Genomic DNA, 57,316 nt, shown 5'->3' with positions numbered 1-57,316 from the left:
TCGGCGAGGTGCCGCCCACGCCGCCCAGCCAGCTGCGCTGGGACGCGCTGCCCATGCCCACGGCGCCCACCGATTTCATCGACGGCTGGGTGACGATGTCGGGCAACGGCTCGGCGGCCTCCATGAGCGGCTGCGCGATCCACCTGTACGCGGCGAACCGGCCGATGGTGGACCGCTTTTTCTACAACACCGACGGCGAGCTGCTGATCGTCCCGCAGCAGGGGCGGCTCGCCATCCGCACGGAAATGGGCCGGCTCGACGTCGAGCCCTTCGAGATCGCCGTGATCCCGCGCGGCGTGCGCTTCACGGTGGATCTGCCCGATGGCGAAGCACGCGGCTATATCTGCGAGAACTTTGGCGCGCTCCTGCGTCTGCCGGATCTCGGCGTGATCGGCTCGAATGGCCTCGCGAATCCGCGCGACTTCCTCACACCCGTCGCCGCGTATGAAGACCGCGAAGGCGAGTTCGAACTTGTGACTAAGCTCAATGGCCAACTCTGGCGCGCCGACATCGGCCACTCGCCGCTCGACGTGGTGGCGTGGCACGGCAACTATGCGCCCTACAAGTACGACCTGCGCCGCTTCAATACCATCGGCTCGATCAGCTACGACCACCCGGATCCTTCGATCTTCCTCGTGCTGCACGCGCCCACGGACACGCCGGGCGTCGACTCGATCGACTTCGTGATCTTCCCGCCGCGCTGGCTCGCGGCCGAGAACACGTTCCGTCCGCCCTGGTATCACCGCAACGTGGCGAGCGAGTTCATGGGCCTCGTGCACGGCGTGTACGACGCCAAGGCCGAAGGCTTCGTGCCGGGCGGCGCGAGCCTGCACAACTGCATGTCGGGCCACGGCCCGGATGCCGAAACCTTCGAAAAAGCCTCGAATGCCGACACGACCCAACCGCACAAGGTCGGCGACACGATGGCCTTCATGTTCGAGACCCGCACGCTGATCCGCCCGACGCGCTACGCGCTCGAAACGAGCCAGTTGCAGGCGCATTACTACGAGTGCTGGCAAGGCCTCAAGAAACACTTCAATCCGGAGCAGCAGTCATGAACAGCACCATGACGGACGAACTCAAGACGACGCTCGACGCGAGGCGCAAGAGCTGGGTCGAGAGCGCGAACGACGCCCAGTGCGATTTCCCGATCCAGAACCTGCCGTTCGGCGTGTTCAGCGATACCAGCAATGCAACGGCGCGCGTGGGCGTGGCGATCGGCGACCTCGTGGCCGACCTCGCGGTGCTGCACGAAGCCGGCTTGTTGCGTCTGCCCGCGAATGCGCAGCAAGATGTGTTTGCGCGTGCCGCGCTGAACGACTTCATCGCGCTTGGCCGCGAGACGTGGCGCAGCGTGCGCGTGCAGCTTTCGTCGCTGCTTGCGCGCGAAACGGCCACGCTGCGCGACGACGCGGCGTTGCGCCAGCGCGCCTTCGTGAAGCTCGCCGACGCGAAGCTGCATTTGCCCGTGCAGATTCCGGGCTACACCGACTTCTACTCGTCGAAGGAACACGCGACGAACGTCGGCTCGATGTTTCGCGATCCGAAGAATGCCCTGCTGCCGAACTGGTCCGAGATGCCGATCGGCTATAACGGGCGCGCTTCGTCGGTGGTGGTGAGCGGCACGCCGGTGCGCCGCCCGAGGGGCCAGTTGAAGCTGCCCGATCAGGAGCGTCCGGTGTTTGGTGCGTGCCGCAAGCTCGATATCGAGCTGGAAACGGGCTTCATCGTCGGGCGCGGCAATGCGCTCGGCGAACCGATTGCGTGCGAAGACGCCGAGGACCACATTTTCGGCATGGTGCTGCTCAACGACTGGAGCGCGCGCGACATCCAGCAATGGGAGTACGTGCCGCTCGGGCCGTTCAACGCGAAGACCTTCGCTTCCACGATCTCGCCATGGGTCGTCACGCTCGATGCGCTGGAGCCGTTCCGTGTCGCGCAGCCGGCGCAGGAGCCGCAGCCGCTCGACTACCTGCGTCACGAAGGCAACCATGCGTTCGATATTGCGCTCGAGGTGCGGATGCGTCCCGAGGGCGCTCAAGAGGCGACGACCATCGCGCGCACGAATTTCCGCCACATGTACTGGTCGATGGCGCAACAGCTCGCGCATCACACCGTGGCGGGGTGCAACACGCGCGTGGGCGACCTGATGGGTTCGGGCACGATCTCGGGCCCGACGCCCGACTCGTTCGGCAGCCTGCTCGAACTCACGTGGAACGCGAAGCATCCGCTCGAACTGAAGAGCGGCGGCACGCGCGGCTTCATCGAAGACGGCGACGAACTCACGCTCGCGGGCTGGTGCCAGGGCGACGGCTATCGCGTGGGCTTCGGTGCCTGCGCCGGCAAGATCCTGCCGGCGCTGAAGTAACGGCGCGTTAGTCTGAAAAGCAGAACGGCCGATGCGCTTTGAAGGCGCATCGGCCGTTGCTTCGTTCGTGCTCGTGTTATGCGCGCGCGTGCGCCAAACCTCGCGTACGCTCCCAGCGCAGCGCGCCGAGAAACATCAGTGCGCCCGCGAACAGTACCCACAGCATGGCGTCGCGGCCCGCGTGCTCCATCAGCGCGCCCGTGACGATCGGGCCGCCGAAGCTCGCCGCGCTCCACGCCGCGCTCACGAGCGCGCTCGCGGAAACCAGCGAGACGCCTTCGAAACGCTCGCCGCACGCCACGATGGCGAGCGTATAAATGGAGCCCGCCGCAGCGCCGAGCACGAAGAGGAGCGGCCAGCGCAGCCAGGGCGTCTCGACGACGAAGGGCAACAGCGGCAGCAGCACCGCGACGATCACGCCCATGAGCGCATGCACGCGCTCGCGGCCGAGCCGGTCGGCGAGCCAGCCGATGGGGAATTGCATGGTCGTGTCGCCGAGCAGCACGACCGAAGCGAACAGCACGGCCACTTCCGTGTCGATGCCGTGACCCATCGCGAAGAGCGGCAACAGCGAAAGCGCGAGCGTATCGAACAGCGCGAAAAAGCCGGTGGCGACGATGAGCGCGGGCATTTTCGGCATCACGTGGCGCCAGCTTCCGTGCGGCTCGTGCATGTCGGTTTGCTGCGGATTCGAGCGGATCGCCGCGAGCATCGGCAGCGCGATGAGAAAGAGCGCGCCGCAGATCGCGAAGCGCCACGCCGTATAACCCGCGATCTGGCTCACGAGCACCGGGCCCGACATCTGGAACAGCGTGAACGTGGTCGCGTAGATGCCCACCACGCGGCCGCGGTTCGAGTCGTCGGCGAGTTCGTTGACCCAGGCCTCGCCGAGCGTGAAGAGCAGCATGAGCGCCGCGCCGCAGAGCATGCGCAGGAGCGCCCAGAGCCAGAGATTGCCGCTTGCCTGCATCAGCGCGGTCGCGACGGCGACGGTCAGCACCGCGCCGACGATCACCTGGCGCGAGCCGAAGCGTGTGGAGATCCATGCCGTGAACGGCACGACGGCGAGCCCCCCCAGCGCCTGGGCGGCCGTGAGCAGGCCGACGATGGCGGTGCCGTAGCCGGCGTCGGTGAGGGCGAGGGCGGTGAGCGGAAGCGTCGCGCCGGAGCCAAGGCCAACCACGGCCACACTGAGGATCAGCGCGAGAAAGTCGCGGGTGAGGACGGTTTTCATCGGGCGAGATCCTACTACGTGCGCACGAAAATCGCCGCGCAGGCGCGCGTCAGGTCGAGCACGCGCGCCTCGCCGCGACACGCAATGCTCAATGCGACTCAATGCACGATGCGGCTGTCCACGTCCGCATCGAGAACGCCATCAGGCGCAGGAGGTCGGCCCGGAAACCGCCACGCGGCGACGCGCACGCCGATCGATGTGCGCCGAAACCAGCGTGAGCGCGAGCGCAGCGAACGCGGTGGCCACGCCCACCCACGGTAGCGCCGTGAGCGGCGCGCCCGCGCTGATCGCCACGCCCCCGATCCACGCGCCGCCCGCATTGCCGAGATTGAACGCGCCCTGGTTGAGCGTGGAGGCGAGGTTGGGTGCCTCGCTCGCGCGGTTGACGATCAGGATCTGCAACGGCGGCACGATCGCGAACGCGAGAATGCCCCACACGAAGATCGTCGCCATGGCTGCGATCGGGTCGTGCATGGTCAGCGAGAACGCGGCGAGCACCACGGCGATCATGGCGAGGAGCGTGAGCAGCGAGCGCATGAGCTTCCAGTCGGCGAGCCTGCCGCCCAGCGTGCTGCCGACTGTGAGTCCGAGCCCGAACAGCAGCAGCACGAACGTGACCTCATGCGGCGAGAAACCGGTCACGTCTTCGAGAATCGGCGTGATGTAGGTGAACACGGCGAAAAGGCTGGCCGAGGCCAGCACGCTCATGCCGAGCACCATGAGCACCTGCGGGTTCTTCAGCACGCCGAACTCATGCACGAGGCTCGCCTTCTGCATGTCGATCTTCGCGGGCAGGCACAGCTGCAGTGCCGCTGCCGCGAGGATGCCGATGGCCGTCACGGCCCAGAACGTCGTGCGCCAGCCGGCAATCTGGCCAAGCGCCGTGCCGAGCGGCACGCCCAGCACGTTGGCGAGCGTCAAGCCCGTGAACATCAGCGCGATGGCCTGGGCACGACGGTTCGGCGCGACGAGGCCGGCCGCGACCACCGAGCCGATGCCGAAGAACGCGCCGTGGCAGAACGCGGTGACGATGCGCGCAGCCATCAGGATCGAGTAGTTCGGGGCGAGCGCACATAACAGGTTGCCGACGATGAAGATGCCGATCAGGCGCATGAGGGCCTGCTTGCGCGGCACATTGGCAATGGCGATGGCGACGATGGGCGCGCCGATCGTCACGCCGAGCGCATAGGCGGAGACGAGCATGCCCGCCGCCGGGATCGAGACCGAGAGGTCGCGCGCGACGTCGGGCAGCAGGCCCATGATGACGAATTCCGTGGTACCGATACCAAAAGCGGCAACGGCAAGAGCGAGCAGGGGCAAGGGCATGGCGTGGGGTCGGCGCAGGACGGCGACGGGCGTCAAGCGCGTAGCCGTTTTATTTAAGTCAACGCGGAATTGTACTGAAAGCCGGCACAACGCATACGGCACGCTTTTCAATGCTGTCGGGAAAACAACAGCTTTTCTCGCCGGACTCCGTTCACCGTTCCTCCCTGTTTCCCGACTGACGATCTCTACGGTTCGCGTGGCTCGAGCGGTTCGCCATGACGGCCCGCGCCGGCCGCGAAGCGCGCCGCGAGCGCGAGCCCTTCGTCGAGCACCGCGCGGTAGCCGAGCGCGCCTTCGCGGCGCAACGCCTCGGCGGTGTCGGGCAGCATGCTGTGTTCGAGCGCCGAGCGGCGGTCCGCGAGCAACGCCGCCTGCGGCAGCGCTGCGAGCTGCGCGGCAAGCTGCACGGCAGCCTCGCGCGCGCCGCCTTTTGCGACCACGCGATTGGCGAGGCCGAACGCGAGGGCTTCCTGCGCATCGACGGCGCGCCCCGTGAGGATCAGATCGAGTGCGCGCGACAGGCCGATCAGGCGCGGCAGGCGCACCGTGCCGCCGTCGATGAGCGGCACGCCCACGCGGCGGCAGAACACGCCGAGCACCGCGTCTTCCTCGACCACGCGCAGGTCGCACAGCAGGGCGAGTTCGAGCCCGCCCGCAACGGCATAGCCCGAAATCGCCGCGATCACGGGCTTGCTGAGCGACATGCGCGTGGGGCCGAGGGGGCCCGGGCCGTTGCCGTCCGCGCGGATTTCATTGCGGCGTTCGGGGTCGGCGAGCGCGCCGAGGTCCGCACCCGCGCAGAACGTGCCGCCCGCGCCGTACAGCACGCCCGCGAGCCATGCGGGGTTTGCTTCGAAGCGCGTGAAGGCAGCAGCGAGTGCATTCGCTACGGGTCTGTCGATCGCATTGCGCTGCGCCGGGCGGTCGAGCACGAGAATTGCTACACGTTCCTGAGTTTCGATACGGACGTGCTCGCCGAAGGTTTCGATCGTCATCTGCGGCTCCTCGATGCGTCCCGCATTCGTCATAAAAATTTCATGGTCCATCCGTAGCTTAGGCCGGTTTCATTTCCTGAACTGCGCTTTCCGCACCGCACGCATGCAATCGACGTCCATGTCCAGCATCACCTCCGTTCCGGATGGCTCGCCCTATCCCGCTTGTGGACCGTTGTGGACCGTCCCGTTGCCCGATCACGAGGCGTATGACCATGTGCGCTTCAAGCGCGTCTTCACGACCGACGGCACGCGCCACGTCGTCGTGATCGTCGATCTGCGCGAGCTGCTTGTCTGCGCCAACCGCGACGACACCGACTACGTGCTCAAGCCCGTCGACGACTGGCATAGCGGGAAGATTCGCGGCATTCGCGAGTTTCTCGACCCGGACAACGAGCGCGTGCCGCAGATGCCCTACGTGACGATCAGCAAACGCCGCGTGGCGGGGTTGGCCGGATGGCTCGGACTCGCGCACGAGGGCGTGGTGGCGTTTCGCAATGGCCAGCATCGCGCGCGCTACCTCGCGTGGGCTGGGGCATTGTGGCTACCCGTGGAAGTGCACGAGCGCGAAGCGGCGTTGCTGCGCGAGATGTGCGGCGCGGGCGAGGGAGGTCTGCTGGTTCCGGTCGACGGCAGCACGCCGCGGCTTTGACGCGCGGCCGCGCGCGCACCGCATGTTCACTAACCGCGCGTTCGCAAGCGGCACGTTCTCAAGCCATCGGGCGGGCGCACTACGGCCGCCCGATGTGGACTCACGCCACGCTCAGCGGCCGGCTGGGTGCGCCAGTCGAACTCGGCGGCGTTGGCGCTGCATGACGCGCATGCTCGAAATGCTCGACCGTGTAGTCGACGAAGCGGCGCGTCTTCGCGGGCAGATACTGGCGGCTCGGATAGACGATCGACATGCGTGCGTCGGGATCGTCGATGTCGTAGTCGGGCAGGAGCCGGCGCAAGGTGCCCGCGGTGAAGTCGTCGGCGACGAGCGGCGCGGGCACGATCGCCACGCCCATGCCGGCCAGCACGGCGAGCCGCACCATCAGCATGTTGTTGACGGCGTAACCGGGCTGCAGCGTGACCTGCTGCGCACGCTCGCCGGGCTTCGCAAACTGCCACGTCGCGTTGCGCTCCTCGGGAGGCAGCGCGACCGCCGCGCATTGCGCAAGCTGCGCAGGCGTATGCGGCTCGCCGTGCTCCGCGAGCCACGCGGGAGCCGCGCACGGAACGAACGTCGTGGTGCCGAGCGCGCGCTCCACGCACTCGCCGTTGCGTGCGGGCGTGGCGCCGACGATGCCCACGTCGAAGCCGTCTTCCACGAGATCCACGGGCCGTTCGGCGAGCGTGAGGCGCACGTTCACGCGCGGATACCGGCGCCGGTATCCGTCGATGAGCGGCGTGAGCGCGGCAAGCGAGAGCGCGCCCGCGGCCACCACGCGCAGCGTGCCGCTCGGCTCGCTTTCCGTTTGCGCCAGCGAGCGCTCCAGATGATCGAGTTCCTCCAGCACGCAACGACAGCCTTCGAGGTAGCGATGTCCTGCCTCGGTAAGCACGAGATTGCGCGTGGTGCGATTGATGAGGCGTGTATTCAGGTGCGCTTCGAGCATCGCGACGGAGCGCGTGACGAGCGCGTTGGAGACGTCGAGCTGCTGCGCGGCGCGACGAAAGCTCCCGGTTTCCGCAACCGTGACGAAGACGCGCATGGCGTGTATCTGGTTCATGTGTAGCCTCGTATGCTCGATGCATGGACCGGTTGAGGGACACTGCAACTGCTGGCGAAGTTGAGTAACGAAGCGGCGTGTCGCGTTGTTATGCTTAATGTGACTCGAATTGACGATTGCGATGGAGGACTACGGAAAGCTAACAAAAATAATATTGACAGTCGGTGAGAATTACAACGGTCAGTTTCATGTCTGATTCGCTTTTATCTGCGGTGCATTGTGTGTCATTGCGGTCTGTAAATACGCGGGAATTCACCAGCCGGGAATGGCAGGGAATCGCCGCGAATTGATTTTCTGCTGCGTGAAAGAACCGGCGCGCAGCCGCCTCGAATCGCAATACGCTTGAAGTCCGGGCCGCATCCGGCGTGATTTGCCGGGTCACGGTTCGGCACGCACCCTGACGAATTCGGCGCGGATCCTCATGTGCACGTCGTCCCCGACAGCGGAGGACCATTTCGTGAGCCCGAACGCTGTCCGGCTGAAATGGCCGTCGGCGGTGAAGGCCAGCGTCTGCCGGGCGCCCGGCGGATCGTGCGGATCGGTGTCGAAGGTGACGTCGAGCGTGACGGGGCGCGTCGTCGTGCGGATCGTCAGATCGCCTGTCAACAGGCCATTGAACGGACCGATGCGGACAAGGCGGGTGCTGACGAAGCGAATGGCCGGGTAGTGCGCCACGTCCAGCATGCCGCCGCCTTCGGCGATTCCGGCGACAAACGGCGCGTTCGCTTCGAGGCTCGTCGCGTCGATCGTCACCGTGACGCGGCCCGAAGCCAGGCCCTCGAATCCATCGAGTTCGGCGCCCATACGGCTGAAGCGCATCGTGAGATTCGAGTGCCAGGCGTTCGCGACGTCGAATGTCACACCCGAACGGGCTGGATCGAGTCGATATTGTGCCGACCGTGCGGACGTATCGATCGAATCGGCCGGATCGCCACTGGCCACGGCAGCTGCGCAGGCCGTGCAGGCAAACATCGCGATTGCGGCTGCATGGGTTTTGAGGCGAACCATGGTCACGCCGCGCCGACGAATGGGTTGCGATCCAGCACGCTTTTACCTCCACTTTTCGGGATGTCCGCCAGGCTCGCCGCAGACGTCGACAGCGATCCCGGAATCGTGACGTACTGAAGACACCGGGGGAACGTCCCGCATGCTCCCTTTATTCCGCCGCGCCTGAAAGCACGATTCGCTCAGGTGATTTGGGCATTCGTGCTGGGCGACTCAAGCGCCTGTTGCCGTTTGCCCCAAGGGGATTTGACTGGAGTCTTTGAAAATCGATGCGCTCCGTTGGAAAACTGAAAGAAAAATATTCCCGGCGGCAGTGGAATAGGAACGTACATACGAGGTTTACCCAGCAACAAGGAGCCGGCCACGGAACGATCGGGCCAGATCCGAGCGCAAACGGACAACTTCCACGAAGCCTGCACATGAGCCGAACGATCATTCAGCCTCTCTGGGTTCGCACGACACACTGGATCAACGCCGTGGCGGTCGTGTTGATGGTGATGAGCGGCTGGCAGATTTACGATGCCTCGCCTGTCTTTGCCGGCCTGAAATTTCCCGCGAGCATGACCCTGGGCGGATGGCTGGGCGGCGCATTGCAGTGGCATTTCGCGTTCATGTGGCTGCTGGTCGCGAATTATCTCGTCTATGTGATCCTCAATATCGTTTCAAAGCGCCTGTGGAGAAAGCTTCTCCCGATCCGTTCGGGTGCGCTATGGCAGGATCTTGCCGCCGCGCTGCGCGGCAAGCTGGCACACGAAGATCCGACGCGCTACAACGCTGTCCAAAAGCTCGCGTATGTCGTTGTCATCGTCGACATCGCAGTCGTAATCCTTTCGGGCCTGGCGGTCTGGAAATCGGTTCAGTTTCCCCTGTTGCGAACGCTCATGGGCGGATACGACAACGCACGGGTCGTGCACTTCTTTGCCATGAGCGTTCTCGTCGCATTTTTCGTCGTGCACGTCGTCATGGTCGCGCTTGTGCCGCGCTCGCTGCTCCTGATGATTCGCGGACGGTAATCGAACATGCACCCTCGCAAAAAGCCACTCGATGCGTTTCTCGTTTCCAACGCGGATTCGATCGTCAAGGACGCGCGCAGCGAATTGAAGAGTCCCGCTCGCAGACTGCTCGGCAGACAGATCCTCACGCTCGGCGGCATTGCGATGCTCTCGGGTTGTGATCTGTCGAACGACAAGTCGGTGAATACCATGCTGCGCAAGATGTCGTTCTTCAATGACCGCGTGCAGGCGCTGCTGTTCGACCCGCACAGGATGGCGCCGACGTATCCGGAGTCGATGATCACGCGGCCGTTCCCGTTCAACGCGTTCTACGACATCGACGACGTACCGGAAGTCGATCCTGCGACTTATCGGCTGCAAGTGGGCGGACGCGCGAACGGCAAACGCATCTGGACCCTCGACGAACTGCGCGCGCTGCCACAGGAAAGCCAGATCACGCGCCATATCTGCATCGAGGGCTGGAGTGCCATTGGGCACTGGGGCGGCGTGCGTTTCTCCGATTTTCTCCGCCGTGCGGGCGCCGATACGACAGCGAAGTACGTCGCGCTCCATTGCGCCGACAACTACTGGACCAGCATCGATATGCCAACAGCGTTGCACGCGCAAACGTTGCTTACGCTGACCTATGACGGGGACGTGCTGCCGCCGAAATACGGCTTTCCGATGAAGCTGCGCATGCCGACCAAGCTCGGCTACAAGAATCCGAAGCATATCGTCGCCATCACGGTGACGAACGAGTATCCCGGCGGTTACTGGGAGAACCAGGGCTATAGCTGGTTCGGCGGTTCCTGAAGTGCAATCGACTCTTTTCTCAATGCCTGTCCGCTACATGGAGCATTCATGACTATTCGACTCAAGGTTGGCGCGGCCCTTGCCGCAATGGCGCTTGCCGGCAGTGCGCTCGCGCAGACTCCTGACGCGAAGCCGGTGCGTATTCGCGGCAATATCGTTTCTCTCGATGGCGATGTTCTCAAGGTCCATCGGCGCAGCGGCGATACGGTTGCGATCGATCTCGCGGCCAACGTTCCCATCTCGTCCGTCAAGTCGATGCAGCTATCCGACATCAAGCCGGGTACGTTCGTCGGCACGGCCGCGACGACCGGTACGGACGGCAAGCTGACGGCGACCGAAGTCGTGGTCTTCCCGGAAGCCGCGCGCGGCACGGGGGAGGGGCACTACGCGTGGGACCTCGGCCCGAACAGCACGATGACCAATGCGAATGTCGATACTGTCGTGCAGGGCACGGACGGCCGCAATCTGAAGCTGTCGTACAAGGGCGGCAGCAACGAGGTCACGGTGCCGCCGAATGTGCCCGTCGTCACCTTCACGCCGGCTGCACGCTCCGATCTGGCGCCAGGCAAGCAAATCTTCGTGGTCGCGAAATCCGCGTCGCAGGGTACGTATGCCGCTCAGCGCGTGGTGGTCGAAAAGAACGGTGTCGTTCCACCCATGTAAGAGAACGTGTTCGGATTGCGCTGAAACTCCTGGGCAATCACGACTCACGCGCCGGACCGCCACGCAAACCCCTTCCCGGTCCGGCGCGCCTTGCGCGCCGCTCAATAGCCACCGCCTGAGGAATTGGTCGAACTGCTCGACGCGCCGTTGCCGCCCTGATTCATATCGCCGCTCGCGGAAACCGATCCTGAAACCGCGGCCATGCCGAGGCAAACGAGACACGCAAGCACCATCCTGAATCGCTTCATGATGATTCCCTCCTGGGAAGCTCGCAGGAAGTCCTGCACAGGGCTATCCGGCGAGGCATTAGCCGCGCTATGACGACGACGCCGAGCTGGGAGGGCATGCGGACGCGTCGCGCGGCTCATCGCGAACGCAGGCATCGACATAGTGACTAACGCGGCGCGCCTGCCGCTTATTCCCCGCGCGCGTTTTGTGCGCTATGTGCGCTATGTGCGGCGTGCGCGGCGTGCGCACGCACGCTCTTGCGATGAAGCGATACCGAAAGCGCCACGGCGCAAGCCGCCGCGATGGCGGCGAAGAGAAACACGGACCGATAGCCGAACAGATTCGCCACATAGCCGGCGAGCGGGCCGGTAATGCCCAGCGAGAGGTCGAGGAACACCGAGTAGGCGGAAAGCGCCGCGCCGCGGCTGGCGGGCGGCACGAGCCCGACCGCCTCGACGCCGAGCGCCGGGAACACGAGCGCGAAGCCAAAGCCGGTGAGCGCCGCGCCCGCGAGCGCGACTTGCGGCGTGGGCGCGAGCCACAGCAGCAAGAGGCCCGCGCATTCGCACGAGAACGAGACGATGGCGACGCGAAAGCCGCCGAAGCGCTTGATGGTGTTGGCGAACAACAGCCGCGCGCCGATGAACATCAGACCGAACATCGTGAGCGTGAACGCGGCGTTGGGCCAATGGCGCGCGGCGTAGAACAGCGTGATGAAGGTCGCGATGGAGCCGAAGCCCGCCGAGCCGAGCGCAAGGCCGATGCCGTGCGGCAGCACGCGCGTGAACACGCTGCGATACGACATGCGCTCGCCGTGCACGATCGGCACCGGCGCGATGGGGCGCGCGAGCCAGAAGCCGAGCGCGGCCAGCGCGATGACCGAAATGCCGAGTATCCAGTAGCCGAGGGCGTGTGCCATTACCACGCCCAGCGGTGCGCCGATCGCGAGCGCGCCGTAGGTGGCGATGCCGTTCCAGGAGATTACCTTCGCGTTGTGCGCGGTGCCCACGCGGCCGATGCCCCAGAGGATCGCACCGGTGCCGCACAGGCTTTCGCCGCAGCCGAGCAACAGGCGGCTCACCACCAGCAGCGCGAGCGAGAGGCCGGGCCAGTGATCGACGAGCGTGCCGAGCAGCAGCAGCACCCCGCTCGCGCCGCAGATCGTCAGGCCGATCGTCACGGTTTTCTTGGGGCCGAGCGTATCCGCCGAGCGGCCCGCGAGTGCGCGCGAGCAGAGCGTGGCGATGTACTGCACGCTGATCGCGGCGCCCGCCACCACGGTGCTGAAACCGAGGTCGTTGTGCACGTAGCCGGGCAGCACGGCGAGCGGAATGCCGATCGTCAGGTAGCAGAGGAAGGTGAAAAAGACGACCGGAATGATCTGCAGGGTCGTCGACGCGGCTTTGCGCGGGGGCGCCAAATCAACGGACATAGGGGAAATGCGGATGGAAAACGGCGGGAAAGCCGTGATTGTCCCATGGAACCGGTTTTTATGCAGAAATTGAAAAGCTGTTCCGGCTGGCGGAACACGCGTTTTCTGCGCAGATATCGGCGTTCGGACGCGCAAATGGTCAGTCGAATATGTCCGATACTCGTGAATCGGTTTGGATATCACGTGATCGAGACACTTCAACATAAGCGCAGCCGCACTGGAGCACGCCGATTTATCGATCCAACGATATATCCCCCATGCTCCTCCCGCTATGGGTTGCCAATATTGGCAGTGATAGTTTTCGAATCGTCCACTCGAGCGGCATACGCCTTTTGCGAGCCGCAGCCAACGACGAGCCAGAAACCATGAGCCAGCCGATCCGCTTTTACCACCGCAACGCGATTCGCGAAGTCAGCGACGCGGGCGTCACCCGCACCGTTCTCCAGTACCTGCGCGAAGACGCGCGCTGCACCGGCACCAAGGAAGGCTGCGCCGAAGGTGACTGCGGCGCCTGCACGGTCGTGGTGGGCGAGCGCAACGAGGCGGGCGGCGTGAGCTTCAAGGCCGTCAACGCCTGCATCCAGTTCCTGCCGACGCTCGATGGAAAGGCGCTGTTCACCGTCGAAGACCTGCGCCAGCCCGACGGCTCGCTGCACCCCGTGCAGCAGGCCATGGTCGACTGCCACGGCTCGCAGTGCGGTTTTTGCACGCCGGGTTTCGTGATGTCGATGTGGGCGCTCTACGAGAAGCACGGCCACGAGCACGCGGGCCAGTCCAGTCACGCCTGTGGCGCCAGGGGCGCGTGCAGCGTGCCTTCGCGCGACGAGATCGCCAATGCGCTCACGGGCAACCTGTGCCGCTGCACGGGCTACCGGCCGATCCTCGACGCCGCCGAGCAGATGTTCCAGTCCGGCGCGCCGAAGCAGCCCATCGACGTAAAGGCGCTTGCACAGACGCTCGCCACGCTCGAGCGCAAGGACACCTTCCACTACGAGAGCCGCGGCCAGCAGTACGACGCGCCGCGCACCGTCGAAGCGCTCGCCGCGATCAAGGCCGCGCGCCCCGACACGCGCATTCTCGCGGGCAGCACCGACATCGGCCTGTGGGTCACGAAGCAGATGCGCGAACTCGGCGACATCGTCTACGTGGGCCAGGTCGACGCGATGCGGCGCATCGGCGTGAGCGACGCATGGATCGAGATCGGCGCGGGCGTGAGCGTCGAGCGCGGTTATGCGGAACTCGCCCGGCACTATCCGGAACTCGAGGAGATGTGGCAGCGCTTTGCCTCGCTGCCTATCCGCAACGCGGGGACGATCGGCGGCAACGTCGCGAACGGTTCGCCCATCGGCGACTCGATGCCGGGGCTCATCGCGCTGGGCGCGCGCGTGGTGCTGCGCGGCGGCGAGGTCGAGCGCGAAATGCCGCTCGAAGACCTCTACCTCGCTTACCAGAAGAAGGACATGGCCGGGCACGAGTTCGTGCTCGCGCTCAAGGTGCCCACGCGCACCGGCGCGCGCGCGAACCTGCGTTTTCGCACCTACAAGGTCTCGAAGCGCTTCGACTCGGACATCTCGGCCGTGTGCGCCGCCTTCGCCTATATCGCCGATGGCGACGTGATCCGCGAGCCGCGCATTGCCTTTGGCGGCATGGCGGCGACACCGAAGCGCGCGACCCACGCGGAAGGCGTGCTCGCCGGCGCGCAATGGCACGAAGCCACGGCGCAGGCCGCGATGATCGCGCTCGGCAACGACTACGCGCCGCTGTCCGACATGCGCGCGACGAGCGACTACCGCCTCGAGGCCGCGAAGAACACGCTGTATCGCTTCTGGCTCGAAACGCGTCCGCACAATCCGCTTGCGCCGCAGGCGCTCAATGTGCGCAACGTAGCCGCGGAAACGGCTTGAGACATCCAGGACCCGGAAAAGACATACGGAGAACGAAACAATGAACCAGCAAGCCGAACCGTTCCTGGACGAACTCAAGGCGCGCGAGCCCTTCGCGCAAGTGCACGTCTCGCGCCCGCACGAGTCCGCGCATCTGCACGTGAGCGGCCGCGCCACGTATACCGACGACATTCCGGTCGTGGCCGGCACGCTGCACGCCGCGCTCGGGCTTTCGCAGAAGCCGCACGCCCGCATCGTCTCGATGAACCTCGCAAAAGTGCGTGCGACGCCCGGCGTCGTGGCCGTGCTCACGGCCGAGGACATTCCCGGCGTGAACGACTGCGGCCCGATCGTCCACGACGATCCGGTGCTCGCCGATGGCGTCGTGCAGTACGTGGGCCAGCCCATGTTCATCGTGGTGGCGACGTCGCACGACACGGCGCGCCGCGCCGCGCGCCGCGCCGAGGTGCAGTACGAAGAACTCCCCGCCGTGCTCACGGCGCAGCAGGCGCGCGCCGCCCAGCAGTCGGTGCTGCCGCCGATGAAGCTGGCGCGCGGCGAGGCGTCCACGCGCGCCGCGCGCGCCGCGCATCGGCATGAAGGCGAGATGCTGCTGGGCGGCCAGGAGCAGTTCTACCTCGAAGGCCAGATTGCCTACGCGGTGCCGAAGGACGACGACGGCATGCACGTGTGGTGCTCCACGCAGCACCCGAGCGAAATGCAGCACCTCGTCGCGCATGTGCTGGGCGTCGCCTCGCACAACGTGCTCGTGGAGTGCCGCCGCATGGGCGGCGGCTTCGGCGGCAAGGAATCGCAGTCAGGCCTCTTTGCCTGCTGCGCGGCGCTCGCCGCGTGGAAGCTGCTGTGTCCCGTGAAGCTGCGCCCCGACCGTGACGACGACATGATGGTCACGGGCAAGCGCCACGATTTCCACTACACCTACGAAGTGGGCTACGACGACCAGGGCACGATCGAAGGCGTGTCGGTCGACATGACCTCGCGCTGCGGCTTTTCCGCGGACCTTTCCGGCCCGGTGATGACGCGCGCCGTTTGCCACTTCGACAACGCCTACTGGCTGCCCGACGTCTCGATCGCCGGTTTCTGCGGCAAGACCAACACGCAGTCGAACACGGCGTTTCGCGGCTTCGGCGGCCCGCAGGGCGCGTTCGCTATCGAATACATCATGGACGACGTGGCGCGCACGCTCGGCCTCGATTCGCTCGACGTGCGCCGCCGCAATCTGTACGGCAAGACGCAGAACAACGAGACGCCTTATGGCCAGGTCGTGGAGGACAACGTCATTCACGAGCTGATCGACGAGCTGGTGCAAACGAGCGGTTATCGCGCGCGGCGCGCCGCGATTCGCGAATTCAACGCGAACAACGCCGTGCTCAAGAAGGGCATCGCGCTCACGCCGGTCAAGTTCGGCATCGCGTTCAACGTCACGCACTTCAACCAGGCGGGCGCGCTCGTCCACATCTACACCGACGGCTCGGTGCTCGTGAATCACGGCGGCACCGAAATGGGCCAGGGCCTGAACACGAAGGTCGCGCAGGTGGTGGCGCAGGAACTGGGCATCGAGTTCGGCCGCGTGCGCGTGAGCGCGACGGACACGAGCAAGGTCGCGAACACATCCGCTACGGCGGCCTCGACCGGCACCGACCTGAACGGCAAGGCGGCGCAGGACGCCGCACGCCAGCTGCGCGAGCGCCTCGCCGCACTCGCGGCGACGACTTACGGCAAGGGCGAAGTCAGCGCCGCCGACGTGCGTTTCGCCAACGACTCGGTGATCGTGGGCGAGACGATCGTGCCGTTCGAAACGCTGGTTTCGAAGGCCTATCTCGCGCGCGTCCAGCTCTGGTCCGATGGTTTCTACACCACCCCCAAGCTGTACTGGGATCAGGCGACGCTGCGCGGGCGGCCGTTCTACTACTACTCGTATGGCGCGGCAGTATCGGAAGTGGTGATCGACACGCTCACGGGCGAAATGCGCGTGCTGCGCGCCGATGCGCTGCACGACGTGGGCGCGTCGCTGAACCCGGCGCTCGACGTGGGCCAGGTGGAGGGCGGCTTCATCCAGGGCATGGGCTGGCTCACCACGGAAGAGCTGTGGTGGAAGCCCGACGGCAAGCTCATGACGCATGCGCCGTCCACCTACAAGATTCCGACCGTGAACGACACGCCGGCGGAATTCAACGTGCGGCTCTTCGAGAACCGCAACGCGGAGGACAGCATCCACCGCTCGAAGGCCGTGGGCGAGCCGCCGCTGTTGCTGCCGTTCTCGGTGTTCTTCGCGATTCGCGACGCCGTGGCGAGCGTGGCCGATTACCGCTTCAATCCGCCGATGAATGCGCCGGCCACCGCCGAGGAAATCCTCAAGGGCGTGCGCGCGGTGCGGGCGATGGCGCGCGAGGGGGCCGCGAAATGAATCAGCGTCCTGAACATTGCGTGCGCGTCGACGAAACTGGACGCGTGATCATCGGCCGCCGCAGCACGCCGGTGCCGCACTACGCGCCGATGCACATCGTGCTGTTCGGCGCGGGGCACGTGGGGCACGCGCTCGTCACGCTGCTCGGCATGCTGCCGTGTGTCGTGCAGTGGGTGGACGAGCGCGACGAGCTGTTCCCCGACGAGGTGCCCGCCAACGTGCAGATCGAGGCGACGGACACGCCGGCGGCGATCGTCGACGACGCGCCGGCGGGCGCGTACTTCCTCGTGATGACGCACAATCACGCACTCGACTTCGAGCTGACCGAGCGCATCATGCGGCGGCGCGATTTCGCATGGTTCGGCCTGATCGGCTCGAAAACGAAGCGCGTGAAGTTCGAGCGGCGGCTCATCGAGCGCGGCGTGCAAGCGCAGCGCATGAACGAGATGACGTGCCCGATCGGCGTGGCGGGGATCGTCGACAAGGCGCCTGCGTCGATTGCGGTCGCGGTCGCCGCGCAACTCATGCAGATGCGGGTGGCGCAGCGCCCGGCGGTGGTGAGAACGGCCGCGCTCGTGCGCGCCTGATTGCACGAGTTGCACCGGGCGAAACGGGCGCCTCGGTGATGAGGGCGCCCGTTTGCGTGGGTTCGGGCAGCTTTGTTCAGGCAGCTTCGAGCGGCGGCGTGGGCGCCGCTGCGCCGCTCGCGCTCGCGGCCTTCCTCGCCCCGGTGCGCTTCGTGCCGCGCTCGGCGGTCAACGATCCCGACACCGCTTCGATCAACCCGCGCAGCCATTCCACGTCGCTGGGTCTGTCCGGCTGCGGATGCCACATCTGATAGCAGTGAATGCGCGGGAACGCGAACGGCGTCTCGACGACGGCAATGGGCATGAGCTTCGCGTAGTGCTGCGCGAAGCGCCGTGTCGTCGTGAAGATCAGATCCGATTGCAGCAAGACCTGCGGCACGAGCCCGAAGTAAGGCAGCGTCGCGACGATGCGGCGCTCGGCCTTCGCCTTTGCAAACCCCAGATCGATCGCACTGGCATGCGAGCCTGTGTAGGGCGTGGGCGCAAGGTGGGGCGCGGCGAGATACGCCTCGCGCGTGAGCTCGCGGCGCGCGAGCGGATGATCCGCGCGCATCATGCAGACGACCGTGTCGGAGAACAGGTCGCTGCGCGCGAAACGCGCCTCGGGCTTCGGCCAGTTGCCGATCACGATGTCGAGCTCGCCGGCGTCCAGCGCGCCGTGATGGTCGAGCGTAGGCGAGAGCGAGAGGATTTCCAGCCGCGCCGCCGGCGCCGTCTCGCGAAAGCGCGCGATCAGCGTCGGCATGAAGAAGTCGTTGAGGTAGTCGGGGGCGGCGAGACGAAACGTGCGCTTCGAGCGCTCGGGGTCGAACTCGCCGTGCGGCGTGGCCACGAACTCCACGTCGCGCAGCACGCGCTGCGCGTGCTGCAACAGCGACTCGCCATATTCGGTCGGCACCATGCCGGCCTTGCCGCGCACGAGGATCGGATCGCCCAGGATCTCGCGCAGCCGGCGCAGCGCCGTGCTGATGGCGGGCTGGGTCTGGTTCAGGCGCAGCGCTGCCTGCGTGACGCTGCGCTCGACCAGCAGCGTGCGCAATACGCGCACGAGCCAGATGTCGAGGGTGAGGGCGTTATCGTCGTCCATGGGGTGTGGCGGGCAAGGGCGCGTGCGCGACGACGCACAGCGTTGCGCGTGCGGATTCAGCCATAACCATATGCCTGCTCGCGCGCCGCCGCCATAGGGCGCACGGCATGACCGGCATCAGAAGACATCGGAAGGCAGCGCGCCGGGCGGTTCTGCGGCGCGCTGCCCGTCACCCGGTAACCGGCTTTGCGAGCCCGGAAGGCAGCGCGCTGATGCGCTTGACCTCGCGCGAGTCGAGCCAGTTCGGGCTGCGCGCGCAATAGAGCACCATCGGCAAGGCGTCCTCGCCCCAGAAGAGCTGCTGGTTCATCCAGAACGTCGGCACGCCGAACACGCCCATGTTGATCGCGTCGTTGGTGTTGCGGCGCAACTGCGCGCGCACGACTTCTTCCTCGATCAGCGACTCGCCGTGAGGAATGCCCACGCGCTCGCAAAGCTGCTCGAAGCCCTCGTCGCTCGACGGGTCGCGCCCCTCGCGCCAGATGAAGCGGAAGATCTCGCGCACGCACGCGAAGTCGCCGCCCGCCGCGATGGCGAGCAGCATCGGCCTGACCGAGTCGAACGGGTGAGCGGGCGGCATCTTGAACGGAATGCCCAGTTGCTCGGCGCGAAAGAGCGCGTGCCGGTAGGTGAAGACGCGCTTGGCCGGTATCGCAGCGCTCAGCGGCTGGCCCCAATGGCGATATAGCTCGGACAGCAGCACGGGCGTCGGCACGAAGTCGAAGCCGGGCCACTTGTCGTGCTGTTCCAGCAACAGATACGAAAACGGCGACACGAAATCGTAGAACCAGGCTGGCTTGCTGGTGTCGATGCCGTCGATCATGCTGTTCCTCCGCTCCAGGGCGATATCCGGGCCATTGCCTGCATGGCCCATTGTTCGGTTCAAAATGCGTGCAGCGGCGCTAATGCGTGCGCTCGCCTGTTTCATTGCCGCCGCTTTCGTTTGCATGGCTCGCCTCTGTACCTGCTGTACCCGCTGTGCCTGCGTCGTTGCTCCCGCCTTCCGGCGCCTCCGCATTGCCGGCGCTTTCCTCTGTCTGCTCGTCTTCGGCACCCGCGTCTGCGTCCGGCGCTTCGCGCGTCCCGGTGAGCCGCGCGCGCACGAAGCCGATATGCTCGCGCAGCACGTAGAACTGTTCCGCATAGGCTAGCGGCATTTTCATGCCGTTCACCGATTCCTCGATCTTGTCGAGCTGGCGGATCAGCGCGCGGCGCTCGGTGGGCGAGTTGTCGGCCATCGCGGCGCGCTCGAGTGCGATGAGCGAGCCGTACCAGCGGTAGATGCGTGATTTTACCCGCCAGGCGTAGAGCGAAGGCACGATCCGCAGGCCCGGAATCAGCACGACGATGATCGGCACGAGCAGCACCACGAGCCGGTCGGCGAGACTCGCCACCCAGAACGGCAGCAGGCGGTACAGGAAGCTCTTGCCCGACTTGTAGTAGCGCGCGGCGTCGGCGCTGATCGGGAAGTCCTGGGCGCGCGGCGCGGGGAACTCGCCGGCGCGCTGCAGCAGCGTGGAGCGGCCGTGCACTTCCTTGGCCGCTTCGATCAGGAGGTCGGAGAGCGCGGGATGCAGCGAGTCGCGCGCGACCAGTTCGGCCGTGGGCGCAATGAAATGCAGGGGCGCTGCCGGCAGGTTGCGCCCGAAGTCGAACGCGCCCATCGGGATCGTAATGGCCGTGAGGTACGGAAAGCGGCGCGCGTAGGCGTCGGCCTGGACGAAGTCGAAGAAGCGTATGCCCGGCATGCGCGAGAGGCGGCCCATGACGGGCGGCTGCGCGGAGTCGCCCGCGAGAATCGCGACGTCGATCTTGCCTGCCACGAGTTCGCGCGCGGCGTCGTCGCCGGAAAGCGGCAGGAGCTTCGTCGCGCCGCCGGGCTCGATGCCGTTCGCCTTGAGCAGCGTGAGCGCCAGCTCGCGCGTGCCGCTGCCCTCGGCGCCGATGGCGATGCGCTGGCCTTCGAACTGCGAGAGGCGGCTCGCAACGGGGCCGTGATAGAACACGACGAGCGGCACGTACGCCACGCTGCCGAGCGAGACGAGGCCGCCCGGCACCTTGCTCGCGAGGCCGTCCTGCACGAAAGCGACGTCGACGTTCGACTTCGGGTCGGCGAGACGCTGCAGGTTCTGCGCCGAGCCCTCCGATTCGAGCACGTTCAGCGTGATGTTGTTGCGCGCGAGGATGGCCTTGTACTTTTCCGCGGCGTTCCAGAACGTGCTGCCCCTGGGGCCCGCGCTCATGGTGAGCGTGTTGGGCGGCGCGGGCTGGATGAGGCGCACCGCGAGCCAGATGGCCGCCGCGCTCACGAGCAGGATGGGACCGAACGTGACGGCCAGGTCGCGCCACGAGATCGCCACGAAGCGCGCGACGAGACGGGGAGGGGGTTTGCGGCCGGTGCGGGACTTCATCGGGGTGGGGCGGGCCTCGGATGGTTCGGGGAGTGCGGGGCGGGGTCCGCGTCGGGTCCGGCCTGGCGCCGGGTGGGACCCGACGCGGGCTCTGTGGAGCCGATGGTACATGAGAATCGGCGTTGCAGCGGCATGCCCGCGCGCCTCGCGGACACCTTGAACGCATGCCGTATGCGTCTACGCTAAACTCTTTGCGCTTGCGCCACAGCCAGGCTAAATTGTGATTCGCCTGCTGCGCTTCGGAAGGTGCGCCGGGACCCGGGAGTGGTGGAGAAGTTGAACGAGCGGGCTCGCGCGAGCATCAATTCATAACAACAGGAAACGGGCTCAGACCTGTTCCGGCGGGTGTAATTCGACGTCCTTTCATCCTTTTGCCTCTCGCATCGCGTCCAGACCCTGGCTGCGCACGCGCGCAATGCGCGCCGTGCGCTGTCATCGGTAGTGGTAACAAAGCCGTCAGATCGTAGCTGACGGGCGGCCTTCGAGCCGTCCGCCGGCAAGGCAGGCGGTCCTATTCCAGGCAACAATCCGCAACAACGCGAAGACACAAGGAGAAAACATGAAATCGGTCGCTATTCTGAAGACGCTGGGCGCGGCACTGTGCCTGTCGGTGGCTTGCAGCGCGTCCTATGCACAGGACAACTCGGCGAGCGCACCGGCGGCTGCGATGGCTGCTCCGGCGACGTCGGCCAAGAAGGCCGACCGCAAGCTGGGCTACACGGTGCGCAAGGCGCTTTCGAAGACGCAGGGCCTGGACGTCTCCAAGATCAACGTGCGTTCGCACAATGGCGCAGTGACGCTGACCGGTACGGTGCCGGACCAGGGCCAAATCGACAAGGCCGGCGAGGTCGCTCAGGGCGTCGCAGGCGTGACGTCGGTGTCGAACAAGCTGACGGTCAGAGTGCAGCAATAAGTGCCGCAATAAGTGCGGAAATAGGCGCCGTGATGCGTCCCGCACACGGGACGCCTGCGGCCCACGCAGCACCAGAAAGCCCGGCTGTCACAAGCCGGGCTTTTCTTATGCGCCTGCGCCTGACAGACTACGGTTGACGTGCATTGGACGCAGGTTGCCGCTCGATGCCGTCAGCTTGTGCGCCTCGCGCGCCAGCCCGCCCAGCCGGCATGCGATTTCGTCATGTTGCGCCGCGGCCGCCAAAGTGTAGCTTGACACACAGATTTCCTGCGGTTGGGGGTATACCGTGGATATCGCGCGTCTTTCCCGAGGTCGAGCGCGGCCTCATTGCTGGAAAGCAGGAAATCGCCATGACCATTCACACCTACACCGACTTGCCCCTCGTCGACCGGGCGGCCTTCGAGCTGGCCTGTGCGCGGCACGGCTTTGCGCCCATGCAGTTCGACATTCGTGGCGAAGCCGATCCCAACGACCCGGAGCACGGCGACATGCTGATCGTGCGGCGCGGTGCCTGGGCGCAGGCTTACCGTATCGATGCCCGCGGCCAGTGGCTGCGCCAGTTCGAGGTCGATCTCAACGGGCGATTTTTCCGCCAGGCGCCCTACGCCTGAGTGCCTGCGCCGCGCGCGCGATGCAGGCGACGTGCGCCGCGTTCAGTTGAGGACGAGCCGTACGCCCACGAGCGTGAGCGTCGCGGCGAGCAGCACGCGCAGCAGCTTTTCGGGCGCCTTCGAGGAGAGCAGGCTGCCGATCGCGATGCCGGGCAGCGAGCCGCACAGGAGCGACAGCAGCATGTGCCAGTCGATCGAGCCGAGCAGCCAGTGGCCGGCGCCCGCAAGCAGCGTGAGCGGCACGGCGTGCGCGACATCGGAGCCGACGATCCGCACCGTGGGCAGCGCCGGGTAGAGCAGCAGCAATACCGTCACGCCGATGGCGCCCGCGCCCACCGAGGTGAGCGAGACGAGCACGCCCAGCACCGCACCCGTGAGGATCGTGAAAAAGAGCGTGCGCGCTTCGCCCGGCGCGTGACGGTGGCGCGAGGCGAACGCCGCGAGCTGCGGCCGGAAGATGAGCGCGACGGCCGTAATGAGCAGCGCCACGCCCAGCACGGCCTGGATCAGATGCCCGGCGCGCGGCGTGTCCATGCCATAGCGGTGCAGCAGGATCAGCGTGATCGTCGCCGCGGGCACGCTGCCGGCCGCGAGCCGCAGTGTCACGCGCCAGTCCACCGAACCCTTGAGCCCGTGCACGAGCGTGCCCGTGGATTTGGTCGCGGCCGCGTAGAGCAGGTCGGTGCCGACTGCCGTCGCGGGGTGGACGTTAAAGAGAAGCACCAGGATCGGCGTCATCAGCGAGCCGCCGCCCACGCCGGTCAGGCCGACCAGAAATCCGACGAACAGGCCGGACAGCGAATACAGCAGATCGATATGGGGGAAGGACATCGCGCGCGAAGAGGCCGGTTCAGGGGGCTACGCCGCCGCCTGACGCGTTGGGAACAGCGCGCGCCGTAAGCGGCGCGTCAGGCTGGACAACGGCCAGGGCTGGCGGCGAAAATCCGCTATTGTCGCAAAACCGGCGGCCTGGCGCAGGGTTAAGCGAAATCGGGCGCGTTCCGCCTCGCTTTCAATTGCCTTAGCACGCTCCCTCGGGCAGGATGCGGGCCAGATGCCGGCTCGCTACATCGCGTGCCTTTAGCGTCCCGACGCGCCCAGGCACGTGCCGAACAGCGCCGCACAGGACTGGCGCCGCCATAACCCGAATCCAACATGAATCCCGGCATCCTCTACGCGTTCGCTGCATTCGTTCTCTGGGGGCTCTTCCCCATCTACTTCAAGACGCTGCACCAGATCCCCGCGCTCGAAATGCTCGCGCACCGCATGGCGTGGTCGCTCGTGTTCGTGTTCGCCGTGCTCTTCGTGCGCCGCCACTGGCGCTGGTTTGGGCCCACGCTGCGCGAGCGCCGCCTGCTCGGGCGCTTCGCGGCGAGCGCCGTGCTGCTCTCGGCCAACTGGGGCATCTATATCTGGGCCGTCAATGCCGGGCACATCGTCGAGGCGAGTCTCGGCTACTTCATCAATCCGCTCATCAACGTGCTGTTCGGCTATGCGTTCCTGCGCGAGCGCCTGCGCGCCCTGCAATGGGCCGCCGTGGCGCTGGCCGCCGCGGGCGTCGTGTGGCTCACCTGGCAGAACGGCGCGCCGCCCTGGATCAGTCTCGCGCTCGCCGTGACCTTCGGCGGCTACGGGCTCCTGCGCAAGACCGCGCAGCTCGGTGCGCTCGAGGGCCTCGCGCTCGAAACCGTGCTGCTCTTTCCCGTTGCGATCGTTTATCTGACGATCGTGGGCCTCGCGGGAGCTAGCCACTTCACGCACGCCTCGCGCGGGCTGCAGCTGCTGCTCGCGGCCTCCGGCCCGATCACGGCGGTTCCGCTGCTCCTCTTCGGCGCGGCCGCGCGGCGCATTCCGCTGTCGATGCTCGGTCTGATCCAGTACGTCACGCCCACGCTGCAGCTGCTCACCGGCGTGCTCATCTACGGGGAGCCGTTCGGCGCCGTGCGCGCCGTGGGTTACGGCGCGATCTGGGTCGCGCTCGGCCTGTATTCGCTCGAAGGCGTGCGCAGCCTCGTGGCTGCGCGCGAGCGCCGCGTGGCGTGACGGGGCTTAAGCGGCGGTGCGCTGCCGGGCATTGGCTGACCTCCCGGCGGCGCGGTAGGATGCCGGGACAATGTGCTGCGCGGTGGTGGCGAATCGCATGCCGGTTGCGCGATGCAGCCGCGTGAATCGGCCGCCACCCGCAATGCCTTAACCCCCAGTCAGTTCTCCGTGGAGTGTCCCGAGCATGAGTATCGAAGCCGTTCGCCGGTTCGAGGAAGAATTCGCACCACGCATCGCGGCGAAGCTGGCGGAACAATTCGGCCCCTCGGTGCACGTCGATGTCGTGCCCAGCGGCGGGCATGGCCATCCCACGCGCGTGCGGCTGCGCGGCGTCGCGAACGGGCACTGGCATCCGTATGTCTATCCGCTGAACGTCGCGCTGACCTGGGACACCGAGGAGATCGAGCGCCTCATGGAGCCCGGCGGCGAAGCGCGCTTCGAGCACTACCTCGAAGCGACCGGGCGCAAGCTGGCGTCATGGGAGTCGGCGCGCTCCGTCGATTTCGCTTCGCGCACGCAAGGCGAGCCGGAGGTGCTGCTAGGCGGGCTCGATTTCGAGGGCTAAGTGCTCGCGCGCGTTTCGCCGTTCAGTTCGCGTCCTCGTTGACCGGCAAGTCCCCGGCCGGCTCCTCCTGGGCGTCCTTGCCCGTATCGTTCGCGCCGGCAGTGCGCGATCCGCGCAACCGGATGGCCGGCACAGCGTGCAACAGACGACGCGCGTGCCCGTGCAACGGCCAGTCGACGAACTGGTAGAGCGCGGCGCCCATCGCCGTAGCCACGATCATCGTGAGTGCCACGCCGAGCGGCGCAGTCGCGTCAAAGCCTTCGATAGCGTCCGGCAGCAGCTTGCGTGCAGCTTCTACACAATATGGATGGCTCAGATAGATGGCATAACTCGCATTGCCGATGAATATTGCTGCGCGAGTCAACGAGCCCGAGCCCATCGCCGGTTCCAGGCTCAGCGTGCTGCCAATCAGCACGAAAGCCGGAAGGCCGTAATAGAGCAGCGGTGCGTCGGAAAGGTCGTGCCAGTTAATGTAGGCCATCCATGCATAGGCTGCTGCCGCGACGCACCCGGCAAGCGGCAGCTTGATCCGGACTCCCGATTTCCAGGTCTGGTAGGCCAGGAATCCGAGCGGGAATTCGAACATCCGCTGATTCATATAGAACGCGGCGAACACGCCGTCCGAGTGCGACGCCTTCGCCGCGCAAAAGATCGCGAGGATCAGCGCGGAGGTGAGCACCAGGCGGTGACGGCGCACCAGCATCAACGAAACGGCTGTGACCACGTAAAACAGCATTTCGTAATTCAGTGTCCAGCCGACGAACAACATCGGGAATATCTGGCCACTTTCCTTGCGATAGGGAATGAAAAAAAGCGACTTCAGCAGATTCCCGAGGTCTGCTGTGGTCGAATTCAACAACTCGGGCGCGATGAGTGCCCCGACGAATACGCCAAACGTCAACACCCAATACAGCGGCACAATACGCGCAATGCGGTCCGCGAGAAAACGCTGTGCGGTCAATGCGGGGTTGTCCAGCACGAGCGCGATGACGAACCCGCTTATTACGAAGAAAATGTCGACGCCGAATTCACCGAACGTGTGTCCCGTCGGCGACATGATGTGAAAGAAGATGACCGTGATCGCCGCGACAGCGCGCAGCACGGTGAGGGATTTGAGCTTTTGCATGGTGGAGGCGCGATCCGCGCGTTCGCCAATGACTGCCGGAGCGGAATCTGCTGCGTTTGATCGCGGCTATTCTGACATCGCGCCAAAGTATGCAAATGCGTAGTTTTGTGGGCGGCCGTACAGAAGTCAGCAATTAGTGAAAGCGTTACCTTGTCCGAAATTCGAAAGTCTCTGTCCGCACAACCGGGCAACGACACACTACATTGACGCCTGGTTCGATATCGTCTCCGCGCAAGCCGTTGCGCGAAACCCGATGACACGGAGTCCCGCCATGCAAGCCATCCAGTTCAAGACCTTCGGCAAGCCCGAGGTGCTCGAGTACGTCGATCTGCCCACGCCCGTGCCCGGCGCCGGAAGTGCGCTCGTGCAGGTGCGCGCCGCCTCGGTCAACCCGAGCGACGTGAAGAACGTCTCCGGCCATTTCGGGCACACGGTGCCGCCGCGCGTGCCGGGGCGCGACTTCAGCGGCGTGGTGGCGGCGGGCCCCGACGAATGGCTCGGCGCCGAGGTCTGGGGCACGGGCGGCGACATCGGCTTCACGCGCGACGGCACGCACGCCGAGTTCATCGAGGTGCCCGTGGCCGCGCTCGCGCGCAAGCCCGCGGCCCTCTCCCACGCGCAGGCGGCGGCCATTGGCGTGAACTTCGTCGTGGCATGGCTTGGCACCGTCGATTACGCGCGCCTCACCGAGGGCGAGACGATTGCCGTGATCGGCGTGTCGGGCGGCGTGGGCGGCGCGGTCGCGCAGATCGCGAAGGCGCGCGGCGCACGCGTGATTGGCGTGAGCCGCGAGGCGCCGCTAGCCGGTTCGCCGGCCGCGCGCCTCATCGACGCCTTCGTTCCCATGAACGAGCGCACCGCCGCAAGCGTGCGCGAGTTGACGGGCGGCGCGGGCGCGGACGTCGTCTACGATGCCGTGGGCGGCGTCGCGTTCGAACTGGCGCTCTCGCTTGCGAAGCGGCGCGGCCGTGTGGTCGAAATCAGCGCAACGGGCAAGCGGCGCGTGGAGTTCGACCTGATCGACTTCTATCACAACGAAACGCAGCTCTTTGGCGCCGATAGCGCGAAGCTCGGCGTGGCCGAATCCGCGCCGCTCATGCGCGCCATTGCCGAAGCATTCGACGCGGGCCAGTTCGAGCCGCCCGTCGTGGCCGCGCACTTTCCGCTCGCTCGCGCCCGTGAAGCCTACGAGGCGGTCGCCGCTGGCACGCCTGGGCGCGTCGTGATCGACATGGCGTGAGCGCGAGTCGAACGAACGGGAGAGGAAGATGAAGGGGTATCTGGTGTCGTTCGCGGTCGGCGCGCTCGCGGGGCTGCTCTATAGCGTGCTGCACGTGAAATCGCCCGCGCCGCCGACCATTGCGCTCGTCGGGCTGCTCGGCATGCTGGCGGGCGAGAACGCGGTCGGCTTCGTGCGCGCGTGCGTCGCGCATCTCGCGGGGTGAGCGGGGCAACCCTCGCTCACCGCGCTAAATATCCATGCGCGCCCAGCTTGTGAATCGGTTAGCTCACGCCTCGGCCCGCACGAGCCGCTCGGGCAGGCGCGCGCGCAGTTCGCGCGCGTCGAGCGCCGCAAGATCCTTGTCGAGTTCGAGCGTGACGAGGCTGCGCGTTTGCGCGTCGATCGCCTTGCGCAGCGCGCCCAGGAACGCGGGCGGCGCCGCGAGCACGAGCGTGCCGTAGCGCGCGTCGTTGCGGGCTTTCGCGAGCGTCGTCGCGATCTGTGCCGCGAACACGGTGGCTTCGTGCTCGTGCTGGCTGGTATCGGGATCGGTCGCACTGCGGCCGAAGCCGACGCGGTCGGTGGTGCGCCCCGGTTTGTCGGTCACGAGGTTCTCGTCCGACATGCGGCCCTGCAGATGGAGCAGCGTCTCGACCTCGTCGATGGCGCCCAGCGGGCTTTCGGCGGCGAAAATGCGCGCGGTCACACGGTTGGCGACGACAACCCAGATCGTTTTCGACATGTTCGACTCCCTGCCATGGCGCCCGGCCCATGCGGCGGCCGGGCGGAGTGAGTGGACTCGCGCCACGCGGCGTGAACACCAAGGGTAGCGCGCTTCGGGCCGCGCGGGGCGGGAAGTGCCGCCGCGCTCATGAGCGCGGCCCCCGGCGTTCGCCCGGTGCGCGAAAGTGTCGGAACAGCGAGCCGCGTGCCCGATGGCCCGCGTGGCCGAAGACCCGGCGCTGGTCGAGGAACTGATGCGCGCGTGCGCGAGCTTGAGGCGGAAGTCTCACGGCTGCGCGAACGCGTCACGCAGTGAGCGGGCGCTCGCACCGCGATTCGCCCATGACCGGCTTACTTCGCCTTTTCTGCTGTGTTGGTGATCGCCTGGCCGCCCTTCGAAATGTCTTCGCCTGCGCCAGCGATGGTGTTGCAGGCAGCGAGCGTCACGGCGAAAAGTGCAAGCGCAAACGCGAGATATCGGCTCATTTTGGCTCCCCGAATGAAATAAACGTCAAATAAGCGTCGAATGGAAGCGGCTGCGGGCATGCAGATTGCGCGCAACCGCCGTTTGCGATTGTACCTGCGAACCGGGGACACATGCGCCGAGGCTGCGCGGCGGTCCCGCCTGCATGGAATCAAGCCGTATTCAGTGCTTGCGCGTCCTGCGCACGACGAGCCACTTGGGCGAGCGAAAGCGCACGATGCTCACATAAAGCCAGACGTACGTGAGCGCGAACAGCACGACGAAACAGAACAGGTGCAGTGTGTGGCGCCAGAACAGCGTGGCCGGAATCACGGCGATCAGGCAGAGCAGCCACAGGTAGGGCGAAGTGAGCGAATTGCGCCGCGTGAGTTCGCGTGCATTGCGCGCGCCCACGACCCAGCGCATGAGGCGCTTGTACACGAGCATGTGCAGGTGCACGCCGTCGGGGATGCCGGGCGACATGCCGCGCACGAACTTCTTCCGGTAGATCGAGAAGCAGGTCTCGAAGATCGGATACATGAAGAGCAGCACCGGATACCAGGCCGACACGTCGCGGTTGCGCATGACGAGCAGGATCGACAGTTCGGCAAGCATGAAGCCGATGAAATACGCGCCGCCGTCGCCGAGGAAGATCAGGCCCGCGGGGAAATTCCAGATGAAGAAGCCCAGCACGGCGCCCATCATGATGAACGACGCGGAGAGCACCACCGGGTCGTGCACCTGGAAGGCCACGTAGGCGAGCGAGGCGAACATCATGAACGCGACCATCGAGGCGAGGCCGTTGAAGCCGTCGATGATGTTGATCGCATTGGCGAGCGCGGCGACCGCCAGCACGGTGATGACGAACGAAATCGCCGCGTAGGAAAGCAGGAAGTCGAGCGGCGGCACGCTGATGCGCGTGACCGCGATGCCGAGGAACCAGAACGCGAGCGCGGCGGCGGCCATCGTGCAAAGGAGGCGCGCAAGCGGCGAGACGCGCTTGGTCAGATCTTCGATGAGCCCCGAGGCGAACGCGGGCAACCCGCAGGCGACGATGCCGAGTATGCCGCCCGAGACGGCCGGATACGCCCCGTGCAGCTGCGCGGCGGCCACGATGAGTCCCGCGAGGATGCCCGTTCCGCCGATGCGCGGCACGGGCCGCACGTGGAATTTCTGCACGCCCGCGAGATCGGAATCGACGGAGAACCTTTCATGCAGATGCGCGTAACGCACGATCAGCAGCGTGACCAGCAACGAAACGAGAAAGCCGAGGGCGAAACTGAGCATGAAAGGAAACCGCGACCGGAAGAAGGAATGCGCGATTATACAAAGGCCGACACGCCGCCCGCCCGAAGCTCATGGGGGCAACGGCGCGCGTGCGTTCCGGTCGGGACAACGCGTTGGCTGACGCGCTCAGGTTCCCGGCGTGTTCGCCGGTGTGATTTCGAGCAGGATGACGTGGTCGGGCACGTCCACGGTGAGCTGGCGCAGGTCGCGATGGCTTTCGAGCGGCTGCGCCGAAGCGAGCGGATCGTAAAGGTCGACACGCCTCGCTTTGCCGCCGAAGTCGATATCGACATGCGCGGGCGGGCTGGTGAGCGGCGTTCCGGTCGCACGGTTCCAGATGAGCGTTTCGTTCCAGAGCACCAGCACGAAGCGTCCGTCCTTCTTTTGCAGCAGCAGGCTGTTTGCCGATGCCGGCATATCCGAAAGCGTATACGCGAGCGTGCTGAGCGCTGCCGCGTTCGCGCGCCCCGGGGCGTTGGCGTTCAGGATCCACGTGAGATTGCGAATGGCGTAGGCCACCGGCTTCGGGCTGTTGTCGTTGCGAAAGAGCCCGTAATGCATTTCGTCGTTGTTGCGCGCCGGATCGGGTTTTTCGTCGAGCAGTTCATACACGTAGAGCCGCTTCACACCCGCCGCCGCCGCATCCATATAGCCGTTGAGAACGCCCTTGGCCTGTGTGCGCTCGTCGACGCCGAGCATGTACCAGCCCGCCTGCGGCAACGAGAAGTAGCCGAACTCGGTGATGACGAGCGGCAACTGGAATCGCTGGCCGAGGTGAATGGCGGCAAGCATCCACTTGTCGCCGTTCGCGTTCCAGAGAGGCTGCTCGCCGTTTTGCGGATAGACATGCTGATTCGCGTAATCGGCCGAATTCGTGCGCGTCTCGACTGACCTGGGCTCGAAGCCGGTCGCGTCGTATACGGGCACTCCTTTTAGCTCCGGCGTGCCGTGTACGCGTGCGTAGAGGTCGCGCTGCACGGCGAGCCCGGCGGCGGCGCCGGTAAGCCCCTGGTAAGCGACGGGAAAATTGTTCAGTTCGTTGGGACCTTCGATGGCCGCAACGCTGCCGGGCACCTCGGTATTCAGGTTCGCAACCTGCCCGATCTTTTTCTCGAAGTCCGCGCCCATCAAAAAGTTGAATTTCACGCCGCGCTGCGCGAGATAGACATAGCTTGCGAACGGGATGGAGGAGCCCGGCGCGTAGTCGCGAACGTGGTGGATGCCTAGCCACGCCATGTCGTCGGCGACGTTGTGCACATTGACGTACGCGCCGTCGGTGTAGCTGACGTGGGTGACGACGGCGAGCGTCTGGAGGAAATCCCCGGCTGGCATGGCGCGCACGGCGTCGCTCGCATGCACCGCCGCTGCGCATGCGAGCGCGCAGATGCCTGCCGCGAGGCTTTCGGCCACGCGCAGGCCCGACCGCCGGAGTCGCGAACCGGCCGTATCGGCGCGCGGGCCGTGAGTGGTCGTTACGGAATGCATCACGGCGTATTCCTCGCGTGAAACGGTAGCCGGTTACCGGCTACCCGCGCTTGCTGGCTCCATGCCGGCACGTCGTCTGGCTCAACCACATTGGCGGCGCAGCCAGAAGCCATCTTGCCGTGTCCTTGCCTCGGTCGTGTGTGCGGCGGCGAACGGATAAGTATTGCGCAGGTGATTAGATTCCCGTTACCACAGATGTCGCGATCAAATAATGAAAATGGAATCGAAACGCGCGATCTTCGGGGTAAACATTTAGGAATACGTCATATTAATCGGCGCTCCTGTCGTTGCAGGAGCGCCGTGTTATGTGCGCTTTCGCACATAACACGGCGCGCGCATGTGGCTTGCAGGGCGGCTCACGTGCGGCCCGGATCATGAGGCGGCGACGATCACAAACCGTTGGTGGGATTACGCACGGTTCCTGCGTCGCTTGCGCCGTAATGTGTCGTCGTGGCTTATCAGGGCGGGCGTCGCGCACGTATGGATAGCCCGAGGCAGGGAGATCCGTGCGTTCGCCTGTGGCGGACGACCGCGCCAGACGACGAACGTCTGACGAACACGACACGCACTGGGGTAGGGAAATGTCAGAGCTAACGCAACGGTCAGATCTTACGCAACGTACGGTCGATATCGTGCTGCAACGTACGGTCGATGTCGTGCTGATCGTGCTGGGCGCCGTATGCGCCGTACACCTGAATCTGAATTCCGCACAGGTGGCCGCGGTGCATCACCCCGATCCCACGCTGGTGGCGTTCTGCGCCGCGCTCGCCCTCTCGGTCTTTCCCGCCTGCGGGACCTATGGCACACGCGGCAGCCGCTCGCTTTTCAGCGTCGCGGGCCGCACGGCGTTCGCCTGGCTTGCCGTACAGCTCTGCGGACTCGTGCTGCTTTATGCGATTCATCACGATCATCTGCTGGCGTTGCCGTGGTTCATGTACTGGACATTGACGACGGGTATTTCCCTGCTGTTGTCGCACACCCTGTTCTTTTCGGAATTCAGCGTGCTGCGACTGACCCGTGCATGGTGGCGCCGGGAAACGCTCGAGGTCGATTCGCGCAGCACGGTTCGTAGCGCCGTAATTGGACACGCCCTGAAGCGTCTGTTCGATATCGTGGCGGCCGTGAGCGCGATCGTCATGCTCTCGCCGCTGCTCGCCGTGCTCGCGCTGCTGGTCAAGCGCGATGGCGGCCCGGCGTTATATGGCCATACACGTGTAGGCCGCCATGGAAAGAAGTTTCGTTGTCTGAAGTTCAGATCGATGGTGATGAATTCGGAGCAGGTGCTCAAGGATCTGCTCGAGCGCGATCCCGAAGCCCGCGCCGAATGGGAGCGCGAATTCAAGCTGAAGAATGATGTGCGCGTGACGCGGATCGGCCACGTTCTGCGGCGCACGAGTCTCGACGAGTTGCCGCAACTCTGGAACGTCCTGCGCGGGCAGATGAGTTTTGTCGGCCCGCGTCCGATCATCGACCAGGAACTGGAGCGCTATGGCGAGGCGAGAAAGTACTACCTGATGGCGACGCCTGGCATCACGGGCCTGTGGCAGGTGAGCGGGCGCAACGATATCGACTACGCGACGCGCGTATCGCTCGACGTTGCCTATGTCATGAACTGGACCTTCCGTAAAGACATCGGCATCTTGTTCAAGACGTTTTTCGTCGTGATTCGCGGTACTGGCGCGTATTGAGCTGCAAAGCGCTGCAAACGCGCCGCAAGCGGAACTTCAGGCGGGCGGCAAACGTGTTGGCGGGAGACGTGGTTGACATATCAGGTATCCGGGCCACACCGCATGACCCGGAACGCGTGTAACGGATTGGGGGTGTTGCGATGGGACTCAACGCGATGGACTGGATCGGGACTGTGCATGCGCGTGTCGCGCGCAATGACGGGCTGGCGGGCTCGCTGCGCCGCGGGGCCGCGTTTGCCGTTTGCCTCGCGCTCGCTGCGCTGAGCGGCTGTGCCATGGCGCCGGGCATGACGTACAGCGCAGGAGCAGGGGACGTCGGTGCGACGTCTGGCACGGCGGTGCCCGATAGCCTCGCGGCCAAGGGAATCGCGGGTGCGCCGTCCGGCAAGCTCGTCGAGATCACAAGGGACCTCGTGGACAAGGAAGCTGCCGCGCGGCCCAAGGGCATTCCCGAGGACGTGGAGAAGATGTTTGCCAAGGCCACGCCGTATGAAATCGGCCCCGGCGATATTCTCAGCATCGTCGTCTGGGATCACCCCGAGCTCAACCTGCCTGCGAGCGGCGGCGGCGGCGACGCGCCATCGGGCGCCAGTTCGGTTGCATCCGGCTACACCGTCGATAACAATGGATTCATTCAGTATGCCTATATTGGTCCGCTGAAAGTCGCCGGTCTTTCGGAAATGGGCGTGCGCGACATCCTCGCGCAGAGGCTCGCGAAATACGTGCGTCAGCCGCAGATCACCGTGCGTATCGAGACCTATCGCAGCAAGCGCGTGTATCTCGACGGCGAGGTCAAGACGCCGGGCGTGCAGGTGCTCAATGACAGACCGATGACGCTGCCCGAGGCGATCAACCGCGCCGGTGGCTTCACCGCCAATGCCGACCGCTCGCATGTGTCCGTGACACGTGGCGACGCCACCGTGGATATCGATATGCCGGCGATGATCCGCAAGGGGTTCAATCCCGACCGGATCATTCTGCACGATGGCGACCTTGTGCGGATCTTCGCACAGACAGACAGCAAGGTTTTCGTGGTCGGCGAGGTCGAGCGTCCAGGAGGCGTGATGTTCAATAACGGACGTATGTCGCTCAACGAGGCACTGGGCAACGCGGGAGGGATCAACCAGTCGTCGGGCGACGCCTCGCAGGTGTATGTCGTGCGTGGCCGCGATACCAGTCAGCCGACCGTGTTCCATCTCGACGCGAGCAGCGCGTCGGCCATGGCCACGGCCGACTCGTTCGAACTCAAGCCCAACGATGTCGTGTTCGTCGATACGTCCGCTCTCGTGAAGTGGAGTCGTGTCATCAGCCTGATTTTGCCGACGACCCAGGCCGCGGCCACGAGCCGTGCAATTGGATACTGACGCACACATGAACAATACCAACCACACGAACCGCGTCAGCCGACCTGTTCGCTATCGGGGGAACAAGATGAATCATCGCGACTACCTGCTTGAAGGGCCTGTGGAGACGATCATGCCGATCGCCCCCGACGGCGGACATATGGGCAACCTGCTGGATACGCTGTATGCGGGCCGCAAGACGATCCTGATCGTCACGCTGGTGTTCTCGCTCATCGGCACCCTCTATGCGGTACTGGCGTCGCCCGTCTATCAGTCGGACATGCTCATTCAGGTGGAGGAGAGCCCGAACGCGGCAAAATCGGCGCTGGCCGATCTTTCCTCCCAGTTTGCGTTCAAGACCCAGGCATCGGCGGAAATGGAGGTATTGCGTTCGCGGATGGTCGTGTCGTCCGCGGTGGATGCCACCAAGCTCTACATCAAGGCGACGCCGCGCTATTTTCCTGTGGTGGGCCGTTGGGCTGCGCGGCATCTGAGCCTCGACCGCTGGTCGGGATGGGGCGGTTACGCATGGGGCGACGAGGCGATCGAGGTGACGCAATTCGACGTGCCGACGCGCCTGGAAGGCCGACCGTTCGCCTTGACCTACCGGGGCGATGGGGCCTACACGCTCGAGGGCGGTGGCATCACGCTCGAAGGGCATGTGGGAGAAGCGCTGCACGCGCCGACGGTGGGCGGCTCGATCGACCTTGTCGTGGGCCGTATCGACGGGCAACCGGGCACGGTCTTCAACGTGATGCGTCTGTCCGAACTGAGCGCGATCCAGGGGCTGCAGGCCGCGGTCGCCATCACGGAAAAGGGCAAGGAATCCGATGTCATTGGTGTTTCGCTGGATGGCGAAGACCCGGTGCTCACCAGCACCATTCTGAACGCGATCGGCAACGAATACATCCGGCAGAACGCCCAGCGCACGCAGGAAGAAGCGGAAAAGCAGATCGCATTCCTCGACCGGCAACTGCCTCTGCTCAAGGCCCAGCTCGAGAAAGCCGAGAACGAATTCAACTCGTTTCGCTCCGAGCACGGCGCGGTCAATCTGGATGCCGAAGCGTCGGCGCTGCTGCAGAGTTCGGCGCTGGCACAGCAGCGTATCGCCGATCTGCAACAGCAGCGCGCGCAGGCGATGGCCCGTTTCACCGACGACAATCCGGCTCTCGTCGCCATCAACGGGCAACTCTCCGAAGCGGAGAAGTCGCTGGAGCACCTGGCGGGGCAGACCCGTGCGCTGCCGCCGTTGGAACAGCAGGTCGTGCGCCTGCAGCGGGAAGTGACCGTCGATACGAACATCTATACGAACCTTTTGAACAGCCGCGAGCAGTTGCGTCTGATCAAGGCAGGGCGCGTGTCGAATGTGCGCATGATCGACGCGGCGGTGCCGCCTGAAGGGCCGATCCGGCCGAAGCGCGCAATCATCGTGGTCGCGGCCGTGTTTACCGGATTGTTTGCCGGCGCTGTGCTCGTGCTGCTGCGTCAGCGGCTCAATCGCGGCGTTTCCGTCGTGGACGAGATCGAAGCGGGCACCGGACTGGCGGTGTTCGCGGCCGTGCCGCGCAGCCGGATTCAGCATTCGCTTACGCGTCGCTTGCCGCACGGCGCGCCGGGCGCGAACACGGTGCTCGCACACAAGGCCGTGTTCGATCCGGCGGTCGAGAGCCTGCGCAGCTTCCGCAGCGCGCTCGAACATTCGCTGGAGGACGCAGCCAATCGTGTCGTGCTGCTGGCGGGGCCGACACCGATGGTCGGCAAGTCGTTCGTCTCGGTCAATCTCGCGGCCGTATTCGGTGCCTCGGGCAAACGTGTGCTCCTCATCGACGCGGACCTGCGGCGGGGCACGCTGAACCAGCATATGGCCGTGCCGGGTGCGCCAGGCGTCACGAACATCTTCGACCCCTGCCAAAGCTACGACCACGTGGTGAATCGCGACGTGATGCCGGGCGTCGACTTCGTCGCGACCGGCGGCTATGTGACCAATGCCAGCGAACTGCTGCGCAAGGACGCCTTCAGGAATTTCGTGGCATGGGCCAATTCGACGTATGACCTCGTGCTGATCGACGCGCCGCCGATCTTGCCGGTGGCCGACGCCGGGATCATCGGCCGACTGGCGGGCACGGTGTTCGTGATCGCGCGCCAGGGCGCGACGAGCGTGGCCGATCTGCGCGAGTCGGTGCGTCGCTTTGAACAGGTTGGCGTGCCCATTCGCGGCGTGATCTTCAACGACATGACATCGCGTCCGGGGCGCTATGGCAACGAATATGCCGCGTACGGCTATTCGAGCTACGGCTTCGCCAAGGATACGGGAGCGGCAAGGGCGGAATAGAGGGAAACTGCCGGGCGCGTTCGATGGAGGTCCGTCCTGGCGAATATCAATGTTGTGTCTGATTATTCTGATGGAAAAAATGAACACTCTACGCGACATTCAGATCGTCACGACAGCGAGAATTTTTCGTGCCTTTGGCAAGAGTGGCTATGGGCGCCGGCTGATAGAGGGAGCGGGCAGCACGAGAGTCGGGGCCGCGGCATTGGGAATGGTGCTGGGATACCGCCGCAGTTTCCGTACACTGGGTGAAGCCGAGAGGGCGGTCAAGCCTTATGGCAAGGGCGGACACGAAAGTACCGAAAATGTCGACCTGCATATCAGCTTTTCGGCCAGGCTGAGCGACTACGCCGCGTTTTACTACCTGCGGGATCGGGTGCTTCGCGTTCAAAAGGTATTCGATCTGGGTGGGAATGTCGGCAACCTTTTCTATTGCTATCGAAATTACATACCGCTTAGGGACGACGTAAGCTGGACGGTTTATGATCTGCCGGAAACCATTGCGCGTGGCGAGGCGTTGGCGAGCAGCAGGAACATAAAGAATCTCAGGTTCACCGATAATTTCCAGCAGATCGACGGCGCGGATTTATTCATTGCGAGCGGGTCCCTTCACTATTTCGACAAGTCGGTGCCGGAATTGCTGGCGCCGGTTAGCCGGCTCCCCAAGTACATATTGATTAACCGGACTCCGCTCACGGACGGTCAGGATTTTGCAGTCGTTCAGGATGGCGGGCACATCCGGGTCGCGTGCATGCTTTATAACCGCGCGAAACTGATTGCAGATTTCAGGCGTTTGGGCTACCAGGTGATGGGTGAATGGCAGTCGCCTGATTTCCGGGTTCCGGTGCTCGATCGGCCTTCCTCCAGCGTAGGCGCCTTTACGGGTCTGTGGCTCGAACTCCAGTAGATTTCGCGCATTTTTTCTTCCTCCGATAGTCCTTTGCAGGCGCACGGGTGCCTGCCTTTGCACGTCATTCGCATTCGATTGCTCAAGACTCGTTTTAGACGCGCGAGTTGGCATGGCATGAGCGACGGCGAACATTCGTCGGCACGAAGAGAGGCCACACTGCAAGCAATATGAATCGCATCGCGTGGCCCATCAAATCCGGCCATGAGCGACGCCCTGGACTCTGCGATGAACAACGTGCATGCCCCGAATCTCCTGATTAATGGCCGCTTCCTCGGTCGCCGCGCGACGGGTGTCGATCGCTTTGCATTCGAGACCATCCGCGCGCTGGATCAGTTGATCGAGCGGCGCGATCCGCGCGTCGCCGGATTGCGCACGGAGATCATCGTGCCCGAAGCGCTGGCCGCCATGCCGAATCCGTTCCGGCACGTCGGCCTGCGCGCGAGTGGAAAAGGCGGTGGCCTGCGTTGGGAACAACTCGCATTGCCGCAAGCGGCAAGCGGCGCGTTGCTGCTCAATCTTTGCAACTCCGGGCCGCTGTGGTACCGCCGTCAGATTACGGTGCTGCACGATGCGGCGCCCGCGCGCGTGCCCGACAGCTACAGCCGCTCCTTCGTCGCCTGGTATCGCCTGATGGCGCCGCGCCTTGGCCGCATATCGCAACGTGTCATCACCGTGTCGGAATTCTCGCGGCGCGAGTTGTGCGATGCCTACCGCATTCCGGCAGAGAAGATCGGTGTCGTGCCGGAGAGCGGCGAGCACATGTTGCGCGTGCATCAGGATGCAAACGCAGCGGCGGCCGTGACGCTCGACGAGCGTCCCTTCGTGCTCGCCGTGGGCAGTCTCAACCGTCACAAGAATTTTCAGCTCGTGGCCGAGGCCGCGCGTCTCATTCGCGAAGCGCAGTTCGACATCATCGTGGTCGGCGGCGGCGACGCTCGGGTCTACGGAACGGGCCAGGATGCGTTGCCCGCGTTCGTGAAGCATCTCGGATACGTGAGCGATGGCGAACTTGCGGCGCTCTATCGGCGTGCAGCGTGCTTCGTTTATCCGTCACGCTACGAGGGCTTCGGGCTGCCGCCGGTCGAGGCGCTGGCGCTCGGCTGCCCGGTGATCGCTTCCCGGCTGCCTGCTGTCCAGGAGGCGTGCAGCGACGCCGTGCTCTATACCTCGCCCGACGATCCCGCGGAGTTGGCGCACTTGCTCGAGCGAATCACGAGCGACGCCGCGTTGCGAGAGAGTCTGCGTGAACGCGGCCGCGCACGGACCGCGGAACTCACCTGGCAAGCGACTGCCACCAGGTTGATCGAGGAGATCTCGCCGTGGCTAATGTAACGCTCGCATCCAATCTCGCCAACGACACCCGCCGCTTCGGGCGTGTCGCGCTCGTACACGAGTGGCTCGTCACCTATGCGGGGTCGGAGAAGGTGGTGGAGCAGATTCTTCAGCTCTTTCCGCAGGCCGATCTATACAGCGTCGTGGACTTCTTCCCGGAGTCGCTGCGGGGTGTGCTCGGAGGCAGGCATGCCACGACCTCGTTCATTCAGCATCTGCCGCGGGCGCGCAAATCATTTCGCACCTATCTTCCGCTCATGCCGCTGGCGATCGAGCAGTTCGATCTTTCTTCCTACGACCTCGTGATTTCTTCGAGCCATGCCGTAGCCAAGGGAATTCTGACCGGGCCGAATCAGGTGCACATCAGCTATGTGCACTCGCCGATCCGGTATGCGTGGGATCTGCAGCATCAGTACTTGTGCGAGGCCGGACTGCAGCGAGGCATGAAAAGCTGGATCGTGCGAGCGCTGCTTCACTATATGCGCATCTGGGACCAGCGCACGGCGCATGGTGTCGATGCCTTTGTGGCCAATTCTGCCTTTGTGGGGCGGCGTATCCGCAAAGCCTATGGCAGCGAGGCCACCGTGGTCTACCCGCCAGTCGACGTGGAGCGGTTCGAACTGGGCGGCCAGCACGAAGACTTCTATTTGATTGCTTCGCGCATGGTGCCATACAAGCGGATACCGCTCATTGTCGAGGCGTTCGCAGCGATGCCGTCGCGGCGTCTCGTGGTGATCGGCGACGGCGCCGACTTTGCGCGTGTGAAGGCGTGTGCCACGCCCAATGTGACGTTGCTTGGCTATCAGCCCGACGAGGTTCTGGTGGACTACATGCAGCGTGCGCGGGCGTTCGTCGTTGCCGCAGAAGAAGACTTCGGTATTTCAGTGGTGGAAGCACAGGCGTGTGGCACGCCCGTCATCGCGCTGGGTCGCGGCGGATCGCGCGAGATTGTGGTGGATTCGCCGGATCCCGAGCGCGGTACGGGCCTCTTCTTCGGCGAGCAGAGCGTGGAATCGATCGTCGATGCGGTGGAGCGCTTCGAGCGGCAGCCGCCGCTCAAAGCCGAGGTCTGCCGTCGCAATGCCATGCGCTTTACGGAGGAGCGATTCAAGCAGGAGTTTCTCAGTGTCGTGGAACGCGCGATGGACGCAGATAAAGTGCCGGCCGATACGCCGCCTGTGGTGCGGCGCTGGCACTCGGCCTAAGTCGGCTCAATAACGAGACCGTTCACGCGCGCATGCGGGATGGACGGGATGGGGGTTTCGGCAAGTGGAACTGACGATATTCGGAGTCATCGTGTTCGTCGTCGGACTGGCGGCGCTCTACGTGTCGTATCGCGGCGCGATTTACGGCATGGCGGTGTTTTCCCTGTTCGGATGTACGCTCGCACTCGCATTGGGCGGCATTGGCATCTTGCCGGCGCAAGTCTTTCTCGCGTTCTTCGCACTCAGGGCGTTCAATCTCGCGGGCGGGAAGGGCCTTGCCGACGCGGTCACGCAGGACAAGCCCGGCTTCTGGCTGCTCTGTACCTGCCTGTGGGGTGTCACGGGTGCCATCCTGCTGCCGCGATTGCTGAGCGGCGCAACACTTGTGTTCCCCGTCGACCGCAGCAGCCAGTTCATCATATTGCAGCCGCTTGGCCCCGTGTCAGGCAATCTGTCTCAGTCGATCTATTGCATTGCCGATCTCGTGGTGTATTGCTCCATGTTTGCGTTCCTGAAATATCGTGGCGTGTACCGGACGCTCGCCAACGCCATCTTTCTGCTCGCCTCCCTTGACGTGCTTGCCGGCGTCATCGATATCGTCGCGCACGCGGCAGGCCTCGACATCCTTTCGGCCATCAAGACGGCCCAGTTCGCCGATTTGACCGGCCAGGAAATGGCCGGGATGGTCCGCATCAGCGGCACGTTCAGTGAAACCTCGGGTTTCGCGGCTTTCACGCTGCCGATCTTTGTCTTTTGCCTCAATCTCTGGCTCGTCGGCTATCGTCCGAAGTTGTCCGGTCCGCTTGCGATTTCAACGGGATGCCTGCTGCTGCTGTCGACTTCGGGAACGGCCTATGTCGGGTTAGGGGTGTATCAGTTCGTACTGCTCGTCAGCCGGCCCGGTGTTATCTCGCGTTTCGCTCCCGTACGCAAGCAACGGCTGTGGGTTATCTCCGCTTGCGCGGGCTTGTTGGGCGTGCTCTACGTGATCGTCTTTCTGCCCGGGGTAGTGAAAGTGCTCAGCGATTTTGTCGACGCGGCGATTCTGAGCAAGGCGGGTAGCGACTCCGGTGTCGAGCGAATGGGGTGGAATGCGCAAGGCATCACCAACTTCTTCGACACGTACGGAATAGGCGTTGGGCTGGGCAGTATTCGTGCGTCGAGTTTTCTGGTCGTGCTGGTGGGAAGCCTGGGTATCGTGGGCGTGGTGTGCTACGGGACGTTCCTTGGGAAGTCGCTGCTGGTGCCGGTGCCTGCGCATTACCCGTTCACGGAGCGTGCCGTCTGCTATGCAGCGCGCCACGCCATGATTGCAACGTTGATCGTAGCGTCGGCTTCGCTCAGCGTGTTCGAACTCGGTTCCTGTTTCTATATATTTGCGGCCGCAGCGGGCGCGCTCTCGTCGCGTGTGCCGCGACGCGTGTCCGCGCGCGGCGGATGGGCTGTCAGGGGGGCTCATGAATAAAGTTCAAGCGTCGCTATCGAAGATCGAGTTGTTAGCGGTTTATTTCTCGTACGTGGTCCGGTACATCTATCCGCTCATTCTGGTTCCCTATTACGGAAGAGTGCTGGGTTCGAACGGCTATGCCGTGGTTCTGGCGGGGATGTCGTTGTCCAGTACCATCTGGCTGTGTGTCGACTTCGGCTTTTCCACCATCGGAGGACGGGATATCGTCCATACCGAAAACACCAGCGAACGCGACGCGATTTTTCGGGATCAGTTCACGGCGCGGCTGTTGTTGTGCATTCCGGGCGTGATCATCGGCGCAATGGCGGCTTGCAGGTCGGAGATCATTTCCGGTGTGCCCGGTGTGAGCTTCTTTGTCGTCGTCGGCGGGCTGCTGAACGCCTTTAACCTGGGCTGGTATTTCACCAGCACGGGGCGCCCGAGGACGAGCGTGATGATCGAAATGCTGGGGCTCATGCTCTCGCTCACGCTGCTGTTTTCGTTCATTCGAAAGCCGGCCGATATCGACCGGGTCTTCCCGGTGATTTTCGCTTCGAACCTCGCCCAGACGATGCTGGCCTATTGGCTCGTTCGAAAGGAATACACCGGGGTCATTGCGCCCCTGCGTGCGGCCATCAATCTGATCAAGCGCTCGGCCACGATCTTCATCTACAGTGGCACGGCGGTATTGGTGCTTGCCGCGTCCACCTATATTTTGTCGCTGCTGGCCTCGCCATCGGAGGTGAGCGCCTTCGGTCTCTCGGAGCGCCTCGTCTCGGCCGGACTGAGCATCATGGCTCCTGCCTCCCAGATTCTCGCGCCGAAGATCATGTATCTGGTGACCCGTAACGAGGCACGAGCCAATCTGCTTGCCCGACGGACATTCGCGATCTTCTTTTTGGGGGCGGTAGCCGGCGTGATCCTCACGAAATGGCTTTCCGAATGGCTCGTACCGCTGCTGTTCGGGCCGGAATTCGTTCACGCAGTCCCCATTCTGAAGATCATGGTGCTCGTTATGCCGCTTGCCGTTTGTACGCGCGTATTGGGCATGTACTTCCTGATTCCCCGCAAACTCGAGAGACTGCTAGCCGTGAGCGGCGTGACGGGCGCGCTGGTGAATCTGGCTGCGGCCGTTCCCCTTGCCGGTCACTGGGGCGCCACCGGCATGGTGTTGGCGCGCTTGCTGGCCGAGGGGTCCTTGCTGGCCATGCTGGTCATCGGCAGCTGGCGCGCGGGATTGCTCCGCGACATTTTTGGAATCGGCGAAGGGTTCACGTGGCAAACGAGATTTGGCAGATGGCTCGAATAGCCGTCGTTACCGCACGTGCGACAGATGGCGGTGCACTGGCTGAGGTGCGGGTAGCGTGTGCCGGAGCATCCTCCAATGGTCGATGTGGAGCGCGGTCGATTCGAGCGTTAGTTCGTGAGTAACCAGGGTGACGCAAATGAGTCAGTCTTCCTTGAATAGAAATCCGAAAATCTGCCTGATCTTCGCCACGCGCGGCCGCGCGGAGATTCTTGAACATGTCGTTGCGTTCGTCGGTCAGCAAACGGTAAGGCCCGATCTCATCATCGTGTCCTGCGTATCGGATGAGGACGTTGGTGACCTGGCGGCCGGCCCCGGATTAGTCGTGCTCAAAGGGAAGCCTGGGCTCACGGCACAACGCAATCTTGCCTTGAACCATGTGCCCGGGGACGTCGACGTCGTGATTTTCCTGGACGACGACTTCTTGATGCATGGCGCCTGGATTTCGGAGGCGCTCAAGGCGTTCGATAGCAATCCGTCCATTGCCTGCGTCACCGGTACAGTCATCGCAGACGGCATCCATGGGCCGGGTTATTCCTTTGAAGAAGGGCGGGCCATCGTGGCGAGAGCGGGCGATCTGCCCGCAAGAATGGTCGTGGCGCCGACCGGTGGTCCCTACGGCTGCAACATGGCGTTCCGGGCCAGCAGCATCGCCGGTCTTCGCTTCGATGAGCGCCTCGTCCTGTATGGCTGGCAGGAGGATCGCGATTTCGGCGGCCAGATCTGGAATCGAGGTAGCCTGGTTGTCCGAATCAATACCGCACTTGGCGTACACCTGGGCGTTAAGCGAGGCAGAGTGTCCGGGTGCAAACTTGGCTACTCGCAGGTCATCAATCCGCTCTATCTGGTGAAAAAAAGAACGATGCCTTTGCGCCCTGCGCTCGATCATGTCATGCGCAATGTGGCGAGCAATATGGTGCGAAGCGTTGCGCCGGAGCCCTGGATCGACCGGCGCGGGCGCCTGCTAGGCAATCTGATCGGCCTATGGGATTTCATGCGAGGAAGGCTGACGCCAGAGCGGCCGGAGACATTCTAGAAGCTGCCGGACAATCCTGATGAACAAGTCCTCCCATCTGGCGGTGCCCGATTGCCTGCGCGGCGTCGCAGCCATATCGGTCCTGCTTTTTCATCTCAATCACTGGCTTGGGATTGCCTGGCTGGCCCCCAACGCGGGCATTGCTGTGGACTTTTTCTTCGGACTGTCAGGTTACGTCCTGTGTGTGGCCTATCGCGGCCGATTCGATAGAGGAATGAGCGGTGCGCTCTTCGCGCGAATCAGACTCATACGGCTGATGCCGATGATTGTCATCGGCACCTTGCTGAGTGCATCGTATCTGGCGGCGAGGGTGATCCTGCTTCACGACGCCGACATTCATCCAGGCTGGCTTGCGGCCGCTACGCTGCTCGGCCTGTCGTGCATCCCGGTCTTTGGCGCTCCGCATGCAATTGGAGGGCCGCAGGTGTTTCCGCTCAACGGGCCCGAATACACGCTATTTCTCGAACTCGTAGTCAATCTCTTCTGGATGCTTACGCGCCGATTCGACGGCATGAAGTTCGCATTCGCCGTGGCGCTCGCCGGCTACGCGCTTACCGCGGTGTCCGGTATGGGAGGCGATACGCCGGAGACGTTCCTCTCCGGCTTTCCGCGTGTATTTGGCCCCTACTATCTGGGCGTTCTGCTGTATCACGGTGATGTGAAATTCGGGCTGCTCTCGTTGAGGATCTGGAAATCGCTGTTCCTTCCGGCATCTGTCGCGACCGTTGTCATCATGGCGTGGAATGGTCAGATCCCCTTCGTCGTACAGTGGCTGTGGGCTGCCTCCGTGATGCCGCTGCTGATCCTCGGCGGTTCTTCGGTTGCCCTCGTTGGGCCTGTACGGGCAGTCGCGCTTGTTTTGGGCGAACTGTCCTATCCGGTGTACGCGTTGCACTACCCGCTGTTCGTCTGGCTCAATGGAATCTATCAGGCGTTGATGCACCGGAAGGATCCGCTTATCGAGGCCGCCTTGTTCGTTCCGCTAATCCTGCTGGCCAGCTATCTCATCATGCGCTTCGTCGATACGCCCGCGCGCGCTGTTCTGGTCTCCCGGTTTGGCCGATCAACCGTCAAACCGGTACTCGATAGCACGGCGGCTGATACGCCCGTTTGAGCCGATGCGCGGGAACGACCCGTCGCCGGGGCGGGCATACGCACGTGTTTGCGTGCGGTAGCCAGCAGTGCCGCGCTCGCTGCGCCGATAGCATACCGTCTGGAGAAAGCCGCGTTATCGCGCGTCACGCCGGCAGCGGCGTCGTTGACGTATCGCGGCGGCTGTTCGAGCGATGGTCCGGTGGGCCAGTGGGACTTCATGTGAGAAAGACTGACGCTTGCGTGCATGGGAATGGTATGGAAAGGATCGCGTCGAAAACGATAGCGTTCAACGGCAAGTTCTTCGGGGCAGGGCCGACGGGCGTGCACAAGGTGGCCGAGGAGCTCATCGCCGCGACCGATGCCTTGATTGCAGGGCAGGCCGCAAACGGCATGGATTACGCAGTCGTTGCCAGAGATGGCGTGCAGGTGCCACCCTACCGCCATATTTCCTGCGTTCGCGAGCGCCCGTGGGCCCGCAGGATGCACAAGATCGCGTGGGAGCAGTTTTATCTGCCCCTGGCGGGCAGAAAGGGCTTCATTCTCAATCTGTGCAATCTCGGGCCACTGCTCCATCGCAACTCGGCGACGCTGATACACGATGCCCAGGTGTATTCCGCGCCCGAATCGTATTCCCTGTCGTTTCGGCTCTGGTACAAGTTCCTGTTCTTTTTCATCGGCAAGCGGCACAAGATCATCTTCACCGTTTCCGAGTATTCCAAAAAAGAACTCGTGCACTATGGCGTAGCGCGCGCAGACAAGATCGTCGTCGTGCACAACGGCTGCGATCACGTCTTGCAGATCCGGCCAGACGATAGACAAATTGCCGTGTTGGGCCTCGATCGGAGGCGCTATGTCGTTGCGCTCGCGAACACCCAGAAGCACAAGAACATCGGCGTGCTGCTCAAGGCCTTCGCGGGCGAACCGTTGAGAGACGTCCCACTCGTGCTGTTCGGCGGCGCGACACGAGCTGATTTCGAGCGTCTCGGACATGCCGTGCCGCCCAACGTGCGATTTACCGGCCGGATTACCGATGCAGAACTCGTCGGGCTGCTGGCCAATGCCGGCGCGCTGGCGTTTCCTTCCCTGACCGAAGGGTTTGGTTTGCCGCCGCTGGAGGCGATGGCGCTCGGCTGTCCGGTGGTGGCCGCGCCCTTCGGCGCGCTTCCCGAAGTTTGCGGAAACGCTGCGCTTTATACCGACCCGCTAAGCCCGGATGCGTGGCGATTAAACATTCACTCTGTGCTCGACGACGAAGCCGTGCGGCAATCCCTGATATCCGCCGGGCACCGGCAGGCCGGCGACTTCACATGGAAGCGCGCGGCACGCGACTTGTTCGAGACAGTCAAAGCCGTGAACGGCTGATCTTATTAAAGAAGGCGATATTTGGGGGCAAGCCATGTCTATAGATGTCGATTTCTCATTGGCGCTCAATGATCGAACCGGCAAGCTATTTCTGGGCAACGATATTATCTCGACGCTTGGCGGCAGGGTCGCGAGTATCCACTATGGACGATTCCACGAATTTCCACGCAACGATTTGATGCGCCGTATCGCGGGCAGGCTGACCCACAATGAAACCATTGCGAGGGTGCATCGCTCGCGGCTGGTTTCGCTTTTGCCGGTCATCCGCGATCCGCGTCCTACACTGCATCTCGACCCGCTGAGCGTCGTACGCCATCGTCTGGAAGCGCGTGACATCGTGCTTTGCCACGATGTCGGTCCGATCACGCATCCCCAATACTTCGCGCCGGGCGTGGAGGACCTGTACCTTCGGGCCTATGACCAGATCCGGAAGGTGAAGCCTCACATGGTATTTGTCAGCAAGACCTCTCAACGGGAATTCCACGAGCTGTATGGCGATGACTTTGCCTCGTCGACCGTCATCTATATTCCAACCCGCTTGGGAGTCAAGGAAGGAGAGGGGCGTCCGGTGAAGGGCGTCTCGCCCCGTTTTCTATTGACGGTGGGGAGTATCGGCGACCGTAAGAACCAGGCCCGTTGTATCGAGGCGTTCTCGGCGAGCGGGCTTGTGGAGAAAGGGTGGCAGTATGTCATTGTCGGAGGGCGCGAGCCCGGTGCCGACGCCGCCATCGAACTCGCGAGGCAATCTCCGGGCGTCGTGATGCCGGGCTATACGCAGGATGACGAGCTTCGTTGGCTCTACCGCAATGCATCCGGTTTCGTCCTGATGAGTCTGCTGGAGGGATTCGGAATGCCGGTGATCGAGGCGATCGAGCATGATTTGCCGTGCCTCGTTTCCCGCGCGAGCATCCTGACGGAAGTGGGCGGGGACGCCATGCTGTGCGCCGATCCGCTGGCACGGGAATCCATCGCATTCGCTATGCGTTCGTTGGCGGAAATGCCGGGCGAGGAGCGTAGCCGGCGAATTTCCGAAGCGCGCGCGCATCTCCAGACATTCGCGCGCGAACCGATACTGGCTAGCTGGAGAGAACTGATAGAGCGGGTGGGCTGAGTCGCTGGATCGTATCGGCCCCATGCGGGGCTGAGGACGGGCTGCCTTATTTCCCAAACCCTATTTCGGGACATCCGCAAACCTGTAAAGCCATGCCGTTGTCCCCTTCAGCGGTACCCAGCCAGGACCGGGCGCGATTTTCGGCATCGACAGCGACACAACGGCTCGCGCGCCGCTTTGAGAGAACGCTGTCATCACCTGTTCACGCTGTTGCGGCGTAAGCTGCGTCCAGAAGATTTCACTGTAATCCGGCCAGAGGGTCTCGTCCTTGCGATCGAAGCGATTGCGGTCTTCGGGTTCGATACGGTATGGGAGAGCGCCGAACTCGGCGACGATGCGCAAGCGCGACACGTAGGCCCAGCTGACCCTGACGGCAGGCTCGCTGTCCCGGATAACCGCCACCGCGTCGCCCGGTTGTAACCCTGACGCAGTTAGCGCGTTCGCGAGTTGCCATCTCGGGTCATCGTGATAGTCCGCCCGGCGAAACGCCGCATTGAACGAAGGCGCATCGGTCAGCGCCAGTTCCCCGATAGCACCTGCACCATAGATGATGACGAGCGCGGTGGCGAGCTGGCGACGCGAAGGCAGCTTCACGTCCATCAATGGTGCACAGGACACAAGCGCCAGGACCATCATGAATGCGCTGAGATAACGATCTTCGACATGAACGAGGAAATACGTGCCAAAGCCGGCGACAGTGGGCAGCAGCAAGGGCCACATTCGCACCGTTGTCTTGATGAGCGCCGCTCGCCATGGCCGCCTCGCGAGGCACAACAGGAAAGCCGCCGCGATCGCCACCACGCTCGGGTGTTGCCTGAGTATCTGCTGCAAGCTCCATAGCGAGCGGCCCATTGCGATAAGTTCGAGCCGCAGGCTGAAGAATGATCGAAAGCCTTTGTACCAGTATGCGACGTCGTTATAGGGCGGGTAAGTCGTGTGGAAAGGGGTCCCAAAGCCAAAAGCCGGCAAGCCCGCTACCAGCTGACTGGTCGGATGGATCGGCCGGCCGAACTGAGCCGGACCGCCTTGCCAGTTGGTCAGATGGGGCAACTCGTTGACGTGCCAGGGGACATTCAACGCGCCGGAGGCGCCAAGCGTAAATTCGCCATAGGACCAGGAGATTCCGGCGACATAGGTGGCAAAGAAAATGCCAAAAACGCCCGCTACCACACCGAACGGCCGCCACAGGCGTCCTCGCGCGCAGCAATAGATGAAAAGCGTGAGAAGAAACAGGCAAGCAAAGGGAGTGAATACCCCTTTTACCCAGACACCGACACCGAGGACCAGACCGAGCAAAATCGCCGATAACACGTCTTTCCTCCGGATCAGGGCGAGAAGCAGGCCCGAACCAAGGAGGAAGCCAGTGGTGACGAGCATGTCCGGGCACACGGCCGAAACCGTGTCAAGCCCGAGGCAGGCGCCAAGAAAAACGCAAACCCCGATCCAGATCGTAAAGGGATGCTGGATCAGCGCAAGTGAACCAGGCCAGTACAGCGCGAACGCATGTCTGATCAGACCGCGCCAGGACGCGTAGGCAACCAGATAGATCAACCAGTTTGCGACCGTGATCGCATACCATTCTCCCTCCGGGGTGGGGGCGGCCAGCGCCCGTGCGGCGGCAACGACGGCGGGATATCCAGGATTCCAGAATGGGTTGAAGATTTCTCGCCAATCCATGTGCGTGACTGCCCAGCTGACATTCAGGTACGAAATCCAGTCGCCGTAGTATTGCGTCCGGCCGTAAATGCCTTCGACGATCCCGAGTGCGCCGATGACGATCCAGGAAAGGACGAGATGTGCATTCCCGGGCGGCCATTTAATTGTCATGAAAGCATCTCCGCGCTCACAGCCAGAAGATCAATAGAGAAGGGAATTAACCGCCCTGAGGTCCGATCAGCAGAACGGGCCATTAACGCCAGATATCAGCCGAGGTATGACTCCCCGTTCGACGTCGTTCCGGCTGTTACTTGAGGTCCAGACGCCTCGTGTGAGCCCGTGCAAGACAAGTCACGCGACGAATGTAGCCGGCGGGCGCCGGCCCCTCTGTGCGTTGGACAACGCGGTTTTCGATCGGACAAGGCAGACTTTCCCGTTTGCACTCGCATACAACGCGTGGCTTGCCCCTCGTCGTCTGCTCCCGAGCGGTGAATGGTAGCCCGTTGTATCAGGGCCATCTGGATGCGATGGGACGCGGCGACGCACCGTGCCCCAGTACGATCTTGTAGAGGGAGTGGGAAAACCCACGTCCGTTGCGGTTGGGGATTTCCTTCTGTCTGAACCCGCGAGTTATGTCTGTCAACACACTAACGTAGTGTCCTCGCGCGGGTTACCTTTGCAGCGCAAGCCATTGTCGAAAGCAGCCGGGAAGCGCCATGAGACCTTCGAATACGAGCTCGAGATATGCGACGCTTGACGGACTGCGTGGCGCGGCGGCGATAGTCGTTGTCTTCGTGCACTTCCATGCGCTGTACCACCTGCCCGACATTGAACACGGCTATCTCGCCGTGGACCTCTTTTTTGCGATGAGCGGCTTCGTCATTGCCAATGCATATGACAGACGGCTTTCATCGGGAGAATTGAGCTGGCAGCAGTATTTCGTACTGCGGCTGTTCCGCCTGTACCCGCTATACTGCGCCGGCCTCGTGCTCGGCGTGATTGCCCTGCTGTACCGGCTTCCCGCATCCGACTGGCGTGAAATTGCTTCCGCGGTCCCGGCCGGTTTGCTCATGTTGCCGACGCATGCCCCTTTACGGACTTTCTATCCTTTCCCGGAAAGATACGACTTTATTTATCCGCTGGATTTTCCCGCCTGGTCGTTGTTTTTTGAGCTCGTTGCAAGCCTCGCCTATGGCCTGTTCTTTCGCCATCTGACGACAAGGCTGCTCATCTTCGTCATGTGTGTGTCGGCTGTTTCACTCACGATAGCGGCTTATGTATCGGGCCTGGCGCACGGCGTCGCATGGCCGACGTTCTGTGTGGGATTTGCGCGACTCGGCTATGCGTTTCCAGCCGGTCTGTTGCTATACCGGTTTCATCGACCGGCGCGCAGGCGCGAATCGCTTTCGGCGGTCCTCATCGTCGCAATCGTGTTTGGCCTGCTCTTCATGCCATGGTCGACGCTTCATCAACCCGCGGTTGATCTGCTGATCGCGCTCGTCGTCCTCCCGGCAATCGTGTGGGCAGCATGCCGGGTGGAGCCCTCCGCGCGCTTGTTGCCGCTCTTCGCGTTTTCGGGGGCGATCTCGTACGCCATCTATGTCCTGCATGTGCCATTCGCGTTTCTCGTCCAGGATCTCGCCTTTCGCGGCCATTTTCTTCCGCACCCGTATGCCGTGAGTGCAGTGCTCCTGTTGCCCGGCATCGTGCTGCTTACATGGTGCGCCGACCGGTATTACGACACGCCGGTGCGCAGGGCGTTGCTCGCAGGCTCGCGCCCCTGGCTCAGGGCACGACCGGTGCGCACTGCCGCGGCGGACGCGACTATGCCAGAGTAAGGTGGGGGCGCCGCCAGGCCTTGCGGCAACGGGAAGAAAGCGCGGCACCAGCGCAGGCGCCACCGCCTCGGCGGGAATTGGCCCGCGGTGCAATCGCTTCGCGGCGCTCAGGACGACGGTGCGTCGTCCGGCGACGGGAGCTTGTTGAACGCGGGGGGCATGGACGCAGGTGTGCGGCGCTCGCGCTCGTTGAAGGTCCACTTCGAGTTGAGCAGGTAGGTCAAGCCCAGAACGAGCGCGGTCGTGACCAGTTGGGCGAGGAGATAGTTCAACCCAGGAATTGCCGTGAAGAACTTCATGCACACGCCGTTCATCAGTACGCCAAGCAAAGCGATGATGGCGAACTTCGGTGCTGTCGACATCGGGTTGCTGTTGCTTCGGAACGTAATCTGGCGGTTGAGACTGTAGTTGACGATTGCGCCGGCGCCCGCTCCGGCCATGGAACTCACGGCCGCAGAGGCGAGGCCGGCGTGGACCATCGCAATGAGAATCGCATACTGCGCGCCGGTGCCGATCGCACCGACGCCAGCATAGACCACGAACCTTCGTGCCGCGCGCAGGTCAGGCATCGTTCGCGCCTGCGGATTGATAGCGGCGGCGAATCAGGTACACCGGCCGGTTCTTCGATTCATGGTAGATGCGGCCGATATATTCGCCAAGTACGCCTATTCCGATCAATTGAACGCCGCCGAGCAGAAGGACGGCCGAGATCAGCGACGCGTAGCCCGGTACGGCGACCCCTTGAATCAGGGTACGCACAATGAGAAACGACGCATACAGAATGGCGATACATGCCACGAAGCTGCCGACGTAGGTCCATACGCGAAGCGGCAACGTGCTGAAACTCGTGAAGCCCTCCAGCGCGAAGTTCCACAGTTTCCAGCCGGAAAACTTCGACCGGCCGGCGAGGCGAGGTTCGCGCACATACTCGACGACGGCGGTCCGGTAGCCGACCCAGGCAAACAGCCCCTTCATGAAGCGCCGCGTCTCGGGAAGCTGTTTGAGCGCATCCACGACCTCGCGCGTGATCAAACGGAAGTCACCCACGTTTTCCGGGATCTTCGTGTCGCACATCGCGTTGTGTATGCGATAAAAGATTGCCGCGGTCTGGCGCTTCAGGAAGGAATCCGTGAGCCGGCTCACGCGTTTGGCCACGACGACGTCGTGGCCTTCTCGCCATTTCTCGACCAATAGCGGGATGATTTTCGGCGGGTCCTGCAAATCCGCATCGAAAGGAATCACAATGGCGCCGCGCGCCTCGTCGAGCCCTGCCGAAAGCGCAGCCTCCTTGCCGAAGTTGCGCGTCAGGTCGATTACACGGATGCGGCTGTCTTCCTTCGACATGCCGATCAGCATGCGCAGCGTGTCGTCGCGGCTGCCGTCATTCACGCAGACGATTTCGAACCCGGTTCCGTCGATCGATTCGAGGACAGGAATGACCGTGCTGAAGAAGGCGCCGATCATCTCCTCTTCGTTATAGAACGGCACGACTAGCGACAGCAGGCAGGGCTCGTCACCGCAGGGAGCTTCCGCGAGCGCAGGACTCGTTCGCGCAGCCGTTTCGCGCGCGCCTGCCGGCGAGGTTGACGCTTCCCTCAACAGAGGCTCCGCAGCCAGGAAGTGAGGGCGGCCGATATAGTCCATGATTACCTCGCGCAGATGCCGCGGTTGTCCGACTGGCGTAACGATTTCATCGCGGGCGTTCAGCGTTTGACCAGCCGCCGAACCGCATTCAGCGGGGACTTCAATCGGGTCACAGGCGTGTGAACGACTTCCGCAAACGTTTTGGGATGGCGGTGTTCCAGCGTCGAGATGACCTTTCTCTTCAAGCTGTCGCGCAACGGCGAAACACCGGGGGGCAACGGCTTCAGTCCCATCATGCGCAGAACGTAGTTGGCCTGGTACACCCGCGCGCGTTGCTCGAGCGACCTCATGCAGTAGTTGATGCTGATACTCACCGAAATGTTGTCGTCATTCTTCACCCAATGCGGTGCCAACGAGGGGTGATGCACCACTTCGCCCGGGTTGAGCCGGAAGATCGTGCCGCGACTCTGCAGTTGACGACGATAGCGCGCGGCCTCGAAGTTGCCGGCGTAGTAACGCTCCACCTCCTGGTCCGGCACCAGCTCGCGATCGGTAGCGGGGAAGAGGCATACGTCCTTCGAGCCCTGCAACTGGAAGAGGAAGTTGGTCTCGTGATCGATATGGAAGGGTGTCGAGATCTTTGGCGAGGAGACCAACAGCGTCATCGTCACCAGGGTGATGTCGCTGCGCAGCGGGTAATCGGACAGCTCCTCGAGCTCGGCGGTAATCGAGTCGAGGACATGGGCGTAGTCCGCGTCGTAAAGGTGTGCCTGCGTTAGCTTGATCCACGAGTCGTTTTCGTGAACGCTCGCAAACGCCTCTTTCAGCCGCGTGCTATGCGGCATGGCGCTGAATTTCGACTCCAGCGAACTATTCCTGAAGTTGATCGCACGGACGTTACCGTTCTTTTCCAGCATCCGCTGGGCGACCTCGGCGATCCTGGGGATCTCGAACAAGCCGCTTTCATGTAATAGATGATGGAATTTGAACGGATGCAGATTGAAGTTGCTTTTGAATTCCTGATGGCAGGCGTGCAGGATTTTTCTGTCTGAGGTGAGTTGGGGTGATGCTTCGGCCAACACCGCGCCATTGCTAGTCACAGACATGGCACACCTTCGCAGGTTAGAGGGTAGTGCTTGCAGGCTACTATCGTGTCTATGGGCCAGATGTGCGCTGACGAACATCCAGGCCATTTTGGGCGTTTACCCGAAATTGAGCGGTATTTTTAACCGGTTCACGGCGAGTTGCCGGTGGGGTATCGGCCGCTCTGAAGCTGGGCCTGAGGAAGTCGATCACCTCGGCATCTGTGATCGGCGTGATATGCAGCCCGAAAGCGGCGTTCAGCGAAGTGACAAGGTGCTGCGTCCAAAGCGTATTCCAGACTACGCCCGCGTGCGAGTCTGCAAGGACGGCATTGTGCGGATCGTCGCCGGAGGTATTGGTAATCGCCCAGCCAGGCCCCAGATGCACCGTCTTGTAGTTCGGACGGCCGTGTTCGTCGCGATGGCCCCACAGGCTTCTGAACCACGCGCCATCTTCGAGAACATAGACGTGGCGGTCCGCGGCGGCGAGCGCGCGCAAGCCATTGTTGAAGCGATCGATGCCTGCGTCGATATTGGCTATCTCTTTCGCAGATTGCCAACTGTCGAACTCGCCCGACCAGTCCGCGTTGCTGCCTGCGGCCGAGAGCACGATATAGGTGTCCGGGTGATGTTTGCGGATCAGCGCGACGGCCTCGTCCACTGCCTTGATGCAGGCGTTGATCGCGGCCACGGGGCGCGGCGCGGCCGGATCGCGGGACAACTCGTCGAGAACCTCGTGGCTGCCGAGATCGTTGGCGCTTGTCCTGATGAATACGATGCCACCTCGCCAGGCCTCGGGTTCCGTGTCCATCAATTGGACAAGACGAATCGCCTGGCGCTGCGAGTGCCCCATGAGTTCGTCGCAGGTCGCACCGCTAATCGCGAAGTTGTAGCGGTAGTCCTCCTTGGGGGGCGTGCGGGCGAGCGCACCCAGGGCTTCGCTGGCAATAGCCCAATACTTCCCGGTTCCCCAGACGCCCCATTTGCCCTGGTCGATCTGGTCTCCGCGCAACTGGGCGAGCACCTCGGTCCACTGCCAGGTGGTCGCGCGCCACTGGCCTCCTCGCGCGTGCGGATCGCCCAACATGAGTGTGTCGTGATAGGACTGGCTGTCGGAGTCTCCGAGCACCGCAAATCGTATCCGTCCAGACGGAAGCTCCGACGCCGTTGCGACGGCGACTGGCGCACGGCGAAAGAGGCCAGGAACGGCGAGTCTGGCAAAAAGGCCAGCGACGGTCAGTGCGCCGAAGCATGCGACGAGCAAGAACCTGCGCGAACGGGACATAGGCCATTTGCCCTATTGTGACGTTCCGGGATCATCACGCCTCATGGGCGCTTTCCTGTTTGCCACTCACTGTTTCGGCAAAGCGTTCCAGCAGTTGCTTACCCATGACCGCCGCGCCGGCGGCGCGGAACATCTGGTTGTGCATGCCCGGAACCTCGGTAACGATCAGCTTGCCGCTGACCACTTCGCCCCAGCCCATGTCGTGCGCAAAGAGCCGCCCCTTGAGCACCTGGCCGCTGCGAAAGATCTGAACATTGCCGTCGTAGGGTTTCGGACGATACCGTACCTGCTGCTCCCGCAGATAGCCGATATTGCGGCCATACCAGAGGTTGTCGTCGATCATGTTGTTCGCGCCGTCGTTCTTCAGGATGCCGAACTTCACCGCCAGCTGCGTGAGATGCAGCCAGCGCACGGTCCGAAACTGCTGGAGGAAGGCAATCATGGACATCTCGCCGCGCTTCGCGAGGCGGTAGTCGCGCGGGATGTCGTCCATGCGCACCTGGAATTTGCGCAGCAGGCGATCGTACCAGGGCATCGTTTCGCGATACCCCGGGCACCAGGAATCGGTCAGGACGACCAGTTCCACCGTTTCGCCCTCGCGGCGCAGTTGATGCGCAGCCTCGAGCGCCATCGCGCCCAGCACGCAGTAGCCCATGAGGATATAAGGGCCGCGTGGCCGGATCAGCCTGATGAGCCGCACGGCGTCCGCGGCGAGATCCTCGAAAGCGCGCAACGGGAAGTTGGGCTGAGGCGTCTTCGGCACCATGGGAACATCGACGATGGGCCGCTCGTCGCCGACCTGTTTAGCGAGCTCATAGAGTACCGCGATGTTGTTGAGCACGATGACGGGCGTTTGCGAGCCCTCCTCGTTGAAGTGCACGACGTAGTGCGCTTTCGCTTCCAGCTCGGCCCGGCTCATAAAACCGCTGACGCCGACGCCACCCGCGACTTGCGCCAGGTCTTTCGCGGCAGCCTGCTCCGGCGGCCGCTGCGGCATGACCTCGGCGGTTTCCAGCACCTCGCGCCATTGGGCCAGATGCCGGTCGATCGTCTCGATGTCGTAGAGGTCCGTGTCGCCCTCGCACGAGATGCGCCAGCCTTCCGGGCGCCGCACCATGAAGAAGTTGAGGTCGTAGAGCGCGCCCGCATTGAAGGAGGGCGATGTCGTCGCGGCGAAATCCTGGCGGCGGACTTCGTCGCCCATGCCGACGAAGCTTTGCTGCAAGGCGAAGTTGACCGAGCATAGCGGCGGCCGCTGCATATCGGACACTTCGCCCGCTATTTCCATCATCTCTTCGAACGGCAGATGAAGATGCTCGATGGCGTCGCTGAGCTTGGCGCCGCATTGCGCGGTCACGTCGGCAAGCGTGCTGCTCCGGTTCACGTCGAGGCGCAGGATCACCGTATTGATGAGCGGCCCGATCACGCCCTCGAGTTCCTGCTGATCGCGCACCGACATCTGCGTGCCCATGGCGACTTTGCCCTGGCCAGTCGCCTTTTGCAGCGACATCGCAAGGGCCGCCGCCGCGACGCTGAAGAGCGTCACGCCTTGCGCCTTGGCGGCCGCGATCAGGCGCTCGCTGAGCGCGTCCGGCAACAGAATGGAGCGAATGACGCCCTGGAAGCGCCGCTGCGGCGGCCGCGGACGATCGCCTGCCACGTCGAAACGGCTGAAGCCTTTCAGTTCCTCGCGCCAATGGACGCGAGCGCGATCGATCGCCGCGCCGGCCAGGAACTCGCCCTTCCAGAGCGCGTAGTCGCCGTGGTGCAGGTCGACGTCGGGATAGTCGGGATCATGGCCCGCGTGCAGCGCCGCGAGTCCTTCCACGAGTTCGCGCACGAGGATCGCGAAGGACCAGCCGTCCATCACGAGCGAATGGAAGGTCAGCTGCAACTCGCCTTGCGTGCTCGACCTCGGCAACCACACGGCCCGGAAGAAGGACGCGCACGACAACTCGAAAGGCGTGCGCGCCTGCTCCTGACCCACGCGCTGGGCCTCGGACAGCGCCGCCTGTTCGTCCAGACCGCCGAGATCCACCACCTCGAGCCGGAAGGGGACGCGGCTCCAGACCTGCTGGCGCAGCCCCGCACCCGTCATCAGGAAG

General features: G+C 63.8%; 50 protein-coding genes (2 of these 50 only partly in view). 28 read left to right on the top strand and 22 right to left on the bottom strand.

Annotated features, from left to right (window positions below; translation table 11 throughout):
- Nucleotides 1–1,058, top strand: partial view of a homogentisate 1,2-dioxygenase gene (gene hmgA / locus BHE01S_RS07785; RefSeq protein WP_042262350.1) — the 3' portion only. The gene continues 295 nt to the left of window position 1, outside the view; 1,058 of the gene's 1,353 nt are visible here — the last part of the coding sequence; its start codon lies beyond the left edge, outside the window; the stop codon is at nt 1,056–1,058.
- On the top strand, nt 1,055–2,368 hold the full coding sequence (gene fahA / locus BHE01S_RS07780) for a fumarylacetoacetase (protein WP_042262348.1): 1,314 nt from the start codon (nt 1,055–1,057) through the stop codon (nt 2,366–2,368). Before hmgA ends, fahA begins: the two co-directional genes overlap by 4 nt.
- Before the next feature lie 76 nt (nt 2,369–2,444).
- Here fahA and BHE01S_RS07775 read toward each other — a convergent pair whose 3' ends face one another.
- The 3 genes from BHE01S_RS07775 to BHE01S_RS07765 all read right to left on the bottom strand — a co-directional run bounded on the left by BHE01S_RS07775 (nt 2,445) and on the right by BHE01S_RS07765 (nt 5,923).
- A complete protein-coding gene (locus tag BHE01S_RS07775; RefSeq protein WP_042262347.1) occupies nt 2,445–3,602 on the bottom strand; it encodes an MFS transporter in 1,158 nt (385 codons plus the stop codon).
- 141 nt (nt 3,603–3,743) lie between these two features.
- Nucleotides 3,744–4,928 (bottom strand): MFS transporter, encoded by a 1,185-nt coding sequence (locus BHE01S_RS07770; protein ID WP_042262345.1) that lies wholly within the window; start codon nt 4,926–4,928, stop codon nt 3,744–3,746.
- Between the two features lie 185 nt (nt 4,929–5,113).
- Entirely contained in the window at nt 5,114–5,923 is an 810-nt protein-coding gene (locus BHE01S_RS07765) for a crotonase/enoyl-CoA hydratase family protein (protein ID WP_042262717.1), read from the bottom strand.
- A gap of 118 nt (nt 5,924–6,041) precedes the next feature.
- On the opposite strand from BHE01S_RS07765, the gene BHE01S_RS07760 reads away from it, so the two are divergent.
- Nucleotides 6,042–6,572, top strand: a complete 531-nt coding sequence (locus BHE01S_RS07760; RefSeq protein WP_084068675.1) for a plasmid fertility inhibition factor family protein — start codon at nt 6,042–6,044, stop codon at nt 6,570–6,572.
- Between the two features lie 100 nt (nt 6,573–6,672).
- Here the strand turns inward: BHE01S_RS07760 and BHE01S_RS07755 are convergent, their stop codons facing one another.
- Nucleotides 6,673–7,635, bottom strand: a complete 963-nt coding sequence (locus BHE01S_RS07755) for a LysR family transcriptional regulator (protein WP_042262342.1) — start codon at nt 7,633–7,635, stop codon at nt 6,673–6,675.
- A gap of 378 nt (nt 7,636–8,013) precedes the next feature.
- On the bottom strand, nt 8,014–8,607 hold the full coding sequence (locus BHE01S_RS07750; RefSeq protein ID WP_245639677.1) for a YceI family protein: 594 nt from the start codon (nt 8,605–8,607) through the stop codon (nt 8,014–8,016).
- 452 nt (nt 8,608–9,059) lie between these two features.
- On the opposite strand from BHE01S_RS07750, the gene BHE01S_RS07745 reads away from it, so the two are divergent.
- The 3 genes from BHE01S_RS07745 to BHE01S_RS07735 are packed head-to-tail and all read left to right on the top strand — an operon-like array spanning nt 9,060 to nt 11,108.
- Entirely contained in the window at nt 9,060–9,653 is a 594-nt protein-coding gene (locus tag BHE01S_RS07745; RefSeq protein WP_042262338.1) for a cytochrome b/b6 domain-containing protein, read from the top strand.
- A 6-nt stretch (nt 9,654–9,659) separates the two neighbouring features.
- A complete protein-coding gene (locus BHE01S_RS07740; RefSeq protein ID WP_042262336.1) occupies nt 9,660–10,445 on the top strand; it encodes a molybdopterin-dependent oxidoreductase in 786 nt (261 codons plus the stop codon).
- A 48-nt stretch (nt 10,446–10,493) separates the two neighbouring features.
- Nucleotides 10,494–11,108, top strand: coding sequence for a hypothetical protein (locus BHE01S_RS07735; RefSeq protein ID WP_042262333.1), 615 nt, complete (start codon nt 10,494–10,496; stop codon nt 11,106–11,108).
- Between the two features lie 101 nt (nt 11,109–11,209).
- Here the strand turns inward: BHE01S_RS07735 and BHE01S_RS37660 are convergent, their stop codons facing one another.
- Nucleotides 11,210–11,356, bottom strand: a complete 147-nt coding sequence (locus tag BHE01S_RS37660; RefSeq protein ID WP_157025213.1) for a hypothetical protein — start codon at nt 11,354–11,356, stop codon at nt 11,210–11,212.
- A 167-nt stretch (nt 11,357–11,523) separates the two neighbouring features.
- On the bottom strand, nt 11,524–12,768 hold the full coding sequence (locus BHE01S_RS07730) for an MFS transporter (RefSeq protein ID WP_042262328.1): 1,245 nt from the start codon (nt 12,766–12,768) through the stop codon (nt 11,524–11,526).
- Between the two features lie 365 nt (nt 12,769–13,133).
- Here BHE01S_RS07730 and xdhA point away from each other — a divergent pair, with 365 nt between their 5' ends.
- Genes xdhA through xdhC form a run of 3 tightly spaced genes read left to right on the top strand, consistent with a single transcriptional unit; the run spans nt 13,134 to nt 17,666 of the window.
- A complete protein-coding gene (gene xdhA / locus BHE01S_RS07725; protein ID WP_042262326.1) occupies nt 13,134–14,672 on the top strand; it encodes a xanthine dehydrogenase small subunit in 1,539 nt (512 codons plus the stop codon).
- Nucleotides 14,673–14,712: 40 nt separating this feature from the next.
- Nucleotides 14,713–17,079, top strand: a complete 2,367-nt coding sequence (gene xdhB / locus BHE01S_RS07720; RefSeq protein ID WP_042262324.1) for a xanthine dehydrogenase molybdopterin binding subunit — start codon at nt 14,713–14,715, stop codon at nt 17,077–17,079.
- Nucleotides 17,076–17,666, top strand: a complete 591-nt coding sequence (xdhC, locus tag BHE01S_RS07715; RefSeq protein ID WP_042262321.1) for a xanthine dehydrogenase accessory protein XdhC — start codon at nt 17,076–17,078, stop codon at nt 17,664–17,666. The genes xdhB and xdhC overlap by 4 nt, the downstream gene beginning before the upstream one ends.
- Before the next feature lie 76 nt (nt 17,667–17,742).
- Here the strand turns inward: xdhC and BHE01S_RS07710 are convergent, their stop codons facing one another.
- The 3 genes from BHE01S_RS07710 to BHE01S_RS07700 form a co-directional block, all read right to left on the bottom strand.
- Nucleotides 17,743–18,753 (bottom strand): LysR family transcriptional regulator, encoded by a 1,011-nt coding sequence (locus BHE01S_RS07710; RefSeq protein WP_042262320.1) that lies wholly within the window; start codon nt 18,751–18,753, stop codon nt 17,743–17,745.
- A gap of 169 nt (nt 18,754–18,922) precedes the next feature.
- Nucleotides 18,923–19,576: a 2-hydroxychromene-2-carboxylate isomerase gene (locus BHE01S_RS07705; protein WP_042262317.1), complete on the bottom strand. Its 654-nt coding sequence runs from the start codon at nt 19,574–19,576 to the stop codon at nt 18,923–18,925.
- 79 nt (nt 19,577–19,655) lie between these two features.
- Nucleotides 19,656–21,164: a TAXI family TRAP transporter solute-binding subunit gene (locus BHE01S_RS07700; RefSeq protein WP_042262316.1), complete on the bottom strand. Its 1,509-nt coding sequence runs from the start codon at nt 21,162–21,164 to the stop codon at nt 19,656–19,658.
- A 559-nt stretch (nt 21,165–21,723) separates the two neighbouring features.
- Between BHE01S_RS07700 and BHE01S_RS07695 the strand changes: the two genes are divergently transcribed.
- Nucleotides 21,724–22,077: a BON domain-containing protein gene (locus BHE01S_RS07695; RefSeq protein ID WP_042262314.1), complete on the top strand. Its 354-nt coding sequence runs from the start codon at nt 21,724–21,726 to the stop codon at nt 22,075–22,077.
- Between the two features lie 350 nt (nt 22,078–22,427).
- Nucleotides 22,428–22,688: a hypothetical protein gene (locus tag BHE01S_RS07690; protein WP_042262312.1), complete on the top strand. Its 261-nt coding sequence runs from the start codon at nt 22,428–22,430 to the stop codon at nt 22,686–22,688.
- 42 nt (nt 22,689–22,730) lie between these two features.
- On the opposite strand, the gene BHE01S_RS07685 is transcribed toward BHE01S_RS07690, so the two are convergent.
- Complete coding sequence (locus BHE01S_RS07685) at nt 22,731–23,519, bottom strand: sulfite exporter TauE/SafE family protein (RefSeq protein WP_042262310.1); 789 nt, start codon at nt 23,517–23,519, stop codon at nt 22,731–22,733.
- A 324-nt stretch (nt 23,520–23,843) separates the two neighbouring features.
- Here BHE01S_RS07685 and rarD point away from each other — a divergent pair, with 324 nt between their 5' ends.
- Both rarD and BHE01S_RS07675 read left to right on the top strand, forming a co-directional pair.
- On the top strand, nt 23,844–24,731 hold the full coding sequence (rarD, locus tag BHE01S_RS07680; RefSeq protein WP_042262309.1) for an EamA family transporter RarD: 888 nt from the start codon (nt 23,844–23,846) through the stop codon (nt 24,729–24,731).
- A gap of 184 nt (nt 24,732–24,915) precedes the next feature.
- A complete protein-coding gene (locus BHE01S_RS07675; protein WP_042262306.1) occupies nt 24,916–25,296 on the top strand; it encodes a DUF5594 family protein in 381 nt (126 codons plus the stop codon).
- A 22-nt stretch (nt 25,297–25,318) separates the two neighbouring features.
- Here BHE01S_RS07675 and BHE01S_RS07670 read toward each other — a convergent pair whose 3' ends face one another.
- Complete coding sequence (locus BHE01S_RS07670; protein WP_042262303.1) at nt 25,319–26,422, bottom strand: acyltransferase family protein; 1,104 nt, start codon at nt 26,420–26,422, stop codon at nt 25,319–25,321.
- 271 nt (nt 26,423–26,693) lie between these two features.
- Between BHE01S_RS07670 and BHE01S_RS07665 the strand changes: the two genes are divergently transcribed.
- The gene (locus BHE01S_RS07665; protein WP_042262300.1) at nt 26,694–27,662 is read left to right on the top strand and encodes a quinone oxidoreductase family protein; all 969 of its coding nucleotides are present in this window, start codon (nt 26,694–26,696) and stop codon (nt 27,660–27,662) included.
- 28 nt (nt 27,663–27,690) lie between these two features.
- Nucleotides 27,691–27,867 (top strand): DUF1427 family protein, encoded by a 177-nt coding sequence (locus BHE01S_RS07660; protein WP_042262298.1) that lies wholly within the window; start codon nt 27,691–27,693, stop codon nt 27,865–27,867.
- 63 nt (nt 27,868–27,930) lie between these two features.
- Here the strand turns inward: BHE01S_RS07660 and BHE01S_RS07655 are convergent, their stop codons facing one another.
- From BHE01S_RS07655 to BHE01S_RS07640, 4 genes are all read right to left on the bottom strand, one after another.
- Nucleotides 27,931–28,386, bottom strand: a complete 456-nt coding sequence (locus tag BHE01S_RS07655) for a host attachment protein (RefSeq protein WP_042262296.1) — start codon at nt 28,384–28,386, stop codon at nt 27,931–27,933.
- A 332-nt stretch (nt 28,387–28,718) separates the two neighbouring features.
- Nucleotides 28,719–28,853 carry an entericidin A/B family lipoprotein gene (locus BHE01S_RS07650; RefSeq protein ID WP_042262294.1) on the bottom strand — a complete coding sequence of 45 codons (135 nt, stop codon included), beginning with the start codon at nt 28,851–28,853 and terminating at the stop codon, nt 28,719–28,721.
- A gap of 160 nt (nt 28,854–29,013) precedes the next feature.
- Nucleotides 29,014–30,117 carry an MraY family glycosyltransferase gene (locus tag BHE01S_RS07645; RefSeq protein ID WP_042262292.1) on the bottom strand — a complete coding sequence of 368 codons (1,104 nt, stop codon included), beginning with the start codon at nt 30,115–30,117 and terminating at the stop codon, nt 29,014–29,016.
- A gap of 126 nt (nt 30,118–30,243) precedes the next feature.
- Entirely contained in the window at nt 30,244–31,602 is a 1,359-nt protein-coding gene (locus BHE01S_RS07640) for a glycoside hydrolase 5 family protein (RefSeq protein WP_245639676.1), read from the bottom strand.
- A 581-nt stretch (nt 31,603–32,183) separates the two neighbouring features.
- On the opposite strand from BHE01S_RS07640, the gene BHE01S_RS07635 reads away from it, so the two are divergent.
- The 12 genes from BHE01S_RS07635 (at nt 32,184) to BHE01S_RS07580 (ending at nt 47,766) form a co-directional block, all read left to right on the top strand.
- Nucleotides 32,184–33,290 (top strand): sugar transferase, encoded by a 1,107-nt coding sequence (locus BHE01S_RS07635; protein ID WP_042262291.1) that lies wholly within the window; start codon nt 32,184–32,186, stop codon nt 33,288–33,290.
- A gap of 140 nt (nt 33,291–33,430) precedes the next feature.
- Nucleotides 33,431–34,654, top strand: a complete 1,224-nt coding sequence (locus tag BHE01S_RS07630) for a polysaccharide biosynthesis/export family protein (protein WP_084068651.1) — start codon at nt 33,431–33,433, stop codon at nt 34,652–34,654.
- A 112-nt stretch (nt 34,655–34,766) separates the two neighbouring features.
- Nucleotides 34,767–36,965, top strand: coding sequence for a GNVR domain-containing protein (locus BHE01S_RS07625; RefSeq protein WP_042262713.1), 2,199 nt, complete (start codon nt 34,767–34,769; stop codon nt 36,963–36,965).
- 70 nt (nt 36,966–37,035) lie between these two features.
- Nucleotides 37,036–37,869: a methyltransferase, TIGR04325 family gene (locus BHE01S_RS07620; RefSeq protein WP_167337669.1), complete on the top strand. Its 834-nt coding sequence runs from the start codon at nt 37,036–37,038 to the stop codon at nt 37,867–37,869.
- 204 nt (nt 37,870–38,073) lie between these two features.
- Nucleotides 38,074–39,204, top strand: a complete 1,131-nt coding sequence (locus tag BHE01S_RS07615) for a glycosyltransferase family 4 protein (RefSeq protein ID WP_245639670.1) — start codon at nt 38,074–38,076, stop codon at nt 39,202–39,204.
- Complete coding sequence (locus tag BHE01S_RS07610) at nt 39,192–40,409, top strand: glycosyltransferase family 4 protein (protein ID WP_042262285.1); 1,218 nt, start codon at nt 39,192–39,194, stop codon at nt 40,407–40,409. Before BHE01S_RS07615 ends, BHE01S_RS07610 begins: the two co-directional genes overlap by 13 nt.
- Before the next feature lie 64 nt (nt 40,410–40,473).
- Nucleotides 40,474–41,874, top strand: coding sequence for a hypothetical protein (locus BHE01S_RS07605; RefSeq protein WP_245639669.1), 1,401 nt, complete (start codon nt 40,474–40,476; stop codon nt 41,872–41,874).
- The gene (locus BHE01S_RS07600) at nt 41,867–43,165 is read left to right on the top strand and encodes a lipopolysaccharide biosynthesis protein (protein ID WP_042262707.1); all 1,299 of its coding nucleotides are present in this window, start codon (nt 41,867–41,869) and stop codon (nt 43,163–43,165) included. Before BHE01S_RS07605 ends, BHE01S_RS07600 begins: the two co-directional genes overlap by 8 nt.
- Before the next feature lie 136 nt (nt 43,166–43,301).
- Nucleotides 43,302–44,198, top strand: a complete 897-nt coding sequence (locus tag BHE01S_RS07595; RefSeq protein WP_042262284.1) for a glycosyltransferase family 2 protein — start codon at nt 43,302–43,304, stop codon at nt 44,196–44,198.
- Nucleotides 44,199–44,217: 19 nt separating this feature from the next.
- Nucleotides 44,218–45,312: an acyltransferase family protein gene (locus BHE01S_RS07590; protein WP_063769078.1), complete on the top strand. Its 1,095-nt coding sequence runs from the start codon at nt 44,218–44,220 to the stop codon at nt 45,310–45,312.
- Between the two features lie 236 nt (nt 45,313–45,548).
- Complete coding sequence (locus tag BHE01S_RS07585; RefSeq protein ID WP_042262283.1) at nt 45,549–46,655, top strand: glycosyltransferase family 4 protein; 1,107 nt, start codon at nt 45,549–45,551, stop codon at nt 46,653–46,655.
- Between the two features lie 34 nt (nt 46,656–46,689).
- The gene (locus tag BHE01S_RS07580; RefSeq protein ID WP_052405767.1) at nt 46,690–47,766 is read left to right on the top strand and encodes a glycosyltransferase; all 1,077 of its coding nucleotides are present in this window, start codon (nt 46,690–46,692) and stop codon (nt 47,764–47,766) included.
- A gap of 60 nt (nt 47,767–47,826) precedes the next feature.
- On the opposite strand, the gene BHE01S_RS07575 is transcribed toward BHE01S_RS07580, so the two are convergent.
- Entirely contained in the window at nt 47,827–49,593 is a 1,767-nt protein-coding gene (locus BHE01S_RS07575) for a hypothetical protein (protein ID WP_042262278.1), read from the bottom strand.
- Nucleotides 49,594–50,138: 545 nt separating this feature from the next.
- Here BHE01S_RS07575 and BHE01S_RS07570 point away from each other — a divergent pair.
- Nucleotides 50,139–51,260, top strand: a complete 1,122-nt coding sequence (locus tag BHE01S_RS07570) for an acyltransferase family protein (RefSeq protein WP_042262276.1) — start codon at nt 50,139–50,141, stop codon at nt 51,258–51,260.
- 107 nt (nt 51,261–51,367) lie between these two features.
- Here the strand turns inward: BHE01S_RS07570 and BHE01S_RS07565 are convergent, their stop codons facing one another.
- The 5 genes from BHE01S_RS07565 to BHE01S_RS07545 form a co-directional block, all read right to left on the bottom strand.
- Nucleotides 51,368–51,829: a GtrA family protein gene (locus tag BHE01S_RS07565; RefSeq protein ID WP_052405765.1), complete on the bottom strand. Its 462-nt coding sequence runs from the start codon at nt 51,827–51,829 to the stop codon at nt 51,368–51,370.
- Nucleotides 51,822–52,904, bottom strand: coding sequence for a glycosyltransferase family 2 protein (locus BHE01S_RS07560; protein WP_052405760.1), 1,083 nt, complete (start codon nt 52,902–52,904; stop codon nt 51,822–51,824). Before BHE01S_RS07560 ends, BHE01S_RS07565 begins: the two co-directional genes overlap by 8 nt.
- Nucleotides 52,905–52,963: 59 nt before the next feature.
- A complete protein-coding gene (locus BHE01S_RS07555) occupies nt 52,964–53,950 on the bottom strand; it encodes a cupin-like domain-containing protein (RefSeq protein ID WP_042262274.1) in 987 nt (328 codons plus the stop codon).
- Nucleotides 53,951–53,999: 49 nt separating this feature from the next.
- Nucleotides 54,000–55,013: an SGNH/GDSL hydrolase family protein gene (locus tag BHE01S_RS07550; RefSeq protein WP_245639667.1), complete on the bottom strand. Its 1,014-nt coding sequence runs from the start codon at nt 55,011–55,013 to the stop codon at nt 54,000–54,002.
- Between the two features lie 232 nt (nt 55,014–55,245).
- Nucleotides 55,246–57,316, bottom strand: partial view of a condensation domain-containing protein gene (locus BHE01S_RS07545; RefSeq protein ID WP_042262271.1) — the 3' portion only. It continues 230 nt past the right edge of the window; only the last 2,071 of its 2,301 coding nucleotides appear in the window; its start codon lies beyond the right edge, outside the window; it ends in the stop codon at nt 55,246–55,248.

The sequence above is a fragment of the Paraburkholderia heleia NBRC 101817 genome, assembly GCF_000739775.1.
Classification (GTDB): Bacteria; Pseudomonadota; Gammaproteobacteria; order Burkholderiales; family Burkholderiaceae; genus Paraburkholderia; species Paraburkholderia heleia.
Note: the sequence above shows the minus strand (reverse complement) of the source record. Positions and strands in the feature narration are given on the sequence as shown.

Bases quoted from the DNA above. Each gene is read 5' to 3' on its own strand.
- fahA (WP_042262348.1), top strand. From the start codon at position 1,055: ATGAACAGCACCATGACGGACGAACTCAAGACGACGCTCGACGCGAGG.
- BHE01S_RS07775 (WP_042262347.1), bottom strand. From the start codon at position 3,602: ATGAAAACCGTCCTCACCCGCGACTTTCTCGCGCTGATCCTCAGTGTG.
- BHE01S_RS07770 (WP_042262345.1), bottom strand. From the start codon at position 4,928: ATGCCCTTGCCCCTGCTCGCTCTTGCCGTTGCCGCTTTTGGTATCGGT.
- BHE01S_RS07765 (WP_042262717.1), bottom strand. From the start codon at position 5,923: ATGACGATCGAAACCTTCGGCGAGCACGTCCGTATCGAAACTCAGGAA.
- BHE01S_RS07760 (WP_084068675.1), top strand. From the start codon at position 6,042: ATGTCCAGCATCACCTCCGTTCCGGATGGCTCGCCCTATCCCGCTTGT.
- BHE01S_RS07755 (WP_042262342.1), bottom strand. From the start codon at position 7,635: ATGAACCAGATACACGCCATGCGCGTCTTCGTCACGGTTGCGGAAACC.
- BHE01S_RS07750 (WP_245639677.1), bottom strand. From the start codon at position 8,607: ATGTTTGCCTGCACGGCCTGCGCAGCTGCCGTGGCCAGTGGCGATCCG.
- BHE01S_RS07745 (WP_042262338.1), top strand. From the start codon at position 9,060: ATGAGCCGAACGATCATTCAGCCTCTCTGGGTTCGCACGACACACTGG.
- BHE01S_RS07740 (WP_042262336.1), top strand. From the start codon at position 9,660: ATGCACCCTCGCAAAAAGCCACTCGATGCGTTTCTCGTTTCCAACGCG.
- BHE01S_RS07735 (WP_042262333.1), top strand. From the start codon at position 10,494: ATGACTATTCGACTCAAGGTTGGCGCGGCCCTTGCCGCAATGGCGCTT.
- BHE01S_RS37660 (WP_157025213.1), bottom strand. From the start codon at position 11,356: ATGAAGCGATTCAGGATGGTGCTTGCGTGTCTCGTTTGCCTCGGCATG.
- BHE01S_RS07730 (WP_042262328.1), bottom strand. From the start codon at position 12,768: ATGTCCGTTGATTTGGCGCCCCCGCGCAAAGCCGCGTCGACGACCCTG.
- xdhA (WP_042262326.1), top strand. From the start codon at position 13,134: ATGAGCCAGCCGATCCGCTTTTACCACCGCAACGCGATTCGCGAAGTC.
- xdhB (WP_042262324.1), top strand. From the start codon at position 14,713: ATGAACCAGCAAGCCGAACCGTTCCTGGACGAACTCAAGGCGCGCGAG.
- xdhC (WP_042262321.1), top strand. From the start codon at position 17,076: ATGAATCAGCGTCCTGAACATTGCGTGCGCGTCGACGAAACTGGACGC.
- BHE01S_RS07710 (WP_042262320.1), bottom strand. From the start codon at position 18,753: ATGGACGACGATAACGCCCTCACCCTCGACATCTGGCTCGTGCGCGTA.
- BHE01S_RS07705 (WP_042262317.1), bottom strand. From the start codon at position 19,576: ATGATCGACGGCATCGACACCAGCAAGCCAGCCTGGTTCTACGATTTC.
- BHE01S_RS07700 (WP_042262316.1), bottom strand. From the start codon at position 21,164: ATGAAGTCCCGCACCGGCCGCAAACCCCCTCCCCGTCTCGTCGCGCGC.
- BHE01S_RS07695 (WP_042262314.1), top strand. From the start codon at position 21,724: ATGAAATCGGTCGCTATTCTGAAGACGCTGGGCGCGGCACTGTGCCTG.
- BHE01S_RS07690 (WP_042262312.1), top strand. From the start codon at position 22,428: ATGACCATTCACACCTACACCGACTTGCCCCTCGTCGACCGGGCGGCC.
- BHE01S_RS07685 (WP_042262310.1), bottom strand. From the start codon at position 23,519: ATGTCCTTCCCCCATATCGATCTGCTGTATTCGCTGTCCGGCCTGTTC.
- rarD (WP_042262309.1), top strand. From the start codon at position 23,844: ATGAATCCCGGCATCCTCTACGCGTTCGCTGCATTCGTTCTCTGGGGG.
- BHE01S_RS07675 (WP_042262306.1), top strand. From the start codon at position 24,916: ATGAGTATCGAAGCCGTTCGCCGGTTCGAGGAAGAATTCGCACCACGC.
- BHE01S_RS07670 (WP_042262303.1), bottom strand. From the start codon at position 26,422: ATGCAAAAGCTCAAATCCCTCACCGTGCTGCGCGCTGTCGCGGCGATC.
- BHE01S_RS07665 (WP_042262300.1), top strand. From the start codon at position 26,694: ATGCAAGCCATCCAGTTCAAGACCTTCGGCAAGCCCGAGGTGCTCGAG.
- BHE01S_RS07660 (WP_042262298.1), top strand. From the start codon at position 27,691: ATGAAGGGGTATCTGGTGTCGTTCGCGGTCGGCGCGCTCGCGGGGCTG.
- BHE01S_RS07655 (WP_042262296.1), bottom strand. From the start codon at position 28,386: ATGTCGAAAACGATCTGGGTTGTCGTCGCCAACCGTGTGACCGCGCGC.
- BHE01S_RS07650 (WP_042262294.1), bottom strand. From the start codon at position 28,853: ATGAGCCGATATCTCGCGTTTGCGCTTGCACTTTTCGCCGTGACGCTC.
- BHE01S_RS07645 (WP_042262292.1), bottom strand. From the start codon at position 30,117: ATGCTCAGTTTCGCCCTCGGCTTTCTCGTTTCGTTGCTGGTCACGCTG.
- BHE01S_RS07640 (WP_245639676.1), bottom strand. From the start codon at position 31,602: ATGCATTCCGTAACGACCACTCACGGCCCGCGCGCCGATACGGCCGGT.
- BHE01S_RS07635 (WP_042262291.1), top strand. From the start codon at position 32,184: ATGTCAGAGCTAACGCAACGGTCAGATCTTACGCAACGTACGGTCGAT.
- BHE01S_RS07630 (WP_084068651.1), top strand. From the start codon at position 33,431: ATGGGACTCAACGCGATGGACTGGATCGGGACTGTGCATGCGCGTGTC.
- BHE01S_RS07625 (WP_042262713.1), top strand. From the start codon at position 34,767: ATGCCGATCGCCCCCGACGGCGGACATATGGGCAACCTGCTGGATACG.
- BHE01S_RS07620 (WP_167337669.1), top strand. From the start codon at position 37,036: ATGGAAAAAATGAACACTCTACGCGACATTCAGATCGTCACGACAGCG.
- BHE01S_RS07615 (WP_245639670.1), top strand. From the start codon at position 38,074: ATGAGCGACGCCCTGGACTCTGCGATGAACAACGTGCATGCCCCGAAT.
- BHE01S_RS07600 (WP_042262707.1), top strand. From the start codon at position 41,867: ATGAATAAAGTTCAAGCGTCGCTATCGAAGATCGAGTTGTTAGCGGTT.
- BHE01S_RS07595 (WP_042262284.1), top strand. From the start codon at position 43,302: ATGAGTCAGTCTTCCTTGAATAGAAATCCGAAAATCTGCCTGATCTTC.
- BHE01S_RS07590 (WP_063769078.1), top strand. From the start codon at position 44,218: ATGAACAAGTCCTCCCATCTGGCGGTGCCCGATTGCCTGCGCGGCGTC.
- BHE01S_RS07585 (WP_042262283.1), top strand. From the start codon at position 45,549: ATGGAAAGGATCGCGTCGAAAACGATAGCGTTCAACGGCAAGTTCTTC.
- BHE01S_RS07580 (WP_052405767.1), top strand. From the start codon at position 46,690: ATGTCTATAGATGTCGATTTCTCATTGGCGCTCAATGATCGAACCGGC.
- BHE01S_RS07575 (WP_042262278.1), bottom strand. From the start codon at position 49,593: ATGACAATTAAATGGCCGCCCGGGAATGCACATCTCGTCCTTTCCTGG.
- BHE01S_RS07570 (WP_042262276.1), top strand. From the start codon at position 50,139: ATGAGACCTTCGAATACGAGCTCGAGATATGCGACGCTTGACGGACTG.
- BHE01S_RS07565 (WP_052405765.1), bottom strand. From the start codon at position 51,829: ATGCCTGACCTGCGCGCGGCACGAAGGTTCGTGGTCTATGCTGGCGTC.
- BHE01S_RS07560 (WP_052405760.1), bottom strand. From the start codon at position 52,904: ATGGACTATATCGGCCGCCCTCACTTCCTGGCTGCGGAGCCTCTGTTG.
- BHE01S_RS07555 (WP_042262274.1), bottom strand. From the start codon at position 53,950: ATGTCTGTGACTAGCAATGGCGCGGTGTTGGCCGAAGCATCACCCCAA.
- BHE01S_RS07550 (WP_245639667.1), bottom strand. From the start codon at position 55,013: ATGTTGGGCGATCCGCACGCGCGAGGAGGCCAGTGGCGCGCGACCACC.